51 protein-coding genes (1 of these 51 running past the window's edge) are annotated in these 52,153 nt (G+C 66.4%); 14 read left to right on the top strand and 37 right to left on the bottom strand.

What is annotated here, in order from left to right; translation table 11 throughout:
• The 5 genes from AB4Z46_RS04285 to AB4Z46_RS04265 all read right to left on the bottom strand — a co-directional run.
• The coding region (locus AB4Z46_RS04285) for an ATP-binding cassette domain-containing protein (protein WP_442282247.1) at window positions 1-155 on the bottom strand (155 nt) is incomplete at its 3' end.
• A gap of 110 nt (window positions 156-265) precedes the next feature.
• Window positions 266-931, bottom strand: a complete 666-nt coding sequence (locus tag AB4Z46_RS04280) for an amino acid ABC transporter permease (protein WP_442282238.1) — start codon at window positions 929-931, stop codon at window positions 266-268.
• A 1-nt stretch (window position 932) separates the two neighbouring features.
• Entirely contained in the window at window positions 933-1,658 is a 726-nt protein-coding gene (locus AB4Z46_RS04275) for an amino acid ABC transporter permease (protein ID WP_442282237.1), read from the bottom strand.
• A gap of 91 nt (window positions 1,659-1,749) precedes the next feature.
• Entirely contained in the window at window positions 1,750-2,652 is a 903-nt protein-coding gene (locus tag AB4Z46_RS04270; RefSeq protein ID WP_442282236.1) for a transporter substrate-binding domain-containing protein, read from the bottom strand.
• A gap of 272 nt (window positions 2,653-2,924) precedes the next feature.
• Window positions 2,925-3,905, bottom strand: coding sequence for a LysR substrate-binding domain-containing protein (locus AB4Z46_RS04265; protein WP_442282235.1), 981 nt, complete (start codon window positions 3,903-3,905; stop codon window positions 2,925-2,927).
• A gap of 39 nt (window positions 3,906-3,944) precedes the next feature.
• On the opposite strand from AB4Z46_RS04265, the gene AB4Z46_RS04260 reads away from it, so the two are divergent.
• Window positions 3,945-5,396, top strand: coding sequence for an amidase (locus tag AB4Z46_RS04260; protein WP_442282234.1), 1,452 nt, complete (start codon window positions 3,945-3,947; stop codon window positions 5,394-5,396).
• A gap of 24 nt (window positions 5,397-5,420) precedes the next feature.
• Here the strand turns inward: AB4Z46_RS04260 and AB4Z46_RS04255 are convergent, their stop codons facing one another.
• A complete protein-coding gene (locus AB4Z46_RS04255) occupies window positions 5,421-6,359 on the bottom strand; it encodes a 2-hydroxyacid dehydrogenase (RefSeq protein ID WP_442282233.1) in 939 nt (312 codons plus the stop codon).
• Window positions 6,360-6,427: 68 nt separating this feature from the next.
• On the bottom strand, window positions 6,428-8,263 hold the full coding sequence (locus AB4Z46_RS04250; protein ID WP_442282232.1) for an ABCB family ABC transporter ATP-binding protein/permease: 1,836 nt from the start codon (window positions 8,261-8,263) through the stop codon (window positions 6,428-6,430).
• Between the two features lie 96 nt (window positions 8,264-8,359).
• On the opposite strand from AB4Z46_RS04250, the gene AB4Z46_RS04245 reads away from it, so the two are divergent.
• Window positions 8,360-8,782, top strand: a complete 423-nt coding sequence (locus AB4Z46_RS04245) for an acyl-CoA thioesterase (protein WP_442282231.1) — start codon at window positions 8,360-8,362, stop codon at window positions 8,780-8,782.
• Window positions 8,783-9,050: 268 nt separating this feature from the next.
• Here AB4Z46_RS04245 and AB4Z46_RS04240 read toward each other — a convergent pair whose 3' ends face one another.
• From AB4Z46_RS04240 to AB4Z46_RS04205, 8 genes are all read right to left on the bottom strand, one after another.
• On the bottom strand, window positions 9,051-9,815 hold the full coding sequence (locus AB4Z46_RS04240) for an enoyl-CoA hydratase (RefSeq protein ID WP_442282230.1): 765 nt from the start codon (window positions 9,813-9,815) through the stop codon (window positions 9,051-9,053).
• A 25-nt stretch (window positions 9,816-9,840) separates the two neighbouring features.
• A complete protein-coding gene (locus AB4Z46_RS04235; protein ID WP_442282229.1) occupies window positions 9,841-10,437 on the bottom strand; it encodes a 2-hydroxychromene-2-carboxylate isomerase in 597 nt (198 codons plus the stop codon).
• Window positions 10,438-10,479: 42 nt separating this feature from the next.
• A complete protein-coding gene (locus AB4Z46_RS04230) occupies window positions 10,480-11,310 on the bottom strand; it encodes an acyl-CoA thioesterase (protein WP_442282228.1) in 831 nt (276 codons plus the stop codon).
• A 78-nt stretch (window positions 11,311-11,388) separates the two neighbouring features.
• On the bottom strand, window positions 11,389-12,588 hold the full coding sequence (locus tag AB4Z46_RS04225; protein WP_442282227.1) for an acetyl-CoA C-acyltransferase: 1,200 nt from the start codon (window positions 12,586-12,588) through the stop codon (window positions 11,389-11,391).
• Window positions 12,589-12,599: 11 nt separating this feature from the next.
• Window positions 12,600-14,999: a 3-hydroxyacyl-CoA dehydrogenase NAD-binding domain-containing protein gene (locus AB4Z46_RS04220; protein ID WP_442282226.1), complete on the bottom strand. Its 2,400-nt coding sequence runs from the start codon at window positions 14,997-14,999 to the stop codon at window positions 12,600-12,602.
• A 33-nt stretch (window positions 15,000-15,032) separates the two neighbouring features.
• Window positions 15,033-15,467, bottom strand: a complete 435-nt coding sequence (locus AB4Z46_RS04215; protein ID WP_442282225.1) for a DUF2147 domain-containing protein — start codon at window positions 15,465-15,467, stop codon at window positions 15,033-15,035.
• Between the two features lie 5 nt (window positions 15,468-15,472).
• Window positions 15,473-17,269: an acyl-CoA dehydrogenase C-terminal domain-containing protein gene (locus tag AB4Z46_RS04210; protein ID WP_442282224.1), complete on the bottom strand. Its 1,797-nt coding sequence runs from the start codon at window positions 17,267-17,269 to the stop codon at window positions 15,473-15,475.
• A gap of 60 nt (window positions 17,270-17,329) precedes the next feature.
• Window positions 17,330-18,013: a TetR/AcrR family transcriptional regulator gene (locus AB4Z46_RS04205; RefSeq protein ID WP_442282223.1), complete on the bottom strand. Its 684-nt coding sequence runs from the start codon at window positions 18,011-18,013 to the stop codon at window positions 17,330-17,332.
• A gap of 711 nt (window positions 18,014-18,724) precedes the next feature.
• Here AB4Z46_RS04205 and AB4Z46_RS04200 point away from each other — a divergent pair.
• Window positions 18,725-19,684 carry a hypothetical protein gene (locus AB4Z46_RS04200; RefSeq protein WP_442282222.1) on the top strand — a complete coding sequence of 320 codons (960 nt, stop codon included), beginning with the start codon at window positions 18,725-18,727 and terminating at the stop codon, window positions 19,682-19,684.
• Between the two features lie 93 nt (window positions 19,685-19,777).
• Here the strand turns inward: AB4Z46_RS04200 and AB4Z46_RS04195 are convergent, their stop codons facing one another.
• The 3 genes from AB4Z46_RS04195 to AB4Z46_RS04185 all read right to left on the bottom strand — a co-directional run bounded on the left by AB4Z46_RS04195 (window position 19,778) and on the right by AB4Z46_RS04185 (window position 21,542).
• Complete coding sequence (locus AB4Z46_RS04195; RefSeq protein ID WP_442282221.1) at window positions 19,778-20,569, bottom strand: DNA adenine methylase; 792 nt, start codon at window positions 20,567-20,569, stop codon at window positions 19,778-19,780.
• A 94-nt stretch (window positions 20,570-20,663) separates the two neighbouring features.
• Window positions 20,664-21,059, bottom strand: a complete 396-nt coding sequence (locus AB4Z46_RS04190; RefSeq protein ID WP_442282220.1) for a hypothetical protein — start codon at window positions 21,057-21,059, stop codon at window positions 20,664-20,666.
• 126 nt (window positions 21,060-21,185) lie between these two features.
• Window positions 21,186-21,542, bottom strand: coding sequence for a hypothetical protein (locus tag AB4Z46_RS04185; protein WP_442282219.1), 357 nt, complete (start codon window positions 21,540-21,542; stop codon window positions 21,186-21,188).
• A gap of 465 nt (window positions 21,543-22,007) precedes the next feature.
• Here AB4Z46_RS04185 and AB4Z46_RS04180 point away from each other — a divergent pair, with 465 nt between their 5' ends.
• Window positions 22,008-22,280 carry a Mor transcription activator family protein gene (locus AB4Z46_RS04180; protein WP_442282218.1) on the top strand — a complete coding sequence of 91 codons (273 nt, stop codon included), beginning with the start codon at window positions 22,008-22,010 and terminating at the stop codon, window positions 22,278-22,280.
• 25 nt (window positions 22,281-22,305) lie between these two features.
• Here AB4Z46_RS04180 and AB4Z46_RS04175 read toward each other — a convergent pair whose 3' ends face one another.
• Window positions 22,306-22,971: a DUF6680 family protein gene (locus tag AB4Z46_RS04175; RefSeq protein WP_442282217.1), complete on the bottom strand. Its 666-nt coding sequence runs from the start codon at window positions 22,969-22,971 to the stop codon at window positions 22,306-22,308.
• Window positions 22,972-23,160: 189 nt separating this feature from the next.
• On the opposite strand from AB4Z46_RS04175, the gene AB4Z46_RS04170 reads away from it, so the two are divergent.
• Both AB4Z46_RS04170 and AB4Z46_RS04165 read left to right on the top strand, forming a co-directional pair.
• Window positions 23,161-24,279, top strand: coding sequence for a hypothetical protein (locus tag AB4Z46_RS04170; protein WP_442282216.1), 1,119 nt, complete (start codon window positions 23,161-23,163; stop codon window positions 24,277-24,279).
• Window positions 24,280-24,394: 115 nt separating this feature from the next.
• The gene (locus tag AB4Z46_RS04165; RefSeq protein WP_442282215.1) at window positions 24,395-24,577 is read left to right on the top strand and encodes a hypothetical protein; all 183 of its coding nucleotides are present in this window, start codon (window positions 24,395-24,397) and stop codon (window positions 24,575-24,577) included.
• Between the two features lie 32 nt (window positions 24,578-24,609).
• Here the strand turns inward: AB4Z46_RS04165 and AB4Z46_RS04160 are convergent, their stop codons facing one another.
• Window positions 24,610-25,638, bottom strand: a complete 1,029-nt coding sequence (locus tag AB4Z46_RS04160) for a hypothetical protein (RefSeq protein WP_442282214.1) — start codon at window positions 25,636-25,638, stop codon at window positions 24,610-24,612.
• A 155-nt stretch (window positions 25,639-25,793) separates the two neighbouring features.
• A complete protein-coding gene (locus tag AB4Z46_RS04155; RefSeq protein ID WP_442282213.1) occupies window positions 25,794-26,594 on the bottom strand; it encodes a hypothetical protein in 801 nt (266 codons plus the stop codon).
• Between the two features lie 693 nt (window positions 26,595-27,287).
• Between AB4Z46_RS04155 and AB4Z46_RS04150 the strand changes: the two genes are divergently transcribed.
• The 7 genes from AB4Z46_RS04150 to AB4Z46_RS04120 all read left to right on the top strand — a co-directional run bounded on the left by AB4Z46_RS04150 (window position 27,288) and on the right by AB4Z46_RS04120 (window position 35,836).
• Window positions 27,288-27,644, top strand: coding sequence for a hypothetical protein (locus AB4Z46_RS04150; RefSeq protein WP_442282212.1), 357 nt, complete (start codon window positions 27,288-27,290; stop codon window positions 27,642-27,644).
• Window positions 27,645-27,719: 75 nt separating this feature from the next.
• Window positions 27,720-28,961, top strand: a complete 1,242-nt coding sequence (locus AB4Z46_RS04145) for a TolC family protein (protein WP_442282211.1) — start codon at window positions 27,720-27,722, stop codon at window positions 28,959-28,961.
• Window positions 28,958-30,478, top strand: coding sequence for an efflux RND transporter periplasmic adaptor subunit (locus AB4Z46_RS04140; protein WP_442282210.1), 1,521 nt, complete (start codon window positions 28,958-28,960; stop codon window positions 30,476-30,478). The genes AB4Z46_RS04145 and AB4Z46_RS04140 overlap by 4 nt, the downstream gene beginning before the upstream one ends.
• Window positions 30,475-33,639 (top strand): efflux RND transporter permease subunit, encoded by a 3,165-nt coding sequence (locus tag AB4Z46_RS04135; protein ID WP_442282209.1) that lies wholly within the window; start codon window positions 30,475-30,477, stop codon window positions 33,637-33,639. Before AB4Z46_RS04140 ends, AB4Z46_RS04135 begins: the two co-directional genes overlap by 4 nt.
• 54 nt (window positions 33,640-33,693) lie before the next feature.
• The gene (locus AB4Z46_RS04130; protein ID WP_442282208.1) at window positions 33,694-34,140 is read left to right on the top strand and encodes a DUF411 domain-containing protein; all 447 of its coding nucleotides are present in this window, start codon (window positions 33,694-33,696) and stop codon (window positions 34,138-34,140) included.
• Window positions 34,141-34,157: 17 nt separating this feature from the next.
• The gene (locus tag AB4Z46_RS04125; protein ID WP_442282207.1) at window positions 34,158-34,508 is read left to right on the top strand and encodes a copper-binding protein; all 351 of its coding nucleotides are present in this window, start codon (window positions 34,158-34,160) and stop codon (window positions 34,506-34,508) included.
• 236 nt (window positions 34,509-34,744) lie between these two features.
• Window positions 34,745-35,836 (top strand): transporter substrate-binding domain-containing protein, encoded by a 1,092-nt coding sequence (locus AB4Z46_RS04120; RefSeq protein ID WP_442282206.1) that lies wholly within the window; start codon window positions 34,745-34,747, stop codon window positions 35,834-35,836.
• A gap of 29 nt (window positions 35,837-35,865) precedes the next feature.
• Here the strand turns inward: AB4Z46_RS04120 and AB4Z46_RS04115 are convergent, their stop codons facing one another.
• The 7 genes from AB4Z46_RS04115 to AB4Z46_RS04085 form a co-directional block, all read right to left on the bottom strand.
• Window positions 35,866-36,810: a branched-chain amino acid ABC transporter permease gene (locus AB4Z46_RS04115; protein WP_442282205.1), complete on the bottom strand. Its 945-nt coding sequence runs from the start codon at window positions 36,808-36,810 to the stop codon at window positions 35,866-35,868.
• A gap of 1 nt (window position 36,811) precedes the next feature.
• The gene (locus AB4Z46_RS04110) at window positions 36,812-37,684 is read right to left on the bottom strand and encodes a branched-chain amino acid ABC transporter permease (protein WP_442282204.1); all 873 of its coding nucleotides are present in this window, start codon (window positions 37,682-37,684) and stop codon (window positions 36,812-36,814) included.
• A 107-nt stretch (window positions 37,685-37,791) separates the two neighbouring features.
• The gene (locus tag AB4Z46_RS04105) at window positions 37,792-38,508 is read right to left on the bottom strand and encodes an ABC transporter ATP-binding protein (protein WP_442282203.1); all 717 of its coding nucleotides are present in this window, start codon (window positions 38,506-38,508) and stop codon (window positions 37,792-37,794) included.
• Window positions 38,492-39,289, bottom strand: coding sequence for an ABC transporter ATP-binding protein (locus tag AB4Z46_RS04100; RefSeq protein ID WP_442282202.1), 798 nt, complete (start codon window positions 39,287-39,289; stop codon window positions 38,492-38,494). The genes AB4Z46_RS04105 and AB4Z46_RS04100 overlap by 17 nt, the downstream gene beginning before the upstream one ends.
• A complete protein-coding gene (locus AB4Z46_RS04095) occupies window positions 39,286-40,494 on the bottom strand; it encodes an ABC transporter substrate-binding protein (protein ID WP_442282201.1) in 1,209 nt (402 codons plus the stop codon). The genes AB4Z46_RS04100 and AB4Z46_RS04095 overlap by 4 nt, the downstream gene beginning before the upstream one ends.
• Before the next feature lie 83 nt (window positions 40,495-40,577).
• A complete protein-coding gene (locus tag AB4Z46_RS04090; RefSeq protein WP_442282200.1) occupies window positions 40,578-42,128 on the bottom strand; it encodes an AMP-binding protein in 1,551 nt (516 codons plus the stop codon).
• Window positions 42,129-42,138: 10 nt separating this feature from the next.
• Window positions 42,139-42,921: a crotonase/enoyl-CoA hydratase family protein gene (locus AB4Z46_RS04085; protein ID WP_442282199.1), complete on the bottom strand. Its 783-nt coding sequence runs from the start codon at window positions 42,919-42,921 to the stop codon at window positions 42,139-42,141.
• 125 nt (window positions 42,922-43,046) lie between these two features.
• Between AB4Z46_RS04085 and AB4Z46_RS04080 the strand changes: the two genes are divergently transcribed.
• Window positions 43,047-43,802 carry a PaaX family transcriptional regulator gene (locus AB4Z46_RS04080; protein WP_442282198.1) on the top strand — a complete coding sequence of 252 codons (756 nt, stop codon included), beginning with the start codon at window positions 43,047-43,049 and terminating at the stop codon, window positions 43,800-43,802.
• 13 nt (window positions 43,803-43,815) lie between these two features.
• Here the strand turns inward: AB4Z46_RS04080 and AB4Z46_RS04075 are convergent, their stop codons facing one another.
• The 9 genes from AB4Z46_RS04075 to AB4Z46_RS04035 form a co-directional block, all read right to left on the bottom strand.
• Complete coding sequence (locus AB4Z46_RS04075; protein ID WP_442282197.1) at window positions 43,816-44,823, bottom strand: aldo/keto reductase; 1,008 nt, start codon at window positions 44,821-44,823, stop codon at window positions 43,816-43,818.
• 8 nt (window positions 44,824-44,831) lie between these two features.
• Window positions 44,832-45,788, bottom strand: a complete 957-nt coding sequence (locus AB4Z46_RS04070; protein WP_442282196.1) for a Gfo/Idh/MocA family oxidoreductase — start codon at window positions 45,786-45,788, stop codon at window positions 44,832-44,834.
• Between the two features lies 1 nt (window position 45,789).
• Entirely contained in the window at window positions 45,790-46,644 is an 855-nt protein-coding gene (locus AB4Z46_RS04065) for a class III extradiol dioxygenase subunit beta (protein WP_442282195.1), read from the bottom strand.
• Window positions 46,645-46,731: 87 nt separating this feature from the next.
• On the bottom strand, window positions 46,732-47,172 hold the full coding sequence (ligA, locus tag AB4Z46_RS04060) for a protocatechuate 4,5-dioxygenase subunit alpha (protein ID WP_442282194.1): 441 nt from the start codon (window positions 47,170-47,172) through the stop codon (window positions 46,732-46,734).
• Window positions 47,172-48,089, bottom strand: coding sequence for an amidohydrolase family protein (locus tag AB4Z46_RS04055; RefSeq protein WP_442282193.1), 918 nt, complete (start codon window positions 48,087-48,089; stop codon window positions 47,172-47,174). Before AB4Z46_RS04055 ends, ligA begins: the two co-directional genes overlap by 1 nt.
• A 4-nt stretch (window positions 48,090-48,093) precedes the next feature.
• Window positions 48,094-49,092, bottom strand: coding sequence for a Bug family tripartite tricarboxylate transporter substrate binding protein (locus AB4Z46_RS04050; RefSeq protein WP_442282192.1), 999 nt, complete (start codon window positions 49,090-49,092; stop codon window positions 48,094-48,096).
• A 28-nt stretch (window positions 49,093-49,120) separates the two neighbouring features.
• Complete coding sequence (gene ligK, locus AB4Z46_RS04045) at window positions 49,121-49,804, bottom strand: 4-carboxy-4-hydroxy-2-oxoadipate aldolase/oxaloacetate decarboxylase (RefSeq protein ID WP_442282191.1); 684 nt, start codon at window positions 49,802-49,804, stop codon at window positions 49,121-49,123.
• Window positions 49,805-49,825: 21 nt separating this feature from the next.
• Window positions 49,826-50,854, bottom strand: a complete 1,029-nt coding sequence (locus AB4Z46_RS04040) for an amidohydrolase family protein (protein ID WP_442282190.1) — start codon at window positions 50,852-50,854, stop codon at window positions 49,826-49,828.
• 43 nt (window positions 50,855-50,897) lie between these two features.
• On the bottom strand, window positions 50,898-52,153 hold the 3' portion of the coding sequence (locus AB4Z46_RS04035) for an MFS transporter (protein ID WP_442282189.1). It continues 121 nt past the right edge of the window; 1,256 of the gene's 1,377 nt are visible here — the last part of the coding sequence; its start codon lies beyond the right edge, outside the window; its stop codon occupies window positions 50,898-50,900.

Below are 52,153 nucleotides of genomic sequence, written 5' to 3'. Positions count from 1 at the left end.
GGCTCCAGCGCGTTCACGGTCTTGATCAGCGTCGACTTGCCCGAGCCGGAGGGCCCGCAGACCACGACCACGTCGCCCTTGGCGATGTCGACCGAGCAGTCGTTGAGCACCTGCACCGGGCCATACCACTTGGAAACGTTCTTGATTTCAATCATTTTGTCGGACATGTCAGGCCTCCCGCCGGGCCGACCCAAGGGCGGCCTGCGCCCCCTCGGGGGGCAGCGAATACACGAAGTGATGAGCGTGGGGGTTCATGGTTTCTCCTTCAGCGGATGATGGCGATCTTCTTGTGCAGGCGCTTCACGAGCCACGAGAGCGAATAGCACAGGATGAAGTAGACGACGGCGGCCAGCAGGTAGGCTTCTTCGGGCCGGCCGAAGTTCTTGCCCGCGGTGTCGAAGCCCTTGAACAGGTCGTAGGCGCCGATGGCATAGACCAGCGAGGTGTCCTGGAACAGGATGATGGTCTGGGTCAGCAGCACCGGCAGCATGTTGCGGAACGCCTGCGGCAGGATCACCAGCTTCATGTTCTGGCCGTAGGTCATCCCCATCGCCTGGCCCGCGGACACCTGGCCGCGCGGGATCGACTGGATGCCGGCACGCATGATCTCGCTGAAGTAGGCGGCCTCGAAGGCGACGAAGGTGATGATGGCCGAGTACTCGGGCCCGATCGGCCGCCCGATCATGGTCGGCACCAGCAGGAAGAACCACAGGATCACCATCACCAGCGGAATGCTGCGCATGCCGTTGACGTAGATGGCCGCCGGGATGTCCAGCCACTTGTTGCCCGACAGCCGCATCAGCGCCAGCAGGGTGCCGAAGAAGATGCCGCCCAGCGTGGCGACCACCGTCAGGAACACGCTGAAATAGAGGCCTTTCAGCAGGAAGGCGCTGACGACGTCCCAGTGGAAAAAGGTCAGATCCAAATTCATGTCAGTGTCCTCCCGTTCCGCCGGCCGCGACGAAGCCCGGCACGCGAACGCGTTTTTCGACCCAGGCCATGATGCGGTTGATGACCATCGCCGAGATCACGTAGAGCACGGTCACGGCCATGTACATCTCGGTCACGCGCGCGGTCTCCTCGCCGGCCTGCATCGCGAACTGGATCATCTCGGGAATCGACACCGCGAACGCGACCGACGAGTTCTTGAAGATGTTCATCGATTCGCTGGTCAGCGGCGGAATGATGATCCGGTAGGCCATCGGCAGGATCACGTAGCGGTAGTACTGCGGCGTGGTGAAGCCCACCGCCATGCCCGCGTAGCGCTGGCCCTTGGGCAGGGCCTGGATGCCGGAGCGCAATTGCTCGGCGATCCGTGCCGAGGTGAAGAAGCCCAGCGCGAACACCACCAGGATGAAGGGAGGCAGCCCGGACATGACCGGGAACAGCTTCGGCACCACGTGGTACCAGAGAAAGATCTGGACCAGGAGCGGGATGTTCCGGAACAGCTCGACCCAGGCATTGCCGAAGCGCACCAGCCAGGGACTGTTGGGCAGCGTGCGGATCACGCCGACGACGGAGCCGAGCACCAGCGCCACGACCAGGGAGCACAGGGACACCGAGACGGTCCAGCCCCACGCCGACACCAGCCACTGCCAGTAGGTGGGTATCTTCCCGCCCGGGTCCTCCAGGAATACCTGCCAATCCCATTTTCCCATTTCAACTCCTCGATGATTGTTGGAGGCCACTCATAAAACAAACGCCCGCCGGAAGAGGCGGGCGTTCGTTCACGCGTCAGCCCACGCGTTCTTACTTCTTGGCGTAGTCTTCCATCGGCTTGTCGTTGGGGTTGGCCCAGGCGGCCTTGGTGGCTTCGGACAGCGGCAGGCCGACCTTGGTGTTGGTCGGCGGGATCGGCTGCATGAACCACTTGTCGTACAGCTTGGCGAGCGAGCCGTCCGCGATCTGGCGCTTGATGCTGTCGTCCACGGCCTTCTTGAAGGCCGGGTCGTCCTTGCGCAGCATGCAGGCGATCGGCTCGACCGACAACGCGTCGCCGACGACCTTGAAGTCGGCCGGGGCCTTCGACTTGGCGATGTTGCCGGCCAGGATCTGGCCATCCATCACGAAAGCGTCGGCACGGCCCGATTCGAGCAGCAGGAAGCTGTCGGCGTGGTCCTTGCCCATGACTTCCTTGAAGTCGATGCCCTGGGCGCGCTCGTTCTTGCGCAGGGTCTGCACCGAGGTCGTGCCGGTGGTGGTGACCACGTTCTTGCCGTTGAGGTCCTTGATCGAGTTGATGCCCGAGTTGGCCTTGACCGCGATGCGCACTTCCTCGACGTAGGTGGTCACGGCGAAGGCGACGTCCTTCTGGCGGGTCGCGTTGTTGGTGGTCGAGCCGCACTCGAGGTCGACGGTGCCGTTCTGCACCAGGGGCACGCGGTTCTGCGAGGTGACCAGCTGGCGCTTGATGTCGAGCTTGGGAAGGCCGAGCTGCTTCTGGATGTCGGCCAGGATGCGTTCGGACATCTCGGTGTGGAAGCCGACGTACTTGCCGTCGCCGATCGTGTAGGCCAGCGCGCCGGAGGAGTCGCGAACGCCCATCGTGACGGCCCCGCTCGACTTGATCTTGGCGAGCGTGTCATTGGCCTGGGCGAAGGCGCCTCCTGCGGCGAGCGCCATGACGGCCAGAGCCAATACTTGCTTCTTCATATGGAAACTCCTGTGACTGAGAGATAACACGAAATTCTAGACGCCCGCATTCTGCGCCACACCCGGACCAACCCGGTGCGCCATGCACCGCTGGAGGGCGCGCCGGGTGTTCGGCAGCGCAAGCGTTCCGAACCCACTCCTCCAAGCAGCCTTTGTGCCCGAAAAAACGTGGGGCAGACTGTAGAGGGGCCGGCGCTCGGCGCCCAATGCCGATTGCAGCGGTCCGCATGTCGCCGCCTCATAGTTTGTGCGCCGCACAAGAACAGCACCTGTCAGGCCGCAGGCTGGGTCTGCAGCAGGTAGGCCCACAACGCATCGGCCGCGCCCTTGAGCCGCGGCGCCGCTCCGTCGCCGCGGCCCGTCCGGCCGGCGGCCTTGGCCGACGCCGGCGCACCGGGCCGCTCGCGGTAGGCGCGGATCTCCATCGTGGCCTCGAGGCGGTCGATCTCGGGCGGCAGCGCGCTCACCAGCGTGCGGGCGCGGACCTCCTTGCGCACCGCGCTCTGCGGCAGGAAGGCGATGCCGTGACCTTCGAGCGCCATCGCCTTCAGGCCCTCGGCCATGTCGGTTTCGTAGACCCGGTCGAGATGGATCGCTGTGCCGGATTCCTTCAGCAGCTGGTCGACCACGCGCCCCAGGTAGGCACCGGGTGCATAGCCCAGATAGGGAAGCGGCTGGCCGGGCCGGCCGGGCAGGCAGTAGCGCGGCGCGCCCTCGGCATCGGGCCGGACCCAGGGCGCGACCACCTCCTCCCCGAGGCTCACCATCTCGTAGCGGTTGGCGTCCAGCGGCAGCGGCTGCGAGGGGTGGTGGTAGGCGATCAGCAGATCGCAGCTGCCCTCGACCAGCCGCAGCACGGCGTCGTGCACGTTGAGCGCGATGAGCCGGCTCTTGATCGGCCCGAAGTGCTCGCGCAGGCCTGTCACCCAGGAGGGAAAGAAGGTGAAGGCCAGCGTGTGCGGCACGGCGATCTCGATCACGTCCTGCCCGGCGGCGGAATGGCCGCGCAGCATGGCGCGCGTGCTCTGCAGCGACTGCAGCATCTCGATGGCCTGGCTGTAGAGCGTCTGGCCCGCGGGCGTGAGTCGGGTGGGGTAGGAACTGCGATCCACCAGGTCGGTGCCGGCCCAGCCTTCGAGCGCCTGGATGCGCCGCGAGAACGCCGGTTGGGTCACATGCCTCAGTTGGGCCGAGCGGCTGAAGCTGCGCGTTTCCGCGAGGCTGATGAAATCTTCGAGCCACTTTGTTTCCATACGCGGCGATTATGCGAGCGCCGCGCCATACTGGAAGCCATGGCTTCCACCGACCTGCTCGAACTCAGCGCCACCGAACTTTCGCGCCGCATCGCGGCCCGCAGCGTGTCCTGCCATGCGTTGATGCAGGCCGCGCTGGCCCGCATCGAGGCGCTCAATCCGCGTTTCAACGCCATCGTGTCGCTGCGCGAACCGCAGCAACTGCTGGCCGAAGCCGGCGAGCGCGATGCCGAGCTGGCGCGCGGCGTACGGCGCGGCTGGATGCACGGCTTTCCGCTCGCGGTGAAGGACCTGAGCCACGCCGCCGGCCTGCCGACCTCGATGGGCTCGCCCCTTTCGCCGCGCTCCGCGGCGCGTGCCGACAGCCTCCACGTGGCGCGCATGCGGGCGGCCGGCGCCATCGTGATCGGCAAGACCAACACGCCCGAGTTCGGGCTCGGCTCGCACACCTACAACACGGTCTTCGGCACCACGCTGAACGCCTACCAGCCCGCGCTGAGCGCAGGCGGCAGCAGCGGCGGCGCGGCCGTGGCGCTGGCCCTGGGCATGCTGCCGGTGGCCGACGGCAGCGACATGGGCGGGTCGCTGCGCAATCCCGCGGCGTTCAACAACGTGATCGGTTTCCGGCCCTCGCGCGGCCGCGTGCCCGGCGCCCCGGAAGACGAGCTCTTCCTGCAGCAGCTCGGCACCGAAGGACCGATGGCGCGCACGGTCGAGGACGCCGCGCGCCTGCTCGCGGTGCAGGCAGGCTTCGATCCGAGGCTGCCGCTTTCATCGACCGACGCCCTGCCCACGCCCGACGCGATGCAGCTCGACAGCGATCCGAAGGGCCTGCGCATCGGCTGGCTCGGCAGCCTGTGGCCCGATCTGCCGCTGGCGCCCGGCGTGCGCGAGCTCTGCGAACGCGCGCTGCAGACCTTCCGCGACCTGGGCTGCGACGTCGACGCCCATCAGCTCGAGGTCCCGCGCGAGCAGAACTGGACCGCGTGGCTGCGCCTGCGCCAGTTGCTGGTCGGCGGCAAGCTGGGCGCGGCCCATGCCGACCCGGCGCTGCGCGAGAAGCTGAAGCCCGAGGCGCGCTGGGAGATCGAGCAGAGCCATCGGCTGGATGCGGCGGCGCTGTACCAGGCCTCGATCTATCGCTCGAACGTCTACCGCGCCTTCCTCCGGGCCTTCGAGCGCTTCGACTTCGTGGTCGCTCCGACGGCGCAGGTCTTTCCGTTCGACGCGACGCTGTCGTGGCCCGCCTCGGTCGGCGGCGTCGAGAGCGACACCTATCACCGCTGGATGGAGATCGTCACGCCCTTCACGCTGGCAGGGCTGCCGACGCTCAATGTGCGCGCGGGCTTCAGCGGATCCGGCCTGCCGATGGGGCTGCAGATCGCGGGGCCGATCCACGGCGACCTGGCCGTGCTGCGGCTGGGGCATGCGTACGACCTGGCCTGCGGCTGGGGCGCCGTTCGGCCGCCGGTGCTTGCCGAGGGCGGCTGAATCGAAGGCCCTCTGGCATCGAAGCTAGATCGGCGACACCACGCCGCGACCGGCGAAGTGCCCTTGCGCATTGGCCATGAAGCGATCGACCGAGGCCTGCGTCGCCTCCGGCGACCAGCCAGCCATGTGCGGCGTGAGCAGCACGTTGTCGAGGCCGATCAGCGCCTCCGGGCGCTCGGGTTCGCTCTCGTAGACATCGATGCCGGCGCCCGCGATGCGGTTCTCGCGCAGTGCCGCGGCCAGCGCCTCGGTATCGACCACACTGCCGCGCCCGATGCTGACCAGGAAGCCCTGCGGCCCCAGCGCGTCGAGCACCTCGGCATTGACCAGGTGGCGCGTGGCCGGGCCGCCCGGCGCGGCCAGCACCAGGAAGTCGGCCCAGGTGGCAAGCGACTTCAGGTCGTCGAAGTAGCGCTGCGTCGCGCCTTCGCGCGGCTTGCGGTTGTGATAGCCGACCTCCATGTCGAAGGCGGCCGCGCGCCTGGCGATCTTCTGGCCGATGGTGCCCAGGCCGAGGATGCCGAGCTTCTTGCCCGAAACGTTCGGCGGCTGCGCAATGGCTTCGCGCCAGACGCCGTCGCGGCACAGGCGATCGAGCTTGCGCAACTCGCGCACGGCGCCGATCAGCAGGCCGAAGGCGTGGTCGGCCACGCAGTCGTCGTTGGTGCCTGCACCGTTGGCCGTGGCGATGCCGCGGGCGCGCGTCAGTTCGAGCGGAACGCCTTCGTAGCCTGCGCCCATGCAGCAGATCAGTTCGAGCGCCGGCATGGCCGCGATTTCTTCCGGCGTGATGCCGATCACGCCGATGGTCAGCACGGCGCGGAATCTCGGGCCGTGCGCGGCGATCGCGGCGGCGCGCTCGGCGGCGCCGAAGGCATAGGTCAGGTCGTAGACCTCGGCAATCTGGGCCTGGTGGGCGCTCGACAGGCTGTTGAGCACCAGCAGGGGAATCTTGTTCGACACGTCCGAGCTCCTGGATCTGGATCGTTGAAAAGGGGCGCGCGAACACACGAAGTCGCAGCGCGCGGGGGCTAGAGCATCGGCACCGCTTCGCTCTTCTGCAAGGCCCACATCTGAGCGTAGCGTCCCTGCTTCGCAAGCAGCTCGGCGTGCGTTCCGCGCTCGACGATCACGCCCGACTCGAGCACCAGGATCTCGTGCGCATCGACCACCGTCGACAGTCGGTGCGCGATGACCAGCGTGGTCTTGTCCTGCGCCGCGCTCCTGAGCTCGGACTGGATCGCTCGCTCGTTGGCCGAATCGAGCGCCGAGGTGGCCTCGTCGAAGATCACGATCGGCGGATTCTTGAGCAGCGTGCGGGCGATGGCCACGCGCTGCTTCTCGCCGCCCGAGAGCTTGAGGCCTCGTTCGCCCACGGTGGTTTCGTAGCCCTTGGGCGTGGCCGCGATGAAGTCGTGGATGCGTGCGGCCCGCGCCGCGCCCTCCACCTCTTCGCGGCTCGCGCCCGGACGGCCGTAGGCGATGTTGTATTCGACGGTGTCGTTGAACAGCACCGTGTCCTGCGGCACGATGCCGATGGCGCGGCGCACGCTGGACTGCTGCACTTCGCGGATGTCCTCGCCGCCGATCGTGATGCGGCCCCGCTGCACATCGTAGAAACGGTAGAGCAGCCGTGCCAGCGTCGACTTGCCCGATCCCGAAGGGCCGACCACCGCCACCGTCTTGCCGGCCGGAATCTCGAAGCTCACGTGCTTCAGGATCGGCCGCGCGGCCTCGTAGGCGAAACTGACGTCCTCGAAGCGCACGGTGGAATCGGTGCCCGCCAGCGGCCGGGCATCCGGCGCATCACGCACTTCGCGCTCCTTCTCGAGCAGCACGAACATCTTGTCGAGGTCGGTCAGGCTCTGCTTGATCTCGCGGTAGATCACGCCCAGGAAATTGAGCGGGATGTAGAGCTGGATCATGAAGGCGTTGACCATCACCAGGTCGCCCAGCGTCATGTGGCCGTCGACCACGCCCTGCGTGGCGCGGTAGAGCATCGCGACCAGGCTGATCGCGATCAGGCATTGCTGGCCCGCATTGAGCAGGCTCAGCGTCGTCTGGCTCTTGACGGCGGCCTTGCGGTAGCGCTCCAGGCTGGCGTCGTAGCGGCTGGCCTCGAAGCCCTCGTTGTTGAAGTACTTGACGGTCTCGTAGTTGAGCAGCGAATCGACCGCGCGGCTCTGCGCCATCGAATCGAGCTCGTTCATGGTCTTGCGGAACTGGGTGCGCCACTCGGTCACGGTCACGGTGAAGCCGATGTAGAGCACCAGCGCCGCCAGCGTGATCCAGACGAAGCCCGAGTCGAACTTCACGCCCAGGATGGTCAGCACCAGCGTCAGCTCGATGATCGTCGGCACGATGCTGTAGAGCGACATCGAGATCAGCGAGTGCACGCCCCGCGTGCCGCGCTCGATGTCGCGCGTCATGCCGCCGGTCTGGCGCTCCAGGTGGAAGCGCAGGCTCAGCGCGTGCAGGTGCTGGAACACCTCCAGCGAGATGCTGCGCGCCGCGCCCTCCGTCGCCTTGGCGAAGACCAGCTCGCGCAGTTCGTTGAAGACCGCGGTGGAGAGCCGCAGCAGGCCGTACGCGACCAGCAGGCCGACCGGCACCACCAGCAGCGCCGCCGCGCTGCCGGGCTTGATCGACATCGCGTCGACCAGGTTCTTGAGCAGCACCGGCACGCCGACGTTGGCGACCTTGGCGCCGACCATGAAGGCGAGTGCCGCCATCACGCGCCATTTGTAACGCCACAGGTAGGGGAAGAGCCGGCGCAGGGTGGCCCAGTCGGAACGGTCGCTGCGCGCGGGCGTGCCCGCCGAGGCGGGGTGGTGGGGAGAGGAAAGTGCTTCGCCGCTGCGGCGCATGGGGGACAATCGTGGCTGGGAACTGCTCACCCCATGCTTCGCGCACGAGGAGTTGAGCCGTTTCCTTGGTTATTCGTTTCTATCCAGATTGTGCCCATGTCCGCCAATTCCAGCGCCAACCTCACCGCCAAGCTCAAAAGTCTCCCGGCCGACATGGAGCTGGTGCTCAAGGTCATCCCGATGCCGGCCGACTGCAACGCCAATGGCGACATCTTCGGCGGCTGGGTGATGGCGCAGTGCGACCTGGCCGGCTCGGTGATCCCGGCGCGCTACGCCAAGGGCCGGATGGCCACCGTCGCGGTCAACGAATTCATCTTCAAGCAGCCGGTGCGGCTGGGCGACATCCTGTCGTTCTACTCGAAGCTCGAGCGTATCGGGCGCACCTCGGTCACCGTGACGGTGGAGGTGTTCGCCGAGCGCTTCAAGGCCCAGGGCGAATACATCAAGGTGACCGAGGCCACCTTCACCTACGTCGCGATCGACGACAGCGGCCGCCCCCGCCCCATCGAAAAAGCATAGGCTCGCCCCCAGGTTGGGCTCACTTCGTGTAGCCCGCCCACCCCCTACCGGGGGCGCAGTCAGCGGCCCGGCGGAGCCGGTTCCGCGACTGCCCACGAACAGGCGTGCGCTGCGCGCCGCCGAAGAACAACCACAGTGCCGATTTCCCGGCCGGCGCAGCCAGGCCCGTTGGTGAAACACCGCGGAACCGGCTTCGCCGGGCCGCTGGTGTTGCCCCCGGAGAGGGGGTGGGCGCCCCGACACGAAGTGCGGGGCAACCTGGGGGAGATCAAACTTTCGAAAAATCCGGCCGGCGCTTTTCCATGAAGGCCGTGAAGGCCTCGCGCGCCGCCGGCTCGCGCAGCATGCGGCCGAAGCTCTGGCCTTCTTCGCCCATGCGCTCCAGCACCGCGGGCTGCTGCGACTTCTTCATCAGGCGCTTGGTCTCGATCAGGGCGCTCAGCGGCTTGGCCGCGAGCTTGCGGGCCTGCGTCTGGGCGATGGCATTGGCCTCGGTCGGCGGCACCACGCGGTTGACCAGACCCACCTCCAGCGCCGCTTCAGCCATGAAGGGCTCGCCCAGCAGCAGCGCCTCGGCCGCGCGGTGGTAGCCGAGCATCTGCGGCACCAGCAGGCTCGAAGCGGCCTCGGGGCAGAGCCCGAGGTTCACGAAGGGCATCGAGAAGGCCGCGTTGTCGCCGGCGTAGACCAGGTCGCAATGGAACAGCAGCGTGGTGCCGACGCCCACGGCCGGGCCGCAGACCGCCGCCACGATCGGCTTCGGGAAGCTGGCGATGCCCCGCAGGAAGCGGAACACCGGCGACTCCTGCGTCGACGGCGGCTTGTCGAGGAAGTCGCCGATGTCGTTGCCGGCGCTGAAGATCGTGGCGTCGCCCTGGATCAGCACGGCGCGCACGGCGCCGTCCTGCTCGGCGCTCGCCAGCGCGTCGGCCAGCTCGCCGTACATCGCGCTGGTGATCGAGTTCTTCTTGTCGAGGCGGTTGAAGGTCAGGGTCATCACACCGGCTTCGGTGTGGACGAGGATGTCGCTCATGGGTTTTCCTTGCTGTGGATGAGGGTCAGGCCTGGAGGGCCTCACGGACGAAGTCGAGCCGGTCCTGGCCCCAGAACATCCGGCCGCCGACGAACATCGTCGGCGCGCCGAACACGCCGCGCTGCACGGCTTCCTGGGTGTGGGCCTTGAGCAGGTCCTTGACGTCCTGGGCGTTGGCGAGCGCCAGCAGCTGCGCGGCGTCGAAGCCGGCTTCCTGCAGCACGGCGCCGATGCAGGCCGGGTCGTTGAGATTGCGCGGCTCGACCCACATCGCGTGGAACACCGCATCGACGTAAGCGCCGAAGCGCTCGGGCTCGCGCATCTGCAGGCCGGTGGCGCCGCGCATCAGCAGCAGCGTGTTGATCGGGAAATGGGGGTTGTGCTGGAAAGGCACCCCATAGCGGCGGGCGAAGCGCTTCAGGTCTTCGTTGAGGTAGGGCCTCTTGGCCGGGATCTCGGCCGGCGAATGGTTGCCCGTGGCCTGGAACACGCCGCCCAGCAGCATCGGCTTCCAGACCAGCGTGGCGCCGGTGTCGGCACAAACGTGCGGCAGCTGCGTGTAGGCCAGGTAGGCGGCCGGGCTGCCGAAATCGAAATAGAAGTCGACGGATTTCGTCGTCATGCGGGTCTCCTTGCCGTGCCCTTCATTGTCGCGGCTTCGGCCTCATTCCTTGAAGTAGACGATCTGGCTGCTGGTGGCCAGCAGGGCGCCCGCCTCGCTCCAGAGCTGCGCAGCCTGGTCGAAGTAACCATTGCGGAACTGCTGTCCGGTGGCCCGGCCCAGCAGGTAGCCGGTGCCCACGTCGCCCAGCAGCGCGGCGTCGGTATGGAAGTAGGTCGTGAGCGACACCGTGCCGATCGGCACCGGCGTGGCGCGCCGCAGCCAGACCCGCGGGTAGAAGGTATCGCTGAGCGCCATGAGCGCGGCGAAATCCAGAGGCCGCGGCTCGGCGTCGCGCAGCCACATGCGCGTTTCGCTGGCGTCGCCGCTGCCGTCCCATCGGCTCGGGATCGAGCCGATGATCGGTCGCATCTCGTAGTGGCGGATCCATTCGACGCCCTTCGGTCCGATCTGCATGGGCTCGACCGCCGAAGGCGGCGGCACCTCGGGCATCGGGAAGTCGTTGGTGCCCCAGGTCTCGCGCCGGACCGCGGTGACCGCAGTGCCCGTGGTGGTCACGTGCAGCTTGCCGTCGGCGCCGGCCTGGGACATCTGGATCGTCCAATGCTGGGTCGAGCGGTTGGTGCGCACCGGAACGGCGAGCACCTCGAAGGCGCCTTCGCCAAGGGCCGCCGCGAAGTTCACCGTGGCCGCCACCGGCTCGCCGAGCAGGTCCGGATGCCGCAGCACCGCCTGCAGCATCACCGCGGCGGTCATGCCGCCGAAGGGGCCGACCATGTTCCAGTAGTCCGGGCTCGTGGCACCGGTGAAGTGGCCGGCCTGAATGTCGCTGTGCACCAGGTCGAGGGCCTTGTCGAGGGGGTGTGTCTTCATGGTCGCAGTGTGCCTCTGTGGTGGGGGGTCACGCAGTCGTGTGCGGGACGGCCGCGCATGCTGACAAACCCGGCCCCGTCAGACCCGCTCGAAAATCCCCGCCGCGCCCTGCCCCATGCCCACGCACATCGTGACCATGCCGTACTTGAGCTTCTTGCGCTGCAGCGCGTGGATCACCGTGGCCGAGCGGATCGCGCCCGTGGCGCCGAGCGGATGGCCGAGCGCGATCGCGCCGCCCATCGGGTTGACCTTGGCCGGATCGAGCCCCAGCGTGTTGATCACCGCCAGCGACTGCGCCGCAAAGGCTTCGTTGAGCTCGAACCAGTCGATCGCATCCTGTGTCAGCCCTGCATAGCGCAGCGCCGCTGGAATCGCCTCGATCGGGCCGATGCCCATGATGTGCGGCGGCACGCCCTTGCTGGCGAAGCTCACGAAGCGCGCCAGCGGCTTCAGGTCGTACTGCTTGCAGGCCTTCTCGCTGGCCAGGATCAGCGCGCCGGCCCCGTCCGAGGTCTGCGAGCTGTTGCCGGCCGTGACCGAGCCGCGCGCCGCGAACACGGTGCGCAGCTTGGCCAGGCCTTCGAGCGTGGTGTCGGGACGCGCGCCCTCGTCGAGGCTCACGATGCGGCTCTTGGCCAACGACCCGCCGGTCGCGAGGTCGGGCGTGCGGTCGGTGACTTCGATCGGCGTGATCTCGTCGGCGAACTCGCCGGCCTGCTGCGCGGCCAGCGCGCGGCGGTGCGACTCCAGCGCGAAGGCATCCTGCGCCTCGCGGCTCACCTTCCACTGCTGCGCCACCTTCTCGGCCGTCAGGCCCATGCCGTAGGCAATACCGACGTCGCCTTCGCGCTCGAAGATCGAGGGCGACAGCGAAGGCGAATTGCCCATCATCGGCACCATGCTCATGCTCTCGACGCCGGCCGCGATCATGACCTCGGCCTCGCCGACGCGGATGCGGTCGGCCGCCATCTGCACCGCCGAAAGGCCGGAGGCGCAGAAGCGGTTGACCGTGATGCCGCCGATGCTGTCGGGCAGGCCGGCGAGCACCGCGCCGATGCGCGCCACATTGAGGCCCTGCTGCGATTCGGGAATCGCGCAGCCGCAGATGATGTCCTCGATCGACTTCGGATCGAGCCCGGGCACTGCCGCGAGCGCCGCCTTCAGCGTGGTCGCGAGCAGGTCGTCAGGGCGATAGTTGCGGAAGTAGCCGCGGTGCGACTTGCCGATCGGCGTGCGGGTGGCGGAGACGATGTAGGCGTCTTGTACTTGCTTGCTCATGGTGTCTGTCCTTAGTTGCGCACGGGCTTGCCGGTCGAGAGCATGCCCATGATTCGCTCTTGGGTCTTGGGGTGCACGATGAGCGAGCAGAAGGCCTTGCGCTCGAGCGTCATCAAATACTCTTCGGTCACCAGCGAGCCGGCATCGATGTCGCCGCCGGTGACCACTTCGGCGATCAGGCTCGCGATGTGGAAGTCGTGCGCGCTGATGAAGCCGCCATCGCGCATGTTGACCAGCTGGCCCTTGATGGTCGCGGCGCCGCTGCGGCCCGCGACCTTGAACTGCCGGCGCAGCGGCGGGCGCCAGCCGGCGTCGGCCATCGCCTTGGCCTGCTGCAAGGCCACGTACAACAGCTCGTCCTTGTTCGGCACCACGACGTCGCTGTCGAGCAGGTAGCCCAGCTTCTTCGATTCGAGCGCGCTGGTGCCGACCTTGGCCATGGCCGCGGCGGTGAAGCCCTCGGTCAGGAAGGGCAGCAGGTCGGTGCCGGTCGATGCGGCCGCGTTCTCGGCCGCGCGGCGCGCAATATAGGTCAGGCCGCCGGCGCCCGGGATCAGGCCGACGCCGACTTCCACGAGGCCGATGTAGCTTTCCATCGCGGCCACACGCTTGGCCGAATGCACCGCGAGTTCGCAGCCACCGCCGAGCGCCATGCCGCGCACGGCGGAAACCACCGGCACGCTGGCGTAGCGGATCTTGAGCATGACGTTCTGCAGCTCCTGCTCCGCGCCTTCGACCGCGCCGATGCCCGCGACCACGAAGGCCGGCAGCATGGCCTGCAGGTCGGCGCCGACCGAGAACATCTCGTCGGGCGACCAGATCACCAGTGCCTTGTAGTCGCGCTCGGCCAGCTCGACGCCGGCCGCCAGCGCTTCGGCGACGTCCGGGCTGATGGCGTGCATCTTCGAATGGATGCTGGCGATCAGCACCTCGCCGTCGAGCGTCCAGAGGCGCACGTCGCCTTCGTCCTGGATCGTGGTGCCGGCCTTGCTGGCATCGGGCGCATCGGCGCCGAGCACGCTTTCGGGGAACAGCTGGCGTTCATGAACGGGCAGCTTGCGCGCGGCGACGAAAGTGTTCTTCGAAGCGCTCCACGAACCTGCCGGCGTGTGGACACCGCCGGCCTCGGCCACCGGGCCCTCGAACACCCACTTGGGCAGCGGCGCGGTCGAGAGTGCGCGGCCGGCATCGATGTCCTCCTGGATCCACTTGGCGACTTGCGTCCAGCCGGCCTGCTGCCAGAGCTCGAACGGGCCCTGCTTCATGCCGAAGCCCCAGCGCATCGCGAAGTCGATGTCGCGCGCGCTCTCGGCGATGGTCGCCAGGTGCACCGCGGCGTAGTGGAAGCTGTCGCGCAGGATCGCCCACAGGAACCGGCCCTGTGCGCCCTCGCTCTCGCGCAGCAGCTTGAGCCGTTCGGGCGCCGGCTTCTTGAGCATGCGGCCATAGACCTCGTCGGCCTTGTCGCCCGAGGGCACGTAGTCGCCCTTGGCAAGATCGAAGCGCAGGATGTCGCGCCCGGCCTTCTTGAAGAAGCCGGCCTTGGTCTTCTGGCCCAGGTTGCCGAGTTCGAGCAGCTTGGCGAGCACCGGCGGCGTCGCGAAGTTGGCGTAGAACGGATCGCTCTTCTCGTCGAGGTTGTCCTGCAGCGTCTTGACCACGTGCGCCATGGTGTCGAGGCCCACCACGTCGGCGGTGCGGAAGGTGCCCGAGCTCGCGCGGCCGAGCTTCTTGCCCGTGAGGTCGTCCACCACGTCGGGCGTGAGGCCGAACTTCTCGACCTCCTTCAGCGTCGCCAGCATGCCGGCGATGCCGACCCGGTTGGCGATGAAGTTGGGCGTGTCGTGCGCCCGCACCACGCCCTTGCCGAGCGCGCTGGTGACGAAGGTTTCGAGTTGGTCGAGCACCTCGGGCTCGGTGGTCGGCGTGTTGATCAGCTCGACCAGGAACATGTAGCGCGGCGGGTTGAAGAAGTGGATGCCGCAGAAGCGCGGCTTGAGCGCCTCGGGCAGGGCCTCGCTGAGCTTGGTGATCGACAGTCCCGAAGTGTTCGAGGCCAGGATCGCGTGCCTGGCGACGTGCGGCGCGATCTTCTTGTAGAGGTCGAGCTTCCAGTCCATGCGCTCGGCGATCGCCTCGATCACCAGGTCGCATTCGCCGAGCTTGGCGAGATCGTCTTCGTAGTTGGCCTGCTCGATCAGGCCCGCATCGGCCACGTCGGCCAGCGGCGCGGGCTTGAGCTTCTTGAGGTTGTCGATGGCGCGCGTGACGATGCCGTTCTTCGGCCCTTCCTTCGCAGGAAGATCGAACAGCACGACCGGCACGCGCACGTTGACGAGGTGGGCCGCGATCTGCGCGCCCATCACGCCGGCGCCGAGCACGGCGACCTTTTTCACTTGGAATCTGGACATGGTGATTTGCTTCTTGATGTGGAACGCGCGTGCCTACTGCACACGCATCCAGGTTTGGGTGCGCCAGAAGGGGCCGAGGTAGCCGCGCACTTCGAGCTTCCTGCCGCCATCGATCGGCGTGAAGCTGGCGCGGTATTCCTTGCCGTTCTCGGGGTCGAGGATCTTGCCGCCTTCCCAGACGTCCTTGCCCTCGGCCTTCTTGCCGCCGCGGATGATTTCCAGGCCCGCGATCGGCTTGCCCTTGCGCTCGTCGGTGCACTCGTCGCACGCCGCGTCGGGCTTGGCATCCTTCTTGAGCGACTTCTCGATGCGGCCGGCCAGCACGCCGCCCGATTCGGCGATGCGGATCTCGGCTTTCGACTCGCCAGTCTTGTCGTCGATGCTGCGCCAGACGCCCACCGGGCTCATCTGGGCCATGGCGGAGGCGGCCGAAGCCGCCAGCGCGATCGATGCGAGCAGGGCTTTCATGGCGTTCAGGCCAGTGCGGCGTCGGTGTTCATCAACGGGGCGCTGCCGGCGCGCGCGGTGCGCATCAGCGTCGCGGTTTCGGGGAACAGCTTGGCGAAGTAGAAGCGCGCGGTCTGCAGCTTGGCGACGTAGAACGGGTCGGTGTTGCCGGCCGCGATCTGGCGCAGCGCGGTGCGCGCCATCAGCGCGAACATGTAGCCGAACACGAAGTGGCCCGCGACCCGCAGGTAGTCCACCGCGGCGGCGCCGACTTCGTCGGGGTTCTGGAAGCCCTTGAAGCCGATCTCGGTCGTGAACTTGGTGAGCTGCTCGCCCAGCACCGCCACCGGCGTGATGAACTCGCTCATCTTCTCGTTGACGCCCTCTTCCTCCACCAGCTTGCCGACCAGCTTGCCGAACTTCTTCAGCGTCGCGCCGTTGTTGCCCAGCACCTTGCGGCCCAGCAGGTCCAGCGACTGGATGGTGTTGGTGCCTTCGTAAATCATGTTGATGCGGTTGTCGCGCACGAACTGCTCCATGCCCCATTCCTTGATGAAGCCGTGGCCGCCGAAGACCTGCATGCAGGCGTTGGTGGCGGTGTGGCCGTTGTCGGTCAGGAAGGCCTTCACGATCGGCGTCAGCAGCGCGACGATCTCGCCCGCGTCCTTGCGCACCTTCTCGTCGGGGTGGTGGTGCTCCTTGTCGAGCAGCAGCGTGCAGTAGATCGCCATCGCGCGGCCGCCTTCGGCATAGGCCTTGGCGGTCATCAGCATCTTGCGCACGTCGGGGTGCACGATGATCGGGTCGGCGTCCTTGTCCTTGGCCTTGACGCCCGACAGCGAGCGCATCTGGGTGCGGTCCTTGGCGTAGGCCAGCGCGTTCTGGAAAGCCACTTCGGTCAGGCCCAGCGACTGGTTGCCCACGCCCAGGCGGGCCGCGTTCATCATCACGAACATCGCGGCCAGGCCCTTGTTGGGCTGGCCCACCATGGTGCCGGTGGCGCCTTCGATCACGATCTGCGCGGTGGCGTTGCCGTGGATGCCCATCTTGTGCTCGAGGCCGCCGCAGTAGATCGGGTTGCGGCTGCCGAGCGAGCCGTCGGCCTCGACGTTGAACTTCGGCACCACGAACAGGCTGATGCCCTTGCTGCCCTTGGGCGCGTCGGGCAGGCGGGCCAGCACCAGGTGGACGATGTTGTCGGCCATGTCGTGCTCGCCGGCCGAGATGAAGATCTTGTTGCCGGTGATCTTGTAGCTGCCGTCGGCCTGCGGCTCGGCCTTGGTGCGCAAGAGGCCGAGGTCGGTGCCGCAATGGGGCTCGGTCAGGCACATGGTGCCGGTCCACTCGCCGCTCGTGAGCTTGGGCAGGTAGGTCTTCTTCTGCGCGTCGGTGCCGTGCGCGGCGAGCGCCTCGTAGGCGCCGTGCGAGAGACCCGGGTACATCGTCCAGGCCTGGTTGGCCGAGTTGAGCATCTCGTAGACGCACTGGTTCACGACATAGGGCAGGCCCTGACCGCCGTAGGCCGGGTCGCAGGAGAGCGCCGGCCAGCCGCCTTCGACGAACTTGGCATAGGCATCCTTGAAGCCCTGGGGTGTCTTCACCTCGTGCGTGGTTTTGTCGAGCACGCAGCCTTCCTCGTCGCCGCCGATGTTGAGCGGAAAGGTGACCTCGGAGGCGAACTTGCCGCCCTCTTCGAGGATCGCGTTGATGGTGTCGGCGTCCACCTCGGCATGCTTGGGCATCGCCTTGAGTTCTTCGGTGAGGTTGAACACTTCGTGCATCACGAACTGCATGTCGCGCAAGGGCGGGGTGTAGGCGGGCATGGAAAGGTCTCCGGGCGAAAGTTGAAGAGAAAGATACGAAAGGGATCGAGCCGTGCGCGTTCAGCGCGTGGCCTTGAGCCGCCGCGGCGCCGCGATGCCGACGGCAGGCTGCATGTCGGTCGCGCCGCTGCGGCGCAGGATGTTGTCGAAGCCGACGTTGGCGCGTTCCAGCGAGTCGGGCGAGTGCAGGAAGCGGGCTTCGTAGTGCAGCGCCAGGATCAGCGCGTGGATTTCGAACGCGATCTGCTTCTCGTCGGCATCCTCGCGCAGGTGGCCTTCGGCCTTGGCCTGCACCACAGCGCGGTACATCGCGGCCAGCCAGGTCTTCACCGAGTCGGCCAGCGCGTCGCGCACGGGGCCGGTGCGGTCGTCGAACTCGACGGCGCCGCTGATGTAGATGCAGCCCGAATCGATCTCGGCCGAGGTGCGCTTCATCCAGTTGGCGAACATCGCGCGCAGGCGCGGCAGGCCGCGCGCGGCCTTGAGCGCCGGGTAGAAGACTTCCTGCTCGAAACGCGCGTGGTACTCGCGGATCACCGAGATCTGCAACTCTTCGCGCGAGCCGAAATGGGCGAAGACGCCGGACTTGCTCATCTGCGTGACCTCCGCCAGCGCGCCGATCGACAGGCCTTCGAGGCCGATCTGGGCGGCCAGGCTCAGGGCCGCGTCAATGATGACGGCCTTGGTCTGCTGGCCTTTGGCGGGCGCGCGGACGGGCTTGGCGGGAACTGCGGTGTCGGGCATCGGGGGGAATTAAATAAAACGAACGGTCGTGCTATTTTGCAGGAAATTTCCCGGTTGAGAAAGGCATAAGACCCACGGCGGCCACGGGTCTTTCAGCTTGCAGGGAATTGCGTGGCGCCCGCTTTGGCAGCGATTTGCAGTCGCTATGGCAGCAACTTGCGTTCGCTTTGGCAGTGAAGTTGGCGCGCGCTTCGCAAGCCGGCGGGCAAATTGGCACCAGCCTAGCAGCCAGTTAACTCAGGGCCGCAGTTGTGCTCCGATGGCCCTGTTGGCTGAAGCCGCCTCAACGCGGCGTTCGCAAGAGGCTTCGCGTTCGGGATCTGGCACCCCGCCTAGAAGCCCACTGTCGGCCAGGAACGGGCATCGGCTGTGGGACGGTGACCGTCCGCGTTGCACCGGGGTAAGGCGACTGTCTGTGCCGGCCCGCGCGCTTGGCAGTGATTCCCATGCGCTATGGCAGTAAATTCCGCTGGTTGGCAGCGAAGTGGGGCACGCGTTTGCCAAGGTGACACCATCGAGGCACTCGGATCACTAGCCGTCGGCAGCTGTATGCTCAATGGCACGTGTGCGCGAGCCCACCTCAACGCAGCGCTCTTGGAACGCTCTGCGTTCGAAATCTAGTCGTCCGATATGGAAGCAATCATCTACTTCCGACGCCCGCCAGATTGACCCCTTCGGCTCACAGCCTCGTCCCTCTCGTCGCCCGCCAACATGAAAATCGTTTTTGCCACTGCATTGGTCGACTTCACTGTCAAGCAGCGACTCAGGAAGCCCCGATTAATCAGAGATCAGTTGTTTGTTACGAACAATCCAGCTCACTTAGCCGCATTCCTTACTACTGATTACATTGTTTCAATCGGCTCCTTAGAGGCTCGCCCCCTGACCAACGGCGACACGGTGCTCTATCGAATTGCCGAATTGCCCGACGCCTCAGTCATTCCGGTCGAGGTCATAAATTTTCTTCGAGAAGCCCAAGCGTTCTTGACCGCGACTTGGCTGAGGGAAGACAACAGCGCAAACTGCGAATTGGCTTTCTCTTTCGTCCAAGGAACGATGAGCCACGTGCACAGCAATTCCCTCGCGGTGCAGTACACCCATCATTCGGGCGAACACAAGTCCATGACGGTCGACGAAGATGGCCTAGGTGAGATCTGCGATCATCATGCCAGCTACTTGAGAGGCATAAAGCAGCAGGACCTTCCCGCTCACACAACTTTTCGCAAGACTGTCAATCGAATAGATCGGTCGACGAGATTTCTTCAGCAAGCGAGGTCCTCGGAAGATCTCGGACAAAAAATTGCAAACTATTGTTCGTTCTTCGAGGCGCTTTTAAGTACTTCAGCATCGGAGCTTTCTCATCAACTATCCGAACGGATTGCCTTTCTCCTTGCCGAAATGCCAACAGAGCGATTGCGGATTTTTAGAGAGGTGAAAAAGGCTTACGGCGTACGATCAAAGATTGTGCACGGTGACGTGCTCTCGCAGAATCTGATCACCGGCCTCGTCGACATCTCGCGTACTTGCGACGAACTCGCCCGTTCCTTGATACTCAAGATACTTCACGATGGAGAATTAAAGATCCTGTTTATTGACGGGACGAACGAATCGCTAGACGCCCACTTATTGAATCTCATCTTTGGACTTGCACCATCGAGGGTTCAGGCCTCTTGAGCTATCCGTTCAAGACACAAAGCTAGTTATCCTTTTCGTTTCCTATTGCATTCCTCGGGCACGAGCGCATCGCGGACACAAGACACTCCTGCGTCAAAACAGCCCAGCGGGTTCTGCCCGTCGATCCCAGCTGTAGATGATCAGCTCCTGACGCTCGGCCCGGTTCGCCCCACCACCGACCGTGTAGTCGATCGCCAGGCAATCCATCCCGAAACCCTCGAAACACCGCCTGATGTCCGGGTGGTCATTGAGGCTGATGATCGCCTTGCCCTTAAGCTGGCGCAGCTTGACCGCCATCAGTTCGTACTGCTCCCAGGCGAAGGGAACGCCGTAACCCTCGGTCTCCCAGTACGGCGAGTCCATGTAGAACAGGGTGTGCGGCCGGTCGTAGCGGTCCAGGCAGTCCGCCCAGTCGAGTTGCTCGATGTAGGCGCTCGCCATGCGCAGATGGGCCGCGCTGAGGTTCTCTTCGATGCGCAGCAGGTTGATCGCCGGGGCCGTGGTCGCGGTGCCCCAGGTCTGACCTTCCACCCGACCGCCGAAAGCCTGCTGCTGCAGGTAGAAGAACCTCGCCGCCCGCTGCACGTCGGTCAGCACCTCAGGCGGCGTGGCCTGGGTCCACTTGAAGATCTGCCGGCTCGACTGCGCGTACTTGAACTGCCGAACGAACTCTTCGAGGTGGTGCTTGACGACCCGGTAGAGGTTGACCAGGTCACCGTTGACATCGTTGATCACCTCGACCTCGGCGGGGTGCCGCAGGAAGTACAGGGCGGCGCCCCCTGCGAACACCTCGACGTAGCAGGTGTGCGGGGGGAATCGGTTGATGAGCAGGTCAGCCAGGCGGCGCTTGCCTCCCAGCCAGGGAATGATCGGAGCGGATCTCATGAGACGTTCTTTCGAGTGAAAGGCGCTCATGGCGCGCGGGGGTGGGGCTCTGGGCTCTCCAGTGGGCCGTGGCCCCGCCCCCTTCGCGACCGATCTATCGCCCCGCCTTCATCCTCTCCCGCACTCCTCTGAGCGTCCCCCTCAACGTCTCCAGTTGCCGCGTCATATCCGCATTGAGCACAGTCACCAAACCCCGCAGCTCGTGCGGCTCGATTTGAAACTCCTCGACCCCGTCCAATGGTGGAAAGCGAGGCGAGAGAAAGCTCTGCAGGCACTCGTATGCCCGGTGCGAATCAGCCAGATTGAAAAACGCATCCTCGACATCCGAGAAATGCGTGAGCGCCGACTCGTTCGGGTCTGGGGGCTGCGGCGTCGGGGGCGCCGCTTTCTTGGCGGCCGGCACACGACGCCGCTTCGCAGCAACCGTTGCGGGCTTGACGGTCTTCGAGACTTTTGAGGAATGCGCGAGCGTGCGAACAGACTTAGCCATTTTTTCGGCCTCCCAGTGAATGCAACTTACCTCACCTACCGCTTCCGCGATCAAACGGAGGCGGCGGCTCGAACGGGTTGGACGACTCGATCCTGCCGAGGCGGCCGCATCAAGCCTCAGCACGCTTCAGTGCATCACCTTCCGCGCCGCGTGAATCGCCTTTTCTAACGTGTGGATGCGCCGTCCCGTCTCTGCATTGATCAACTCCATCAAGGCCGTCAACCCACGGGGTTCGACAAGAAACTCCTCGACGTTCAGCGAGTTGAGTGGCGCCAGGAAATTCTGTACGCAGCCGTAGGCGCGATGCGCCCAGCGCAAGTTGTTGAACTCGTCCTCGACGAGCAACGCAGCCGAGTTGACTGCCTTCTTCTTTGCTTGCTTCTTGGTCTTGGCGCTTTTGGCCGGGTCGTCACCGGCGACACTGCGCTTGATGCTTTTTGACTTGGCGGATGTCGTCTCCGCCGTGCGAACGGTCTTGGCCATTTTTGAGTCTCCCTGGTTGCGGTTGAGGCAACCGCCGTCCGCTCGGTGGAGGGCGGCGGCTCGAGCGGGTTGGAAGACCGGGCTTTCACTACGGCGATAAACCGGCAGGGCTCGCGCCCTCCCGCCCGAGCCGCCAAAAAAAGCAGCGCGAGCGAAGAAGCCGCAGGCCCAAAGGCAACTGCGGCTTCCGCCGTAGTCAAAGCTTCGGGCTTCCAAACCCGATCGCGCCGTTGCCGACGCGACTCGCGCAGTATGCCGGCGCTATTGCCGCAGGCACGCGCAATCAGGCCCCGACGCTTTCCGAACCGTCGCCCGAATCTTCAGCGCGTCAAGCAGGCTCGACGTTCGGCAACGATCTGAAAGAGCATACGCCCGGGGCTTGACCTCGGTCGCCAATGTCGGTTACTGCCATCGGGCTCAGGTCCCTCATTTCGACAAGGCCTTCAGGCCCTCCTCTTCGCGCGCATGCATTTCACGGTCCAGCGTGAAGCTGATGAATGTTCGCGAGTCAAGCTCGCCGAGCAGTACGGGATCGACGGAACGGGGGATCGCTTTCTGCTCCCTCGTGCCGAGCGCGCACTGAACGCCGTGCGCAACGCCCAGATTCGAGCAGACTACATGGCTACCAGATCACTGCGGCAACTGGCCATCCAGCACGGCATGACGGAGCGCCACGCCTCTCGGATCGTGGCTAAAGCGCAGGTCGGCGACCAGCGTCAATCAACTCTGGACCTTTAGTCCAACGGTCTTCGCCAGGCGAGGGTCATGACGTCGCAGGTGGTGCTGGCGATTGTGCCGATGGCGCTACAGGCAAGACGGCGAGTGCATCATGAGGCGCGTCGTTGGCGGGGGCCGAAGAAGCCGCCTCGGCTGCTCTAGCGGGCCGGCGAACTTCCACCGGCAATGTGCGGTACCCGCCGATGACCTGCATGAGTCCCATCCGCAACGCCTGTTGCTCTTGGTCCACGTTGGTATAGGCCATCGGCGTGTACCCACCGCTTTGCAGCTGTGAGCGTTCGAAGTTGTACCGATTCGCCTTCGCGAGCGCCGCAAGCAGATTCACGAACCGCTCCTCGCTTGTTGCACCCCAGTTCGCACCGCCTTCGGGGGTAGTTGGAACAGGCCTACTCAGATGCGCATGGTAGTTCCGCCACGCGTCAATGACTTCTTGCGCATTCCGCTCGCGATGAGCGACACCGAAAATTCGGCGTCCATAAAAAGCAAGGTCGATCGCGTTCAATGCTCTCACGTGTTCGTGCGAGAGACGTGCACCGCGCGTGGTCATCAGAGTCTCGAAAATCCATGCCCTCTTGTTGGCCTCCGCGCGAACTAGTTCCACCCACTTCTGCGCTTGGACGGCCAGAACCGGCCCCGCCAAAGCGGCGCCGATGATGAGCCACTCGTTCAAGCCCATATGCTCCAGTGTCATGCCCTCGCTCCCTCGTGCAGCAATTTGTTGCACATTGTGCGCGAACGGGAGCGTCCGGATGTCGCCACAGGGCTCCCCCACAACGTGATTTCTTCCACAGCTTTGGGGAGGCTTCAGAAGTGGAATGCATGTGTCAGTACGAATCGAGGCGATTGCGTCAGCTGCTGTGGCAGGATTCGGCGCGAACTCATGGGCAGCACGGGGCGATTCGCCGTCCTGCCCAACATCGGCAAACCAAAACGCAAGAACTATATGCACGCATTCGAGTTGCAGCGAAACATCGACCGCTTCTCTTCGGAGATCGAGAGCTTTCAACCCTTCTTTGCCACAGTTTCAGCTCTGGCAAAAGCAGCCGAGGGAATCAATGCGTCTTTGGAAGGGCTGGCAGTAGGTGGTACCAAGCTGAACGAAAGTGCGGGCCATATACATAACTTGTTGGCGGGCGTTAATCAATCAATACCCAAAGGCAATCATCGCCAATTTTTTAGAGCGCTGGAACATTTTCAACGGGCCGTTGCTGAGCTTCAATCTTCGCCATCGGAATTAATCACGAAGTTGAATGCACAAGTTGAAAACTTCTCCAGCCTCTACGATACCTTTCTTTCCAACCAGGGCGGCAAGTATTCGCTACCCCTGGTCCTCGCTGCACAGCAGCTTCAGGCCAAGATCGAGCTAATTTTTGATTTGCTCCAACTTTTTGAAGAGTCGGTTGCCTCGCATGACGTTCCAAGTGGCCTTGAAACGTCGCTTGCCTTGTGGCTGCCTGCGTACACAAATCTGACGGACTTCGCTCAGCGACTGTTGGCTCTTCAATCGCTGTATTCGGAGTTGTGCATGCTCCTCTCGATATCTGAAGTCGAGCATCCGCTCCGGATCTCGAAGATCGAATCGGGAAGTCTATGGGCGAAGGTCTTCGGCGAATCAAAGGTTATTGGCATGATGGCTTCCTTCGTCGAACAGACCGCATCATGGCTCTATCGGAACTACACCAATGAAGGGAAGCTGGCAGCGATTCCCAGGAAAGTAGAAACGATTGACGCGCTGCTTGGCCTCACAACGCGACTAAATGCTGCCGGCTTCGACACCGAAAGCATGCAAGAGCATATCGAGAAATCTGCAGTTGCGATCTCTAAGGACCTGGCGATCCTACTGGAGGGCCAGCCGAGCGTCACAGTCAACGAAAAAACGATCTCCGTTGGTACCGAACTCGGGAAGCTGCTTTTGCAGAAGTCCGAGTCTCTTCGGCTGGACGGTCCAGCTTCTTCTAATCAGGATGGATCGGCTGCGATGCTTCCACCTCCACAGTGAACCTCCGCGCCGCCGCCTTGGGAGTAGCGCTTCTTCACCTCGCTCGAAATTCGCTTCACATCTCTCATATCAGCGAAACCGACATTCTGATTCGATTTACCTCCTTCCAAAGGACTTGAAGAAGAAGGTCCTGGACCTTTTTCAGCAAAGGGCGATCTTTAGCATCAAGCCTTGCCGCCTTGCCGTGCACCAAGCGGCCGCGAAGCTTCAGAACATCACCGTAAACGGTCCGAAGCTCTTCGCGCTCTTTGCGACCGCGGCCCATCAGAAAAGCATATCGGTCTGCGAGGCGCTTTGACAGGCTATCTAGTTGCTCATCTGAGCTGCCAATTACTGCTTCCAGACCAATGCAAGCCGCGATATACGCGAACGTATCGTTGTCGGCCCAGATCGAGTCTTGGTACCACTCGATAGCCGCCGCGATCTGATCAAAGTCCTCGTCAGAGCGCGCCGAGAAATAGCTCCGGACGTCGGCAAGTATGTAGTCTTGGACAAGCAACTGTTCGCCCGCTCCCACGGGGGGCCTTCCCACGTCGCCAATGGCAAGCAATCCGCGCACTTTTTTTCGGGCTCCAGCCAGTCGTACATGACCATTCGCGAGTCATTGAGCTTCAGAGAGCTGAATGATCGTCGGACACCCTCAGGAATAGTGATGCTTGAAAACGCCGAGTTGGCACTATCTGAAAAAGTGCTTCTGCTGGTCTTCGAGCTGTACCCTGTGTGGCAGATGCGGTACGCGAAAACAAGGAACGCGAACTGCTTAGCGATCGACAGCGCCGCCGATGCAGCAGGTGATTGCGCGTCGTGTTCGCCGAAGCCGTCGACAGTGATCTCCAGATAGGTAGGCTCGAGCTCCGTTGACTGCTGCGCTAAGGCCATCGAGAGCAGTTTGTTCGTATTCGCAGGCGTTGGCGTGACCGATGAAATTAGCTTGACGTCAGGCGCAATGGGGGCCAGTCCGGCCTGGACAACGAACAGCGGCAGCTCAATACGCAAAGTGCAGCGGCGAGGAATCGATTCGAAGAACGACTTCAAACGCCCGACTAGGGCGTCGAACAGATCCTGATTTTCCGGAGCTGCCAATGGGCCGGATCTGCCCTTGTGCTCGATCTCAAAGAACATGCACTGCCGGAAAATGATCGTCTGTGCATTCTCAACCGTAAGGTGCTCATGGAACACCTTCGCCATCGCTTGGACAAGCTCTTCGTATTGCTGCGTTGGCTCAACGAGAAATTGGTCCTCAGCTAGGACTATGCTTCGAACGAACGCCTGCAGCAAGTTGAGGTACTTCCCGGCGATGCGCTTGCCGCCCTCGCTGGGTGGCCACTCGGAGGAAGAGAATTGAAGCGTAGTCGTCACGTGTGCGAGTCGGTTGTGGTTTGGGAGGTGCGAGCGTCTGAGCAAATCCAGCCCAGTTGACGAGCAATGCGGGTTGAAAGATGCCAGGAATTTCGTTCTCGGCACGCTGCTACGTGTGGTGCCGAAATTTAGCGCGTGTCAGACACGTTCACTAGCTACATGAAGCGATCCGCTGCCCGGTTGTCAAAATCAAACTCTTCTAAAAACTGGGCAAGATTGTCGGCGTTGACCACGAAGACTGTGCTTTCTCGACTCCGCGCAACGTCTAGCTCATGAAAATCGAACGGGGTGAGCGGCTCCGTGGCGTCCAACAGTTGCTTCCTGAAGCGAACATACGGTACCTCCGTGAATTTTCCTCCGTTCAGTTCGCCATCGGACAACATGATCTCGGCAGGATCGAATGAACCCACGACCAATTTAGCAGTGGTAACGATCACGTTGAAGTAGGCGCGAAAGCTCGCATTGGCATTGACCCGGCGGTAGTCTTTCTCTTGGTGTGCGAGCGCCTCAGTGGAAGCAACCACCTCGCTAGCAACGCGTTCCAGCAGAGGTCTAGCGCCGTTTGTGGACTGCCCTCTGACAACACACATTGACGCTTCCGGCGAGGGCGGGTCAATCGGTAGCTCCTGCCAACTGAAAAACTTGAAGCTCGGGGCCACCCAGCGTGTGATCCACGATTTGGACTCGCGACTGCTCTTTGCAACGCCAGTCGATGTCAAAAATATCCAGTCGACATCGCGAACCCGCTTGCATTCCAAAACCATAACCGCGGTATCCGCATAGTTCTGAATCACCAAGTCGACGAAGCCGTACTGCGTGCCGTCGTCGTTTCGCCAAGCATGCTCTACGTAGCGAACTTTCCATCCGCCCGGGGCTTGCTCGCGGATCAGATGCTCCACTGCGATCTGCAGCGGGAAGCCAGACTCGTTGACCGTTCGCAAGTGGTGATCGCTCATGTGCCTCGACTGTGTTGGTATGGGAGGGAACCGTTCCCCCATTCTGCTGGACAACCAAAAGTCCGCACCTAGGCGAACATTGCCGCTGATGAGCCTAGGCGATACGGGGGGCAGCATCCTCGCGATCGACCGCCCGTCCATCGCCAGGTCGGACGATTCGATAGTTGCACGTCAGCGAAACGCGCGTCCGACTTAGTGAAAGTCGGACGTTGGCCGATCGCCCCCACACTCACCTAACCCTTTGACAATATTGGATTTTTTCAACTCGGACCTGGAACAACGTCCGACTTAAAAACGTCCGAGTTTCCGAGCCGTGTCCGACTTGGAGGAAAAGCACGCCTCCTCGATCCCAATATCGCTCTCGCCCCAATCGAAACGGGCGTCTGTGCACAATTCCGACCAGGCGCGCGGCAGATCCGATCCAGCCCATTCCGCGCCCAATCCTGCCGTTCTGTGGGCCTTGAATGGCCATTCACTGCCAAACTCGGTGCCCCGCCCCAAGTGGATCGGATGGCCCGTAAGTCACTGTCACAATTCCGAATAGCCCGCTGCCAATACGATCAGTCCCCCACATGCGGTCCTCGGGCGGAATCCCCCGGAGCTGCGCGAAATCCGTCGAGCCTCCGCCTCCACCCCGGGGAGTACATCGCTACACTCGCAAAAGCCATGTTCCGCCGCCCTCTACGCCGCTGCATGACCACCTTCGCCGTGGTCCTCTCGATGCTGTTCGCGCAGCTGGCGTTGGCGAGCTATGTCTGTCCGGGTGCCGCCGATGCGGTGGCCATGGCACAAATGATGGCCGCCGGCGAGCCCTGCGAAGGCATGGATTCGGCGCAGCCGGTTCTCTGCCACCAGCACGCGGCCGACATGTCGCTGTCGTACGAGCAAGTCAAGGTCGCAACCCCTTCGCTCCCGGCCATCATCCAGGTGCTGGTCGTGCCGCTGGTGCTCGATGCGCAGCGCGCGGTCGCGCACCCCGCGGCGGCGGCGCCCGAGTTGCGGCCACCGCCCGATCCCCTCTTCCTTTCCACCCTCAGACTCCGCGTCTGACATCTCCGTCGACTGACCGGCGCTGGTGCGGCTCGTCCGCTCGCCAGCGGATGCCCTCTTGTCTTCGGAGAATTCATGGCGACTTGTCTTTTGCGCGCGGCCGCCCTGGCTGCCGCACTGCTGCCCAGTCTGGCAGTTCTGGCAGTGGCGGAGCCCCTGACCCTGGAGGCGGCCCTCGACCTGGCCGTCGAACGTTCGGCGTCCGCGCGCGCCGCCCGCGCCGGCGTCTCGAGCGCGTCCGAACTCGCCCGCGCCGCCGGCCAGCTTCCGGACCCGATGCTGCGCGCCGGGATCGACAACCTGCCGGTGACCGGCCCCGACCGCTTCAGCACCACGCGCGAGCCGATGACGATGAAGCGCATCGGCATCAGCCAGGAATGGCTCTCGGGCGACAAGCGTGCCGCGCGCCAGGCCGCAGCCGAGGCGGCGGCCGCGCGCGAAACCATCCAGTCCCGGGCCGCCGTGGCCGACGCCCGGCTGAACACCGCGCTCGCCTACCTCGACGCCTACTATGCCGGCCAGGCGCTGAAGCTGACGACGCTCATGGCGCACCACGCCCACGAGGAATTCGAGGCGGCGCGAGCCCGCCTGGCATCGTCCACGGCCAGCAGCCAGGACGTGCTGGCGCTCGCCGCCGCGCGAGGCATGGCGGAGGACGAATCGGCCGAAGCGCGCCAACGGCAAGGCGTGGCCCAGGTCGGCTTGCATCGTTGGATCGGTGACCGGGGCGACGAGCTGGCGCCCGTGGCCACGATGCCATCGCCTGCGGAACAGGCCTACGTCGCAGGCCATCCCGTCGTTCTGGCCCGGCAGTTCGACATCGACGTGGCCCGGCGAGCCGCTGCCGCCGCCTCCCTGGAGCGCAAGCCGAACTGGACCTGGGAGGCCTCCTACGGCCAACGCACCGGCTTCCCGGACCTGGTGTCCGTCGGGGTGAGCATCCCCCTTCAGGTCGCTCCATCGGAGCGCCAGGACCGCGACACCGCCGCGAAGCTCGCCCTGGCCGACAAGGCCGAAGCGGAGCTTGCGGAAGCCATCCGCACGGCCACCGCCGAATACCGAACGCTGGCCGGCGACGCCCAACGCCTGAGCGAACGCATCGACCGGTATCGCACCGCCGTCGTGGCCCCGGCCGGGCAGCGGACCGCCGCCGCCACCGCCGCCTACCGGTCGAATCAGGGCGCACTCCTGACGCTCTTCGAAGCGAGGCATGCGGAAGTGGAAGCGCAGCGCAAGCTGCTCGCGCTCCAGCGCGACCTCGCCAGGGCGCAGGCACAGCTCACATTCAAACCTCTCGCGACAGGAGGCGACCAATGAACCGCGCTCGACTCGCCGCGCTTCTGGTCGTGGCCGGCGCGCTGCTCGCCGGCGGCGGCTTCTTGCTGGGACGCTCCACCGGCACGGACGCAACGAAGACCGAAGCCACCGGCGCTGCCTCGTCGGCCGAGGGTCGCAGGGTGCTCTATTGGCACGACCCGATGGTTCCGGGCCCGCGCTTCGACAAGCCGGGCAAGTCGCCGTTCATGGACATGCCGCTGGTGCCGGTCTACGCCGACAGCGATCCGAGCGCCTCCGGCGTCAAGGTCAGCCCCGCGGTGCAACAGAACCTGGGCATTCGCCATGCCACCGTGCGACGTGCCGAGGCCTCGGCCTCGTTCGACGCCCTCGGCACGGTGCAGTTCGACGAACGGCGCAACGTCGCCGTACAGACGCGGGTCGCGGGATTCGTCGAGCGCCTGCACGTGCGTGCGCCGATGGAACGCGTGCACAAGGGCCAGGCCCTGGCCACCGTCTTCGCGCCGGACTGGCTCGGGCCGCAGAACGAGCTTCTTGCGCTCCGGCGCGCCGGGGTGGCGCCCGACCTCGTCGCGGCGGCACGCGAACGAATGCGTGCGCTGTCGATTCCGGACGAGCTCGTCCGCCGGAGCGAAGAGACAGGGACCGCCCAGGCGCGTTTCACCCTGAGCGCACCGGCCAGCGGGGTCGTGGCAGAGCTGGGGGTCCGCGAAGGCGCCGCCGTCACGCCCGGCATGACGCTCTTTCGCATCACGGGGCTTGAAAGGGTATGGGCCGTGGCCGAGGTCCCCGAAGCCCAGGCGGTGCGGCTGATCCGCGGCCAGAAGGTCAAGGCGGTGCTCCAAGCCGATGCCTCGCAGTCCTTCGAGGGCGAACTCGCGGAAATACTGCCGGAGCTCAGCCCGGGCACGCGCACGTTGAAGGCGCGCTTCGAAGTCGACAACAGGGCCGGCAAGCTCACGCCCGGCATGCTGCTGCGCCTGCAGGTGGCCGGGCCCACCCGCACCCGGCTGGTCGTGCCGGCCGAAGCGGTCATCCGAACGGGCAGGCGCGCGGTCGTCATCGTCCGCAATGACGCGGGCGGGTTCGAAGCGCGCGACGTGTCGCTCGGCATGGAGCTGGGGGACGACCTCGAGGTCGTCCAGGGGTTGAAGGAAGGCGACCAGGTGGTCGCGAGCGGCCAGTTCCTCATCGACTCCGAGGCCCGGCTGCGTTCAGCGCTGGGAAGCATGGCGGCGTCGGCCGCACCTCCCCCGCATCCCCCGCCTGCGACGCCATCGCCGGCAGCGAAGGCATCCGGCATCCACGTGGCCGAAGGCAAGGTCGAGAGTGTCGAGACCGACGGCCTCACGATTTCCCATGGCCCGGTCGCGTCGCTCCAGTGGCCGGCCATGACGATGGGCTTCTCGAAGCCGGACCCCGGCGCGTTTGCCGACGTGAAGCCAGGAGACACCGTCCGGTTCGAGTTCGCCGAAGGCGGCCCCATGGGCTACACGCTGCGCTCGGTGCAGCGTGTCCAGGCGGGCATGACGCGATGATTGCCGCCCTCATCCGCTGGTCGGTCGGCCACCGGCCCCTGGTGCTCATCGCCGCGCTGTTCCTGGTCGTGGCGGGCGTCTGGTCGGCGGCGCGCATCCCGGTGGACGCGCTGCCGGACCTGTCGGATGTCCAGGTGATCATTCGAACGCCCTTCCCGGGCAAGGCGCCCCAGGTGGTCGAGGACCTGGTGACCTATCCGCTGACGACCACGATGCTCAGCGTGCCGGGTGCCAGGACGGTTCGCGGCTACTCGTTCTTCGGGGACTCTTTCGTCTATGTGCTCTTCGACGACAAGACGGACCCCTACTGGGCCCGCTCGCGCGTCGTGGAGTCTCTCAACCAGGTGCAGAGCAGGCTGCCCGCGGGCGCGAACGCATCCCTGGGGCCTGACGCCACGGGCGTCGGATGGGTCTACGAGTACGCGCTGGTGGACCGGTCCGGCTCGCACGACCTCGGGCAACTGCGGGCGCTGAACGACTGGCTTCTGAAGTTCGAATTGAAGACCATCCCCGACGTGGCCGAGGTTGCGAGCATCGGCGGCATGGTGCGCCAGTACCAGGTGGTGCTGGACCCGGACCGCATGCGCGCGCTGGGCATCACCCAGGCGACGGTCGTGGCCGCGCTGCAGAAAGCCAACCAGGCCGCGGGCGGTTCGGTCATCGAGTTGGCGGAAGCCGAGTACATGGTGCGATCGCTGGGCTACCTGAAATCGCTGGACGACTTCCGCACGATCGCGCTCGCCGTCTCGGGCAGCACGCCGGTGCTGTTGCGCGACGTCGCCACCGTCCAGGTGGGCCCGGAGATGCGCCGCGGCATCGCGGAGCTGGATGGCGAGGGGGAAGTCGCGGGCGGCGTGGTGATCATGCGCTCGGGCAAGAACGCCCGCACCACCATCGAGGCCGTCAAGGCGAAGCTCGAGACGCTCAAGCCGAGTCTTCCCGCTGGCGTGGAGGTCGTCCCGACCTACGACCGGTCCCTGCTGATCGACCGCGCTGTCGACAACCTGCGCTTCAAGCTGCTGGAAGAGTTCGTGGTCGTGGCGGCCGTGTGCGCCATCTTCCTGTTTCACCTGCGCTCGGCCCTCGTCGCGGTGGTCGCGCTTCCGCTCGGCGTGCTCGCCGCGTTCATCGTCATGGCCTGGCAAGGCGTCAACGCCAACATCATGTCGCTCGGCGGCATCGCCATCAGCATCGGCGCCATGGTGGATGGCGCCATCGTCATGGTCGAGAACGTCCACAAGCACCTGGAGGCGTTCGAGACCCGGCATGGCAGGCGTCCGACGTCCGCGCAACGGTGGGAACTGGTCGGCTCGGCGTCCACCGAGGTGGGGCCGGCCCTGTTCTTTTCGCTGCTCATCATCGCGCTGTCGTTCGTGCCGGTGTTCGCGCTGGAAGCGCAGGAAGGCCGGCTCTTCGCGCCCCTGGCATTCACGAAGACCTATGCCATGGCCGCGGCCGCGGGCCTGTCGGTGACGCTGGTGCCGGTGCTGATGGGATACCTCATCCGCGGTCGCGTCCCGCGCGAGGCGGCCAACCCCGTGAACCGCTTCCTCATGGCGGCCTATCGACCCGCGCTGGAAGCCGTGCTGCGCTTTCCCAAGGCCACGCTGGCGGTCGCCGCCGTGCTCCTGGCCGTCACGGCCGTTCCGGTGCTGCGCCTGGGCGGCGAGTTCATGCCGCCGCTGGACGAGGGAGACCTGCTCTACATGCCATCGGCCTTCCCCGGGCTGTCGGTCTCCAAGGCATCCGAACTCCTCCAGCAGACGGACCGCCTCATCAAGACCGTGCCGGAAGTCGAGCGCGTGTTCGGAAAGGCGGGGCGTGCCGACACCGCGACCGACCCGGCGCCGCTCGAGATGTTCGAGACGACCATCCAGTTCAAGCCACGCGACCAATGGCGCACCGGCATGACGCCCGACAAGCTGGTCGAAGAGCTGGACCGCGTGGTGAAGGTGCCGGGGCTGACCAACGTCTGGGTCCCGCCGGTGCGCAACCGCATCGACATGCTGGCGACCGGCATCAAGAGTCCCGTGGGCATCAAGGTGGCCGGCGCCGACCTGCCCGTCATCGACCGGCTCACGACGCAGATCGAAGCCGCGGTCCGGCGCGTCCCGGGCGTGTCGTCGGCCCTGGCCGAGCGGCTGACCGGGGGGCGCTACATCGATGTCGACGTCGACCGCGTCGCTGCGGCCCGCTTCGGACTTTCGGTCGCCGACGTTCAAGCCATCGTGTCGACAGCGGTCGGCGGCGACAACGTCGGCGAGGTGATCCAGGGCCGCGAGCGCTACCCCATCAACGTCCGCTATCCGCGGGAGATCCGGGACTCGCTGCAGCGGCTGCGGGAGCTGCCCTTCGTGACCGACAGGGGGGCTCAGCTGCTCTTGCAGGACGTGGCGAAGATCACCATCGAGGAAGGCCCGCCGATGCTGCGCAGCGAGAACGCGCGCCTGTCCGGCTGGGTCTACGTGGACGTCCGGGGCCGGGACCTCCGATCGGTCGTCAACGACATGCAGGCCGAGGTCGCGCAATCCGTCGCGATGCCCGCCGGCTACGCCGTGTCCTGGTCCGGTCAGTTCGAGTATCTCGAGCGGGCCACCCAGCGGCTGAAGCTCGTCGTGCCCGGCACCCTGGCGGTCATCTTCGTGCTGCTGTATGTGCTGTTCAAGTCCTTCGGCGATGCGGCGCTGGTCATGGCGGCGGTGCCGTTCTCGCTCATCGGCGGCTTCTGGCTGGTCTGGGCGCTCGGTCACTCCATCTCCGTGGCCACGGTGGTCGGATTCATCGCGCTGGCCGGCGTCGCCGCCGAATTCGGCGTCGTGATGCTCATCTACCTGAAGAACGCGCTGGCGCGTCGCATCGAGGCCGGGGCGCCGATGAACGACGAGACCCTGCTCGCCGCCATCCGCGAGGGCGCGGTGCTGCGCGTCCGCCCGAAGGCCATGACGGTGGCCGTGGTCATGGCGGGTCTGCTGCCGATCATGTGGGGCAGCGGAACCGGATCGGAAGTCATGACTCGAATTGCAGCGCCCATGGTGGGCGGCATGGTGACCGCCCCCCTGCTGAGCATGCTCGTGATTCCGGCGGCCTGGTTCCTGATGCACCGGCGCCGGGTCCAGGCTGACGCCGGGGGACAGCCCTTGCCGCCGTCCGGGGCTCCATGAAAGCCCATGCGCATCAACAATATCCACCGAATGTCAAAGAAAGGTACCCGTCCCATGCATCGACGCTCTCTCCTCGGCGCGCTCGCCGCGCTGCCGCTGCTGCCAACGCTCCCCGCCCATGCGGCATCCAAGGTCCATGTCTACAAGAACCCGAGCTGCGGATGCTGCACGGCATGGGTCGACCACCTGAAGGCCGCAGGCTTCGCCGTCGACGTCACGGAGATCGACGACACCGCGGCGGTGCGCAAGCGCCTGGGCATGCCAGACCGCCTGGCCGGGTGCCACACGGGCATCGTGGAAGGCTACGCGCTCGAAGGGCATGTCCCGGCCGCCGACGTCAAGCGCCTGCTGGCGTTGAAGCCGCAGGCCGTCGGGCTGGCCGTGCCGGGCATGCCGGTCGGCTCGCCAGGCATGGAATACGGCGACCGCAAGGACCCGTACAAGGTCATCCTCGTCGATCGCAAGGGCCGCGAGACGGTGTTCGCAAGCTATCCCGCCTGAGAGGCATGAGGCGAATCATGATGAAGCGTCTCGGCATCCTCGTCGCCCTGCCGCTCGCCGCGCTGGCCATGGCCCAGGCGCAGACTCCCGGCGGCTCGGCATCGGCGCCGGGCAAGTCGCCGAGGGCCGGCGCGGTGTCCGCGATGCCGCTCACCGAAGGCACGGTGGAGCGGGTCGACAAGGCGCGCGGCGAGGTCGTCATCCAGCACGGCGACCTGCCCAACCTCGGCATGCCTGCGATGACGATGGGCTTCAACGTGGCCGACAAACGCATGCTGGACCGGTTGAAGCCCGGCGACAAGGTGCGGTTCAACGCCGAGATCGTGAAGGGCGAGGCGACGGTGACGCACATCGAGGCCGCGCGCTGAGGACCCCGCGGCGGCCCGGGACTGCGCTTTCGGGCCATTGCCTTGCGCCTGCATTCTCACGATGATGGATTGCGCCGGCGACCCCAGGGGGGCGATGGCCGACGATGCAGCGCCGACGCAGAGGATTTCATCTGTCCCATTCCAGGTGGCCACCCATGCCTACGCCGTCAGAGGGATGCAAGCCGGTCGAGATGATCGGCCGTGGCCGCCGAAGCGCCCCTGGCGGGTGGTGCGCCATGGGGCGATGGTCAGGCATCTTCTCGTTGGTGGGCATGACACTGTGGCTGTGCGCCGCGCCTTCGTTCGCGGCCGAGGCCGCGGCGGAAAAAGCCCGTCCGCTGCGGGTGGCGACGGGCGCGGTGGCGCCTTTCGTATTCACGCAGGACGATCGGGTGACGGGTTTCAGCGCCGACCTGTGGAGCGAGCTGGCGCGCCGGATGCGTATCGAGTTCGCCTGGATCGACGCAGGGTCGCGCGCCAACCAGCTGGACAGCGTGCGTCGCGGTGACGCGGACGTCGCCGTCTCGGCCATCGTGATGACGCCGGAACGCGAGCAGATCGCCGACTTCTCGCAGGCGTATTTCGATTCAGGCCTGCAGATCATGGTCCGCGCCGAGGAGGAAAGCCCGATCCTGGCGACCTTGGAAGCCATCCCCTGGAAGGCCATCGGGAAGCTGTTCGCCGCGGCGATCGTCCTGGTGTTCCTGTGGGCGAACGTGCTCTGGATCATCGAGCGCACCCTCAAGCCCAATCTCGGCAAGGGCTACCTGGCGGGAGTGGGCAACGAGATATGGAACACGGTGCTGATCATCGCCACCGGCGAGCACGGCGATCGAAGCGATCCGGGCACGTTCAGGCGCATCGTGATCGCGTGCGTGTGGCTGATGGGGATCGTGCTGATCACGCAATTGACTGCGACCGTGACCTCGTCGCAGACCGTGCGTCGGCTGCGCTCGAGCATCGCCGGACCGGGCGATCTGCCCGGGAAGACGATCGCGACCGTGCCGGGCACCGTGGCGGCCGACTACCTGGCGCATCTGCAGTTGCCGTTCGTGGAGGTTCCCGGCCCAGCCGCCGGCATCGAGCTCCTCAAGCAGGGCAGCGTGCAGGCCATGGTCTTCGACGCGCCCACGTTGCGGTACTGGGCTGCCAGGTCGGACCATGGCGCGCTGGAGGTCGTCGGCCCCGTGTTCAGGCCCGAGAAGTACGGCATCGTGGTGCCGCTCGGCAGCCCGCTGCGCAAACGGATCAACGAGGCGCTGCTCGAAATCTACCAGGACGGGACCTACGAGCACATCCACGACAAGTGGTTCGCCGCACGGCAGTAGCGCTGGACGCCGGCGGGCGAAGGCTCCGGCTAGCCGCTCACGCCTCGAGTCCACCTGCGCAGCAACCTCGCCACCCCGCCCGGCATCACGAACACGAACAGGATCAGCACGACGCCGTAGACGGCCCACGGCGCAGCCTTCGAGATGTTCTCCGCGGCGGTCGGCACGAACATGATGAACAGGGCGCCGTACAGCGCGCCGGAAATCGTTCCCACGCCGCCGACCACCACGCCCACCAGCAGCGAGATCGACAGGAACATCGTGAACGAATCGGGCGCGACGAACTGCACCGCGATCGCCGACAAGGCGCCGCCGATGCCGGTGTACATCGCCGAGATGCCGAAGGCGCCGGCCTTGTAGCGGCGGTTGTCGATGCCCATGCTCTGCGCCGCCAGGGGACGGTCGCGGATCGCGACGATCGCCCGGCCGGCGCCGCTGTGCAGCAGGTTGCGCGCCAGCGCGAACAGCGACACCGTCACGGCGAGGGCGAACAGGTAGAGCCACTGGTCCTGCGTCAGCGGCAGGCCGAAGGGCGCGTCCGGCTTGGCCAGCACGAGGCCTTGCACACCGCCGGTCCACGGCTCCAGGTGCTTGTACTTGAGCAGTTGCGGCATCGCCACGCCGAGCGCGAAGGTGGCCAGCGCCAGGTACAGGCCCTCGAGCTTCAGCGCCGGCAGGCCGAACAGGACGCCGGCCACCAGGCAGACCGCCCCCGCGGCGGGGATCGTCATCCAGTACGGCAGGCCCCAGCGGTCCATCAGGATCGCCGCGGCGTAGGCCCCGAGGGCATAGAAGGCACCATGCCCGAGCGAGACCTGCCCGTTGTAGCCGGTCACGATGTTGAGCCCCAGCAGCGCCACCGCGTACGACAGCACCATGGTGGCCTGGAACACGGCGTAGCCTTCGGCCAGGAAGGGAAAGGCGATGGCCAGCGCCAGCAAGAGTGCAGCGGCTGCGCGTTGGAGAAGGCTCATGCTAGACCTTCACCACGATGGTCCGGCCGAACAGCCCGCTCGGCCGCACGATCAGCACGCCGACGATCAGCACCAGCGCGACCGTGAGCTTGAGCTCGGTGCCGACCACATAGCTGCCGATCAGGTTCTCCAGCACGCCGACGATGAAGCCGCCGAGCACCGCACCGGCCGGGCTGTCGATGCCGCCGACCAGTGCGCCGGCGAAGGCGTAGATCAGCACGCCGCCCATCATCCCCGGGTCGAGGAAGACTACCGGCGCCACCAGCATGCCGGCCACGGCGCCGACTGCGCCGGCCAGGCCCCAGCCGAGCATCAGCATCCGCCCGACGTCGATGCCCACCAGCCGCGACGACGCCGGGTTCTGCGCCGCCGCCCGCATCGCGAGGCCCAGCGAGGTGAAGCGGAAGAACCCGAAGAGCAGCGCCATCACCGCCAGCGTGATCGCGATGGCCCCGACCTCGTGCGCGGACATCAGCGCCGAGCCATACCAGGCCCGCTCCGCGAAGGGGCTCGGGAACCGCTTGATCGTGAAGCCGAACCACCAGCCGGCCAGGCTGTGGAAGATCATCAGGAGGCCGATGAAGACGACCACCACCGACAGCACCGGTGCATCGCGCATCGGGCGGATCACGGCGCGCTCGACCAGTGCCCCCAGCACGAAGGACAGGCCCACGGTCAGCGCGAACATCGCCCAGTAGGGCAAGCCGGCCTGCAGCAGCGCCCAGCCGAGGTAGGTGGAGAACATCGCCATCTCGCCCTGCGCGAAGTTCACGTGGTGGGTCGACTGGTAGATCATCACCAGCGCCAGCGCGACGCTGGCGTAGATGCCGCCGGTGGCCAGGCCGGCCAGCAGCTGATGCAGGAATGCTTCCATGTTCGCTCCCGTTGTTCCAGATCAGACGCCGCCGGGCCGCCCCAAGGCGGCTGCGGCCCCCTCGGGGGGCAGCGCAGCACACGCAGTGGCAAGCGTGGGGGCCATACTCAGGCGCCGAGGTAGACGCGGCGCACCGCGTCGTCGGCGCGGACCTCTTGCGGCGTGCCGTGCAGCACGATGCGGCCGGTCTCCATCAGGTAGACCGAGTCGGCGATGTCCAGCGCCAGCGCCGCGTTCTGCTCGACCAGCAGGATCGAGACACCCTGCTCCGCGTTGATGCGCCGCATGATCCCGAAGATGTCGCGCACGATCAGCGGCGCGAGGCCGAAGGAGGGCTCGTCCAGCAGCAGCAGGCGCGGCCGCGATATCAGCGCCCGGCCGATGGCCAGCATCTGCTGCTCGCCGCCGGACAGGGTGCCGGCCTGCTGGCCGCTGCGCTCCCTGAGCCGGGGGAAGTAGCCGTAGACCCGCTCGAAGTCTTCCGCGATGCCCGCCCGGTCGCGCCGCAGGTAGGCGCCCAGGCGCAGGTTCTCCTCGGTGCTCAGCGCCAGGAAGGTGCCGCGGCCGTCCGGCACGTGGGCGACGCCGAGCCGCACGATCCGCTCCGTCGGCCGGCCATCGGCGCGCTCGCCGCCGATGCGGATCGTGCCCGTGGTGCGCACCGCCATCTGGCACAGCGCGCGCAGGGTCGTGGTCTTGCCGGCGCCGTTGGCGCCCAGCAGCGCGGTGACCGAGCCGGCCCGCATCGCCAGGTCGATGCCATGCAGCACCCGGCTCGCGCCGTAGGCCGCATGCAGGCCTTCGACCTCAAGCAGCGCCGGCATGTTCGCCTCCCAGGTAGGCCTGGATCACCTCGGGGTGCCGGCGCACCGCGGCCGGGGTGCCCTCGGCGATCTTGCGGCCGAAGTTCAGCACCACCACCTGGTCGGAGATCGCCATCACCAGGCCCATGTGGTGCTCGACCAGCAGCACCGTGACGCGCAGCCGGTCGCGGATCTCGCGGATCAGCGTGGCCAGGCCTTCGAGCTCCTCGTGATTGATCCCGCAGGCCGGCTCGTCGAGCAGCAGCAGGCGCGGCCGGCCGCAGAGCGCGCGGCCGAGCTCGACGCGCTTCTGGGTACCGAAGGGCAGGTCGGCCACGACGCGCTCGGCGACTTCGTCGAGCGCCAGGAAGCGCAGCATGTCGTCCGCCCTCCCCTGCGCCTCGCGCTCCCTGCGCCGCTCGCCGGGCAGCCGCAGCATGGTGCCCACGAAGCCGGCGGGGTGCCGGCCGTGGCAGCCGACCAGCAGGTTCTCGCGCACGCTCATGCTGCGAAACAGCGCCAGGTTCTGGAAGGTGCGGCCGATGCCCTCGCCGGCCATCCGGTGGCGCGGCAGCTCCGAGATGCGCCGGCCGTCGAACTCGATGCACCCCGCGCCGCAGTCGTAGATGCGCGAAAGGCAATTGAAGACGGTGCTCTTGCCGGCGCCGTTGGGGCCGATCAGGCCGCAGATCTGGCCCGCCTCGACGCTGAAGGACACCTCGTCGAGTGCCAGGATGCCGCCGAAGCGCACCGACACCCCTTCCACGCGCAGCAGCGGCGCGCGGGTCTCAGTGGTGTTCACTGCCCGAGCACGTCGCCGAATTTCTCGAAGCGGGTGCCGTCGAAGCGCACCAGCTGCATCTGGGTGATCGGATAGAAATTGCCGGGGCCGGTCTTCAGGCGGATGCCCGGGTAGAGCATCGGCAGCGGCAGGTCGAGGCTCGCGGCCTGCTTCATGAGGTTGGCGCGGCTGAGATCGTCGCCGGCCTGGGTCAGCACCTGGACCAGCGTCTGCGCCATCGAGTAGCCGGTGGCGTTGAGGATGTCGCCCGGGTCGCCCTCGGGGTAGTACTGCTTCATGAAGGCGGCGAATTCGCGCACCTCCGGCGTGTCGCGGGCATCGCTCGGGTCGCGCAGGAAGGTGGCGGACACGATGCCCTTCGCATGCTCGGGGCCGGCCGGCTTGAGCACCGCGGCCACCGAGTTCGACACGTTGGACAGGTAGTGCGCGGGCTGCCAGCCGATCGCGGCCATCTTGCGAATGGCCTGCGCGGCGAACTTGGGTTGTGAGAAGTTCAGCAGCGTGTCGGCGCCCGAGCTCTTGAGGCTGATGATCTGGCTGTCCACCGTGGGGTCGCTGGCCTCGTAGCTGGCCTGGGCCACCACCATCGACGTCGCCTTGTCGCCCAGCCCCTCGAGGAAGCCGCGCAGGCTGTCCTTGCCGAACTCGTCGTTCTGGTAGAGCACGGCCACCTTGGCCCCGGGCTGGCTGGCCAGGATCTGCTTGCCGTAGATGCGGCCTTCGGTCACGTAGGTGGCGTTCCAGCCCATGCTCCACGGATACTGGCGATGGTCGCCCCAGCGCTGGGCACCCGAGCTCACGAAGAGCTGCGGCACCTTCTTGAGGTTCAGGTACTTCTGGGTCGCGGCATTGTTGGGCGTTCCGAGCGGGCCGAAGATCAGCAGCACCTTCTCCTGCTCGACCAGCTTGCGCGTCTGCTCCACGGCCACCGGTGGGCTGTAGGCATCGTCGAGCGAGATGAACTCGATCTTGCGGCCGTGGATGCCGCCTTCGGCGTTGATCTTGCGGAAGTACGCGGCTGCTGTCTTGCCCACGGTGCCGTAGACCGACGCCGGCCCGGAATACGGCATGGTGTTGCCGATCCGGATCGTGGTGTCGCTTGCGCCGACGTCATAGCGCTTCTGGGCCTGCGCCCCCATGGCGCCGGCCGCGAGTGCGGCCGCGGCCAGCCAGCAGCCGACCCTTTGAATATTGCGAATCTCCATGTTCTCTCTCCCTGTAGGTGTGACAGACCTGTTCGCGGCGGACGGCTTCTGCCGTCTCTTGTCCGCGCTGACCGGCCGGCGCGTCAGGCCGGCGGATCGGATACGGCGCGAAGGCGATCGCGCAGGGCGCGGCGGTCGAGCTTGCCCACCGCCGTCTTCGGAATCTGCTCGGCGAAGATCACGCGCCGCGGCTTCTTGTACGACGCCAGCCGGACCGCCACCTGCGCGATCAGTTCCGCCGCCAGCGCATCGCTGCCGGCATGGCCGGGCGCGAGCGCCACCACGGCGGTGACTGCCTCGACCCACTTCTCGTCGGGCAGGCCGACCACCGCGCATTCGCGCACTGCGGGGTGGCCGAGCAGCGCCTCCTCGACCTCGCGCGGATAGACGTTGTAGCCGCCGCTCACGATCATGTCGGAGGTGCGGTCCTTGAGGAACAGGAAGCCGTGCGCGTCGAACACGCCGACATCGCGCGTGAGCACCCAGCCGTCGGCAGTGAAGGTCTGCGCCGTGAGTTCCGGCGCCGCGTGGTAGCCGGCCACCGCCGACGGCGCGCGCACCGCGATCTCGCCGGGCTGGCCCGGCGGCGCGTCCTGGCCGGACTCGTCGAGCAGGCGCACTTCGACCTCGAGCGCGGGCTGGCCGCAGGCGCCCAGCCGATCGCCGTGATGGTCTTCGGGCCGCAGCACCGCGAGACACAGAGGCACCTCGGTCTGGCCGTAGTACTGCCAGAAGCGGTGCTGGCCCCAGACGGCCATCGCGCGCTCGATCACGCTGCGCGGCATCGGCGATGCGCCGTAGATCACGTAGCGCAAGGCATCGACCTTGCAGGCGGCCATCGCCGGCGTCTCGACCAGCATCTGCAGCATGGTCGGCACCAGGTTGATCGCGGTAGCCTTCTCACGTTCGATCGCGGCCAGAAAAGCCTCGGGCTCGAAACCCGGCAGGATCACGGTGCGGCCGCCGCGCAGCCAGAAGGGCAGCACGAAGACGCCGCTGGCGTGGATCAGCGAGGCGGCATGCAGCATCACGTCGTCGGGCGTGGCGGGCAGCAGGTTGAGCAGCACGTTGCGGCAGATCGCGGAATAGGAGCCCTGGGTGTGCTGGGCGGCCTTGAGCGTGCCGGTGGTGCCGGAGGTGAAGAGGGTCAGGATGACGTCGTCCCCGTTCACCTGCACCGCGGGGTCGCGGGCCGGCTGCTGCGCGGCCGCGGCGATCAGGTCGGCGCCGCCGGGCAGGCTGGCATCGAGGCCGTGACAGTCGAGGCCGGGCAGGGCCTCGCGCAGCGCGGCGGCGCGCTCGGCCAGGTCGGCGCCGAACACCAGCAGTCGGCAGCCGGTGTCCTGCAGCATGCGCACATGCTCCGGCAACGACAGGCGGGCATTGAGCGGCACGCGGTTGAGCGCCGCCTTCACGCAGGCGAAGTCCAGCGGCACGCTGTAGAGGCTGTTGTTGACCAAGAGCGCGACGCGCGTGCCCGGCACGGCGCCGCAGGCGCGCAGCGCATGGGCCAGGCGTGCGCTGAGCGCATCGACCTCGGCGAAGCTCAGGCTGCGGTCGCCGAAGCTGACGGCGATGCGGGGGCCGTGCTGGGCGGCGCCGCGGCGGATCAGGTCCAGGGTGGTGGGGGCCATGCGCTCTGTCCTACTTGTCGAAACGGCCATGGCGGCCGGCGCCGTCGACGAAGCGCGCCGCACCGGCGATGGCTTCCTCGAACACCACGGGCACCCCCTGGGCGCCTTCGGCGCGCAGCGCCTGCGCCAGCGGCAGGTCCCACTGCCCATAGGCCGAGGCGCGATCGGCCAGCATGCAGCGCTGCGGGAAGGCGGCGATCTCGCGCGCCAGGGCCTCGGCGGCCTCGCGGGCGCTGCCGGGCTCGACCACACGGCTGGCCAGGCCCATCGCCAGGGCCTCTTCGGCACCGACCGGGCGACCGGTCAGGATCATGTCGAGTGCCCGGCCCATGCCGATCGCGCGCGGCAGCCGCACGGTGCCGCCGTCGATCAGCGGCACGCCCCAGCGGCGGCAAAAGACGCCGAAGACCGCATCGCGCTCCACCACCCGCAGGTCGGCCAGCAGCGCGAGTTCGAGGCCACCAGCCACGGCATAGCCGCTGACCGCGGCGATCAGCGGCTTGGACAGCGCCATGCGGGACGGCCCCATCGGGCCGCTGCCGCCGCCTTGGCGGTCGAGTTCATGGCGGCGGGCCGGGTCGCCCACGGACGTGAGGTCGGCCCCGGCGCAGAAGTGGCCGCCGGCGCCCCACAGCACCGCCACCCGCAGCGCGTCGTCGGCTTCGAAGGCTTCGAAGGCCTGGCGCAGTTCGGCCGCCATCGGGCCGTCGACCGCATTCCGAACGGCAGGACGGTCCAGGACGATCGTGCACACTGGACCGTCGACTTCGGTCCGGATGAATGAACTCGCCATTTGGCTGCTCCCTTGATATTTCAAGGAAAATGATATCGACAGCAAAACAAGAAAGATTACTCGTTTTCACCTAGATGGACATATTTCATAACATTGAGGAAGGCGAACCTTCGGCTGCAGATCTGGTGCTCGACCTGCTGATCACCCATCCCGAGCCGCACATGACCGTGCAGGCGCTGGCACGCGCGGGCGAGATCATGGGTCTCAGCACGCCCAGCGTGCGGGTGGCGCTGACGCGCCTGCTGGGCCAGGACCGGATCGTCAAGACAGGGCGCGGCTGCTATGCCGTGCAGCTGCAGGGCAACTCCGTGCACTACGAGGTGCAGCACTGGTTCGAGAAAGAGAGCCGGATGGGCCATTGGAGCGGCGGCTGGCTGCTGGTGCATGACGGCGGCGTGTCGCGCAGCGACAAGACCGCCTGGCGGCACCACCTGCGGGCGCTCGACCTGAACGGTTTCCGCGCGCTGGCGACGGGCCTCTCCGTGCGGCCCGACAACCTCGATGGCGGGGCCGAAGCCATGCGCGCGGCCTTGGCCCGGCTCGGCCTGGCGCCGGGCAGCCTGGTGTTCAGCGGGGGCGATTTCGACGCCGATGCCGCCGCCCGGATGCGGGCGCTGTGGGACGTGCAGGCGCTGTCGGCCGCCTACCGCGACGCGTTGAAGCTGATCGAGCACAGCAACGCGCGCCTGGCGCGCATGACGCCCGAGGCGGCTGCACGCGAAACGCTGCTGGTCGGGCGCGCCGTCATCCGCGGCATCGTGCGCGATCCGCTGCTGCCCGAGGCGATCCAGCCTGGCGCGCCGCGGCGGGCGCTGATCGACGCCACCCGCACCTACCAGGCGCGGGCGCGCGCACTGTGGCAAGACGTGCTTGCCGGCTGAGCGGCCCCGCCCCTCAGTCCTCGAAGACCTCGGTATCGACCTCGATGCTGCTCTGAGCGCCGTAGCGCGCACCGGCCACGGTGCGCTGGTTGATCAGTGCATCGACCCGTGCGAAGAGCTCGGGGGTCAGCTTCATTTGCTCGGCCTGCAGGTCTTCGCGCAGGTGATCGAGGCTCGTCGTCCCGGGGATCGGGATGATGTGCTCGCCGCGCGCCAGCAGCCAGGCCAGCGCCAGCTGCGCGGGCGTGCAGCCGGCCTCTTTTGCCAGCGCGGTGTAGGCCGGCAGCAGTTCGAGGTTGCGCGCGTAGTTGTCGGGCGAGAAGCGCGGCATCGCGCGCCGGATGTCCTTTGCGTCGAGCGTCGACACGTCATGCAGCACGTCGCACAGGAAGCCGCGCGCCAAGGGGCTGAAGGCAACCAGCGCCGCGCCGATCTCGCGGCAGGCCTGCAGCACCGCGATCTCGGTGTTACGGCTCCAGAGCGAATATTCGTTCTGCACCGCCGCGATCGGATGCACCGCATGCGCGCGACGCAGCGTGGCGGCCGAGACCTCCGACAGGCCCAGCGCGCGCACCTTGCCCTCCTCGACCAGGCGCGACATCTCGCCGACCGACTCCTCGATCGGCACCGACTTGTCCCAGCGGTGCAGGTAGTACAGATCGATGACCTCGGTCTGCAGCCGGCGCAGGCTGTCCTCGCAATTGCGGCGCAAGGTGGCGGGCTTTCCGTCGATCACCCGGCGCACCGTGCCGTCGTCGCCGCGCACGCCGGCCATGCCGCCCTTGCTGGCCAGCGTGAAGGCGTTGCGGTGCGGCTTCAGCACCCGGCCGACCAGCTCCTCGTTGGCGCCGAAGCCATAGAGGGCCGCCGTGTCGAACAGCGTCACGCCGGCATCGAGCGCCGCCAGCAGCAGGCGCTCGCCCTGCTCCGCCGACGGCGGCACGCCGTAGGCATGGCTCAGGTTCATGCAGCCGAGTCCGATCGCGCTGACCGAGAACGGGCCGAGTTGTCGCTTGTGCATGGCGCGGCTCAGCTCTGCAGTTGCTGTTCCAGCTGCTGCAGCACCTGGTAGCAGGGCAGCACCTGCGCCACGCTCGAGTTCGGCTCGCGGCCTTCGCGGATGGCGGCGAAGAACTCGCGGTCCTGCAGCTCGATGCCGTTCATCGACACGTCCACCTTCGAGACGTCGATCGCCTCTTCCTTGCCGTTGAACAGGTCGTCGTAGCGCGCGATGTAGGTGCCGGTGTCGCCGATGTAGCGGAAGAAGGTGCCCAGCGGGCCTTCGTTGTTGAACGACAGCGACAGCGTGCAGATCGCGCCGTTGGCGGCCTGCAGCTGGATCGACATGTCCATCGCGATGCCCAGCGTCGGATGGATCGGGCCCTGTACCGCATTGGCCTTCACGATCGGGCTGCCGGCCTGGTAGGCGAACAGGTCGACCGTGTGCGCCGCGTGATGCCACAGCAGGTGGTCGGTCCAGCTGCGCGGCTGGCCCAGCGCGTTCATGTTGGTGCGGCGGAAGAAATAGGTCTGCACATCCATCTGCTGGATGTTGAATTCGCCGGCCTTGATCTTGTTGTGCACCCACTGGTGGCTCGGATTGAAGCGGCGCGTGTGGCCGCACATCGCGACCAGGCCGGTTGCCTTCTGCAGGTCGACCACCGCCTGCGCGTCCTTGAGCGAATCGGCCAGCGGGATCTCGACCTGCACGTGCTTGCCGGCGCGCAGCGCGGCGAGGCTTTGCGAGGCATGCATCTGCGTCGGCGTGCACAGGATCACGGCGTCGACTTCCTTCAGCGCCAGCGAGTCGGCGAGGTCGGTCGTGACGTGGCCGATGCCGTACTTGGCCGCCACTTCGCGCGTCTTGTCGAGCTCGCGGCTGACCAGCGAGACGACTTCGACGCCGTCGATGTTCTTGATGCCGTCGAGGTGCTTGATGCCGAACGCGCCGGCACCGGCGAGAGCGACCTTGATTGTCTTGCTCATGTTATTGGTTCTCCAGGATGAGATGGCCCACGGCCGTGTTGGACGCGGGAACGTGGAAGAAGCGGTGCGCCACCTTCGGCGGCTTGCCGCCGGCGACGTCGGCCATCGCGCCGCGGGCGATCAGCCACATCACGAGCTCGATGCCTTCGGAGCCGGCTTCGCGCACGTAGTCGATGTGCGGCATCTTAGAGAGATCGTCGGGATCGGCGATCAGGCGGTCGAGGAACTTGTTGTCCCACTCGGCGTTGATCAGGCCGGCGCGCGGACCCTGCAGCTGGTGGCTCATGCCGCCGGTGCCCCAGATCTGGACGTTGAGGTCCTCGTCGTAGGACTCGATGGCGCGGCGGATCGCCTGGCCGAGCATGAAGCAGCGGCGGCCGCTCGGCACCGGATACTGCACCACGTTGACCGCGAACGGGATCACGGGGCAAGGCCAGGCGTCCGGCTGGCCGCACATCAGCGACAAGGGCACCGTGAGGCCATGGTCGACGTCCATCTTGTTGACGATCGTGAGGTCGAAGTCCTGCTGGATCACGCTCTGCGCGATGTGCGCGGCCAGCGGCGCATGGCCGATGACGGTGGGCACGGGACGCGGGCCCCAGCCTTCGTCGGCGGGCTGGTACGAGTCGGCGGTGCCGATCGCGAAGGTCGGGATCATGTCCAGGCTGAAGGCCGTGGCATGGTCGTTGAACACCAGGAACACGACGTCGGGCTTGTTGTCCTTCATCCATTGCTTGGAGAAGTCGTAGCCCGCGAACAGCGGTTGCCAGTAGGGCTCGTTCGACTTGCCCAGGTCGAGCGCGGCGCCGATGGCGGGCACGTGCGAGGTGTAGACGGATGCGGTGATGCGTGCCATGTCAGGTCTCCTGCCGGGCCGCCCCAAAGGAGGCCTGCGCCCCCTCGGGGGGCAGCGAATACACGAAGTGATGAGTGTGGGGGCTTTTCATATTGCTTTTTTTCCGGCCGCGCCTTGCGGCTGGCGATGCGCCTGCGCCGTGCCGTCCTCGCCGACGCGGCGATTGCCTTCGACCGAACGGCCGCCCTTGATCATCATGTCGCGGTATTCCTCTTCGGTCATGCCGGTCATGCTGCCGGCCATCTGCTGGAAGCTCTTGCCGTCGGTGGCGCCGATCTTGGCCAGGAAGTAGATGTTGCCGCCGAGCGCGATGCAGCGGTTGAGATCGCGCGCCAGCACCGCCTGCTTCTGGTCTTCGGTCATCGGCCACTCGTCGAGATAGGCTCGCTCGTCGGCCTTGAAGCGCTCGCGGTTGGCGGCCTTCATGAGCGACATGCAGAACTGGTTCAGGTGGTAGCCGAGGCGCGATTGCTCGGCGTCGAAGATGGTCGTGCCGGGCACGTCCTTGTAGGGTTTCTCGAGCGACATTACTTCAGCTCCGGCCAGTACAGGCGCGTCGGGTTGTCGACCAGCAGCTTGCGCTGCAGCTCGGCCGTCGTCGCGATCTGCGGGATGAAATCGACCAGCAGGCCGTCGTCGGGCATGTGGTCCTTGAGGTTCGGATGGGGCCAGTCGGTGCCCCACAGCACGCGGTCGGGGAAGCTCTCGACCACCTTGCGGGCGAAGGGCACGACGTCCTGGTAGGCGGCCTGCTCGCCATTCAGCGCCTTGGGTCCGGCGAGCGACAGCCGCTCGGGGCAGCTGACCTTGCTCCAGACGTTGGTGTGCTCGCGCATGAACTTCAGGAACAGCTCGAACTCGGGCCCGTCGATGGGCTTGCTCACGTCAGGCCGGCCCATGTGGTCGACCACCACGGTGGTCGGCAGCGCGGTGAAGAAGTCCCACAGCTCGGGCAGGTCGACCGCCTCGAAATAGATCACGACATGCCAGCCGAGCGGCGCGATGCGGTTCGCGATCTCGAGCAGTTCGTCCTTGGGCGTGAAGTCGACCAGCCGCTTGACGAAGTTGAAGCGCACGCCGCGCACGCCGGCGTCGTGCAGTTCCTTCAGCTCGGCATCGCTGATGCTGCGCTTGACCGTGGCGATGCCCTTGGCACGCCCGCCCGACGCCTTCAGCGCATCGACCATGGCGCGATTGTCGGCGCCATGGCAGGTCGCCTGCACGACGACGTTCTTGTCAAAGCCGAGGTGGTCGCGCAGGGCGAACAGCTGGTCCTTCGAGGCGTCGCAAGGCGTGTACTTGCGCTCGGGCGCGAACGGGAACTCATCGCCCGGGCCGAACACATGGCAGTGCGCGTCGACGCTGCCGGGCGGCACCTGGAAGCGGGGTTTCGAGGGGCCCGCGTACCAGTCGAGCCAGCCCGGGGTCTTGGTGAAAGTGGTCATGGTCTCAGTCCAGGGTGATGTTGGCCTTGCGGATCACGTCGCCGAAACGCTGGGTCTCGGTCTTGACGAACTGGTTGAACTGGTCGCGGGTCGTCGGGAAGGGCTCATAGCCGAAGCTCTTGAACTTCTCCTGCACGTCGGGGCTGGCCAGCGCGGCCTCGACGTCCTTCCTGATCTTGTCGGTGACCGCCGGCGGCAGGCCCGGCGGCACCGCGATCGCGTTCCAGCCCGTGACCTCGAAGCCCTTCGGGCCGCCCGACTCGCCCACCGTCGGCACGTCCGGGAAGCTGGCAAGGCGCTGCGGCGCGGCCACGGCCAGGAAGCGCAGCTTGCCGGCGCGCTGCAGCGGGCCCGCGGTGGCGGCGCTGCCGAGCGCGAAGGACAGCTCGCCGGTCGACACCGAGGTGTAGAGCTGCGTGGTTTCCTTGTAGAGCACGTGCTCCATCTTGATGCCGGTGGCGGATGCGAACATCTCGGAGCCCAGGTGCACCGGGTTGCCGATCGACCAGGAACCGAAGTTGAGCTTGCCCGGATGGGCCTTGGCGTCGGCAATGATGTCGCCGACGGTCTTGTACTTGCTGTCGGTCGCGACCGTGAAGAAGAAGTAGGTCTTGAACAGCGGCAGGAGGGTGTCGAAGTCCTTCACCGGATCGTAGGGCAGCTTCTTGAACAGCGCCGGATAGGCCGCCAGGTGCACGTTGTCGAGCACGATCATGTCGGTGCCGTCCTTGGCGCCGCGCTTGAAGGCGTCGATGGCGATGAAGCCGTTGCCGCCCGGGCGGTTCTCGACCACCACCGGCTGGCCCCAGGCGCGCGAGAGCTTGTCGGCCACCAGGCGGGCGACGCCGTCCGGGCCGCCGCCGACCGGGAACGGCGTGATGATGCGCACCGGCTTGGTCGGGAACTGCTGCGCGAAGGCGCCCATCGGCAGGGCCGCGGCGGTCAGTGCGCCGGCGGCGAGAGCGAGGGACCGGCTCGTCAGGAAGCGTCGAGTGAGTTGCATGGAAGGGTCAGGTGGGGATGAGGGGGATTCAGTCGATGTAGCGCAGGCCGGCCTTCTCGAGGGGCTCGCGCATCTTGTACATGTCGAGGCCGAGCACGCCGGAGGCCAGCTTCTCGCGCTTGGCGCCCTCGTTGGCTTCGCGCGCCACGGCGGCTTCGAGCGCCTTGGCCGCCATCGCCCTGGGCACGCAGACCACGCCGTCGTCGTCGGCCACGATCACGTCGCCGGGCGTCACCAGCATGCCGGCGCAGACCACCGGGATGTTGACGGAGCCCAGCGTGGCCTTGATCGTGCCCTTGGACGAAATCGCGCGGCTCCAGACCGGGAAGTTCATCTCCTGCAGCGTCTTCACGTCGCGCACGCCGGCGTCGATGATCAGCGCGCGGGCGCCGCGGGCCTGGAAGCTGGTGGCCAGCAGGTCGCCGAAATAGCCGTCGGTGCATTCGGCCGTGACCGCCGCCACCACGATGTCGCCGGGCTGGATCTGCTCCGCCGCCACGTGCATCATCCAGTTGTCGCCGGGCTGCAGCAGCACCGTGACCGCGGTGCCCGACACCTGCACGCCGGGATAGATCGGGCGCATGTAGGGCTTGAGCAGGCCCACGCGGCCCATGGCCTCGTGCACCGTGGCCGAGCCGAGCTTGGCCAGCGCGTCGGCCGTGGCGCGGTCGGCGCGCTCGATGTTGCGATAGACGACTCCGAGTTCGTACATGGTCTTGTCTCCTTGAGGGGGTCAGAGGTTTTTAGCTTTGAGCGCGGCGTCGAGCCGCGGGAACACGCGGCGCGCATTGCCTTCGTAGATCTGGAAGCGATCGGCGTCGCTCAGGATCTTGCTCGACTCGATGTAGCGCTTGGTGTCGTCGTAGTAGTGGCCGGTGGTCGGGTCGATGCCGCGCACCGCGCCGATCATTTCGGAGGCGAACAGCACGTTCTTGACCGGGATCACCGTGTTCAGCAGGTCGATGCCCGGCTGGTGGTAGACGCAGGTGTCGAAATAGATGTTGTTGAGCAGGTGCTCGTCGAGCAGCGGCTTCTTGAGTTCCTGCGCCAGGCCGCGGAACCGGCCCCAGTGGTAGGGCACCGCGCCGCCGCCGTGCGGGATCAGGAAGCGCAGGGTCGGGAAGTCCTTGAACAGGTCCGAGGTCAGGCACTGCATGAAGGCCGTGGTGTCGGCATTGAGGTAGTGCGAGCCGGTGGTGTGGAAGGCCGGGTTGCAGCTGGTGCTGACGTGGATCATCGCGGGGATGTCGTATTCGACCATCTTCTCGTAGATCGGGTACCACTGGCGGTCGCTCAGCGGCGGGCTGGTCCAGTGGCCGCCGCTCGGGTCGGGGTTCAGGTTGATGCCGACGTTGCCGTATTCCTTGACGCAGCGCTCCAGCTCGGGGATGCAGGTCTTCGGGTCGACGCCCGGCGACTGCGGCAGCATCGCGGCCGGGATGAAGTGGTCCGGGAACAGCTGACTCACGCGATAGCAGAGTTCGTTGCAGATCGCGGCCCAGGTCGACGAGGTATTGAAGTCGCCGATGTGGTGCGCCATGAAGCTGGCGCGCGGGCTGAAGATGGTCAGGTCGGAGCCACGCTCCTTCATGAGCTTGAGCTGGTTGTTCTCGATGGTCTCGCGGATGTCGTCGTCGCTGATCTTGAGATCTGCGGCCTTGGGCGCCTTGGACGGGTCCTTGAGGCCGGCGATCTGCAGGTCGCGCCAGGCGCCGAGCGCGGCGGGGGCGGTCGTGTAGTGACCGTGGACGTCGATGATCATGTCGTGTGCTCCTGAGACTGAAAGGTCGATGACGGTGAAGGGTTCAATGGGCCACGGGTTCCGCGGCGGGGTCGCGAAGGCTCCGGCCAACCGGCGCTTGCGGATGCACCCACTGCTTGACGATCAGGGCCGCGGTAGCGATCAGGCCCGGAATGGCCACGATGGTGAAGATGCGGTCGAAGCCCAGGCTGCGGGCCGCCAGTTCGGCCACCAGGAACGAGCCCGCAATGCCGCCGAAACGGCCGATGCCGAGCATCCAGGCCACCCCGGTGGCCCGGCCTTGCGTGGGGTAGAAGACCGCGGCCAGCGCGGGCATCGACGACTGCGCCGTGTTCATGAGGGTGCCGGCGACGAACACCATCACCACCAGCCAGCCGTCGTGGCCCACGGTCTGGCCGATCAGGTAGATCGACAGGGCGGTCAGCGCGTAGCCGATCGCGATGATCCGGTTGGCATTGAAGCGGTCCATCAGCCAGCCGCAGAACACGGCACCGACGCCCCCCAGCGGAAACAGCGCCGCCACCAGAACCGCCTTGTGGGGATCCATGCCGGCGTCCTTGAGCAGGATCGGCATCCAGTTGATCAGCGCATAGAAGATGACCAGGCCCATGAAATAGGCCAGCCACAGCATGAAGGAGCCGATGCGGTGGCTGCGCCCCAGCACCAGCGCGAGCCCGCTGCCGGACACCGGGCCGGCCTGCCGCTCGGTCAGCACGAAGGAGGACGCCGTGGCCGCCGTGGCGGAGATGCGTGCCAGCACCCGGCGGATGCGCTCGCTCGGCTGCCCCTTGGCCACCATGTAGCGCACCGATTCAGGCAGCGCCACGAGCATCAGCAGCGCCAGCACCACCGGCACCGCGCCGCCCAGCAGCAGCACGCTGCGCCAGCCCCAGTGCGGAATCATCCAGGCGGCCAGGAAGCCGCCGAAGGCCGCCCCCAGGGGAAAGCCGCAGAACATCGCATTGGTCAGCATGGCGCGTTGCTTGTCCGGGCAGTATTCGCTGGTCAGCGTCACGGCGTTCGGCATGGCCGCACCGAGGCCCAGCCCGGTCACGAAGCGCAGGACGGTGAGGCTGTCGAGGCTGCCCGAGAAGCTCGACGCCAGGCTGGCCAGGCCGAACACCAGCACCGAAGCGGTCAGCACGGCCCTGCGGCCGAACTTGTCGGCCAGCGGACCGGCGCTCAAGGCACCCGCCGCCAGCCCGAACAGTGCCGCACTGAGCACCGGAGCCAGCGCGGGCTTGGCCACGCCCCACTCGCCGATCAGCGAAGGCGCGATGTAGCCGATGGCGGCGGTGT

Source organism: Variovorax sp. M-6, from assembly GCF_052114385.1.
GTDB lineage: Bacteria > Pseudomonadota > Gammaproteobacteria > Burkholderiales > Burkholderiaceae_C > Variovorax.
Note: the sequence above shows the minus strand (reverse complement) of the source record. Positions and strands in the feature narration are given on the sequence as shown.

What these genes read in the sequence shown, in the direction of transcription:
- AB4Z46_RS04280 (WP_442282238.1), bottom strand. Translation starts at nt 931, where the DNA reads ATGAATTTGGATCTGACCTTTTTCCACTGGGACGTCGTCAGCGCCTTC.
- AB4Z46_RS04275 (WP_442282237.1), bottom strand. Translation starts at nt 1,658, where the DNA reads ATGGGAAAATGGGATTGGCAGGTATTCCTGGAGGACCCGGGCGGGAAG.
- AB4Z46_RS04270 (WP_442282236.1), bottom strand. Translation starts at nt 2,652, where the DNA reads ATGAAGAAGCAAGTATTGGCTCTGGCCGTCATGGCGCTCGCCGCAGGA.
- AB4Z46_RS04265 (WP_442282235.1), bottom strand. Translation starts at nt 3,905, where the DNA reads ATGGAAACAAAGTGGCTCGAAGATTTCATCAGCCTCGCGGAAACGCGC.
- AB4Z46_RS04260 (WP_442282234.1), top strand. Translation starts at nt 3,945, where the DNA reads ATGGCTTCCACCGACCTGCTCGAACTCAGCGCCACCGAACTTTCGCGC.
- AB4Z46_RS04250 (WP_442282232.1), bottom strand. Translation starts at nt 8,263, where the DNA reads ATGCGCCGCAGCGGCGAAGCACTTTCCTCTCCCCACCACCCCGCCTCG.
- AB4Z46_RS04245 (WP_442282231.1), top strand. Translation starts at nt 8,360, where the DNA reads ATGTCCGCCAATTCCAGCGCCAACCTCACCGCCAAGCTCAAAAGTCTC.
- AB4Z46_RS04240 (WP_442282230.1), bottom strand. Translation starts at nt 9,815, where the DNA reads ATGAGCGACATCCTCGTCCACACCGAAGCCGGTGTGATGACCCTGACC.
- AB4Z46_RS04235 (WP_442282229.1), bottom strand. Translation starts at nt 10,437, where the DNA reads ATGACGACGAAATCCGTCGACTTCTATTTCGATTTCGGCAGCCCGGCC.
- AB4Z46_RS04230 (WP_442282228.1), bottom strand. Translation starts at nt 11,310, where the DNA reads ATGAAGACACACCCCCTCGACAAGGCCCTCGACCTGGTGCACAGCGAC.
- AB4Z46_RS04225 (WP_442282227.1), bottom strand. Translation starts at nt 12,588, where the DNA reads ATGAGCAAGCAAGTACAAGACGCCTACATCGTCTCCGCCACCCGCACG.
- AB4Z46_RS04220 (WP_442282226.1), bottom strand. Translation starts at nt 14,999, where the DNA reads ATGTCCAGATTCCAAGTGAAAAAGGTCGCCGTGCTCGGCGCCGGCGTG.
- AB4Z46_RS04215 (WP_442282225.1), bottom strand. Translation starts at nt 15,467, where the DNA reads ATGAAAGCCCTGCTCGCATCGATCGCGCTGGCGGCTTCGGCCGCCTCC.
- AB4Z46_RS04210 (WP_442282224.1), bottom strand. Translation starts at nt 17,269, where the DNA reads ATGCCCGCCTACACCCCGCCCTTGCGCGACATGCAGTTCGTGATGCAC.
- AB4Z46_RS04205 (WP_442282223.1), bottom strand. Translation starts at nt 18,013, where the DNA reads ATGCCCGACACCGCAGTTCCCGCCAAGCCCGTCCGCGCGCCCGCCAAA.
- AB4Z46_RS04200 (WP_442282222.1), top strand. Translation starts at nt 18,725, where the DNA reads ATGAAAATCGTTTTTGCCACTGCATTGGTCGACTTCACTGTCAAGCAG.
- AB4Z46_RS04195 (WP_442282221.1), bottom strand. Translation starts at nt 20,569, where the DNA reads ATGAGATCCGCTCCGATCATTCCCTGGCTGGGAGGCAAGCGCCGCCTG.
- AB4Z46_RS04190 (WP_442282220.1), bottom strand. Translation starts at nt 21,059, where the DNA reads ATGGCTAAGTCTGTTCGCACGCTCGCGCATTCCTCAAAAGTCTCGAAG.
- AB4Z46_RS04185 (WP_442282219.1), bottom strand. Translation starts at nt 21,542, where the DNA reads ATGGCCAAGACCGTTCGCACGGCGGAGACGACATCCGCCAAGTCAAAA.
- AB4Z46_RS04180 (WP_442282218.1), top strand. Translation starts at nt 22,008, where the DNA reads ATGCATTTCACGGTCCAGCGTGAAGCTGATGAATGTTCGCGAGTCAAG.
- AB4Z46_RS04175 (WP_442282217.1), bottom strand. Translation starts at nt 22,971, where the DNA reads ATGACACTGGAGCATATGGGCTTGAACGAGTGGCTCATCATCGGCGCC.
- AB4Z46_RS04170 (WP_442282216.1), top strand. Translation starts at nt 23,161, where the DNA reads ATGGGCAGCACGGGGCGATTCGCCGTCCTGCCCAACATCGGCAAACCA.
- AB4Z46_RS04155 (WP_442282213.1), bottom strand. Translation starts at nt 26,594, where the DNA reads ATGAGCGATCACCACTTGCGAACGGTCAACGAGTCTGGCTTCCCGCTG.
- AB4Z46_RS04150 (WP_442282212.1), top strand. Translation starts at nt 27,288, where the DNA reads ATGACCACCTTCGCCGTGGTCCTCTCGATGCTGTTCGCGCAGCTGGCG.
- AB4Z46_RS04145 (WP_442282211.1), top strand. Translation starts at nt 27,720, where the DNA reads ATGGCGACTTGTCTTTTGCGCGCGGCCGCCCTGGCTGCCGCACTGCTG.
- AB4Z46_RS04140 (WP_442282210.1), top strand. Translation starts at nt 28,958, where the DNA reads ATGAACCGCGCTCGACTCGCCGCGCTTCTGGTCGTGGCCGGCGCGCTG.
- AB4Z46_RS04135 (WP_442282209.1), top strand. Translation starts at nt 30,475, where the DNA reads ATGATTGCCGCCCTCATCCGCTGGTCGGTCGGCCACCGGCCCCTGGTG.
- AB4Z46_RS04130 (WP_442282208.1), top strand. Translation starts at nt 33,694, where the DNA reads ATGCATCGACGCTCTCTCCTCGGCGCGCTCGCCGCGCTGCCGCTGCTG.
- AB4Z46_RS04125 (WP_442282207.1), top strand. Translation starts at nt 34,158, where the DNA reads ATGATGAAGCGTCTCGGCATCCTCGTCGCCCTGCCGCTCGCCGCGCTG.
- AB4Z46_RS04120 (WP_442282206.1), top strand. Translation starts at nt 34,745, where the DNA reads ATGGGGCGATGGTCAGGCATCTTCTCGTTGGTGGGCATGACACTGTGG.
- AB4Z46_RS04115 (WP_442282205.1), bottom strand. Translation starts at nt 36,810, where the DNA reads ATGAGCCTTCTCCAACGCGCAGCCGCTGCACTCTTGCTGGCGCTGGCC.
- AB4Z46_RS04110 (WP_442282204.1), bottom strand. Translation starts at nt 37,684, where the DNA reads ATGGAAGCATTCCTGCATCAGCTGCTGGCCGGCCTGGCCACCGGCGGC.
- AB4Z46_RS04105 (WP_442282203.1), bottom strand. Translation starts at nt 38,508, where the DNA reads ATGCCGGCGCTGCTTGAGGTCGAAGGCCTGCATGCGGCCTACGGCGCG.
- AB4Z46_RS04095 (WP_442282201.1), bottom strand. Translation starts at nt 40,494, where the DNA reads ATGGAGATTCGCAATATTCAAAGGGTCGGCTGCTGGCTGGCCGCGGCC.
- AB4Z46_RS04090 (WP_442282200.1), bottom strand. Translation starts at nt 42,128, where the DNA reads ATGGCCCCCACCACCCTGGACCTGATCCGCCGCGGCGCCGCCCAGCAC.
- AB4Z46_RS04085 (WP_442282199.1), bottom strand. Translation starts at nt 42,921, where the DNA reads ATGGCGAGTTCATTCATCCGGACCGAAGTCGACGGTCCAGTGTGCACG.
- AB4Z46_RS04075 (WP_442282197.1), bottom strand. Translation starts at nt 44,823, where the DNA reads ATGCACAAGCGACAACTCGGCCCGTTCTCGGTCAGCGCGATCGGACTC.
- AB4Z46_RS04070 (WP_442282196.1), bottom strand. Translation starts at nt 45,788, where the DNA reads ATGAGCAAGACAATCAAGGTCGCTCTCGCCGGTGCCGGCGCGTTCGGC.
- AB4Z46_RS04065 (WP_442282195.1), bottom strand. Translation starts at nt 46,644, where the DNA reads ATGGCACGCATCACCGCATCCGTCTACACCTCGCACGTGCCCGCCATC.
- ligA (WP_442282194.1), bottom strand. Translation starts at nt 47,172, where the DNA reads ATGTCGCTCGAGAAACCCTACAAGGACGTGCCCGGCACGACCATCTTC.
- AB4Z46_RS04055 (WP_442282193.1), bottom strand. Translation starts at nt 48,089, where the DNA reads ATGACCACTTTCACCAAGACCCCGGGCTGGCTCGACTGGTACGCGGGC.
- AB4Z46_RS04050 (WP_442282192.1), bottom strand. Translation starts at nt 49,092, where the DNA reads ATGCAACTCACTCGACGCTTCCTGACGAGCCGGTCCCTCGCTCTCGCC.
- ligK (WP_442282191.1), bottom strand. Translation starts at nt 49,804, where the DNA reads ATGTACGAACTCGGAGTCGTCTATCGCAACATCGAGCGCGCCGACCGC.
- AB4Z46_RS04040 (WP_442282190.1), bottom strand. Translation starts at nt 50,854, where the DNA reads ATGATCATCGACGTCCACGGTCACTACACGACCGCCCCCGCCGCGCTC.